Source organism: Kitasatospora sp. NRRL B-11411 (assembly GCF_000721345.1).
Lineage (GTDB): Bacteria > Actinomycetota > Actinomycetes > Streptomycetales > Streptomycetaceae > Kitasatospora > Kitasatospora cineracea.
Genome location: NZ_JOGH01000048.1, coordinates 1 through 45,494, shown reverse-complemented (window position 1 = coordinate 45,494; position 45,494 = coordinate 1). Strand labels below are relative to the sequence as shown.

41 protein-coding genes and 1 riboswitch are annotated in these 45,494 nt (G+C 75.8%); of the genes, 25 read left to right on the top strand and 16 right to left on the bottom strand.

What is annotated here, in order from left to right:
- The first annotated feature begins 73 nt into the window (after nt 1-73).
- On the top strand, nt 74-871 hold the full coding sequence (gene yaaA / locus IH44_RS0121815) for a peroxide stress protein YaaA (protein ID WP_030461354.1): 798 nt from the start codon (nt 74-76) through the stop codon (nt 869-871).
- 122 nt (nt 872-993) lie between these two features.
- On the opposite strand, the gene IH44_RS0121810 is transcribed toward yaaA, so the two are convergent.
- From IH44_RS0121810 to IH44_RS0121800, 3 genes are read right to left on the bottom strand one after another with little or no spacing between them, the layout of a single operon-like run.
- Nucleotides 994-2,148 (bottom strand): bifunctional RNase H/acid phosphatase, encoded by a 1,155-nt coding sequence (locus IH44_RS0121810; RefSeq protein WP_030461353.1) that lies wholly within the window; start codon nt 2,146-2,148, stop codon nt 994-996.
- Between the two features lie 4 nt (nt 2,149-2,152).
- Entirely contained in the window at nt 2,153-2,896 is a 744-nt protein-coding gene (locus IH44_RS0121805) for a zinc ribbon domain-containing protein (RefSeq protein ID WP_030461352.1), read from the bottom strand.
- Nucleotides 2,897-2,941: 45 nt separating this feature from the next.
- The gene (locus IH44_RS0121800) at nt 2,942-3,778 is read right to left on the bottom strand and encodes a Nif3-like dinuclear metal center hexameric protein (RefSeq protein WP_030461351.1); all 837 of its coding nucleotides are present in this window, start codon (nt 3,776-3,778) and stop codon (nt 2,942-2,944) included.
- 517 nt (nt 3,779-4,295) lie between these two features.
- Between IH44_RS0121800 and IH44_RS42960 the strand changes: the two genes are divergently transcribed.
- The 4 genes from IH44_RS42960 (at nt 4,296) to IH44_RS46615 (ending at nt 10,592) form a co-directional block, all read left to right on the top strand.
- Nucleotides 4,296-7,568 (top strand): lanthionine synthetase LanC family protein, encoded by a 3,273-nt coding sequence (locus IH44_RS42960; protein ID WP_030461350.1) that lies wholly within the window; start codon nt 4,296-4,298, stop codon nt 7,566-7,568.
- 78 nt (nt 7,569-7,646) lie between these two features.
- Nucleotides 7,647-9,611, top strand: a complete 1,965-nt coding sequence (locus IH44_RS49430; RefSeq protein WP_051817160.1) for a S9 family peptidase — start codon at nt 7,647-7,649, stop codon at nt 9,609-9,611.
- A gap of 57 nt (nt 9,612-9,668) precedes the next feature.
- On the top strand, nt 9,669-10,256 hold the full coding sequence (locus IH44_RS0121780) for a hypothetical protein (RefSeq protein ID WP_157852417.1): 588 nt from the start codon (nt 9,669-9,671) through the stop codon (nt 10,254-10,256).
- Nucleotides 10,257-10,439: 183 nt separating this feature from the next.
- Entirely contained in the window at nt 10,440-10,592 is a 153-nt protein-coding gene (locus IH44_RS46615) for a hypothetical protein (protein ID WP_157852415.1), read from the top strand.
- Between the two features lie 116 nt (nt 10,593-10,708).
- Here IH44_RS46615 and IH44_RS0121770 read toward each other — a convergent pair whose 3' ends face one another.
- Nucleotides 10,709-11,788: a Zn-dependent alcohol dehydrogenase gene (locus IH44_RS0121770; RefSeq protein ID WP_030461348.1), complete on the bottom strand. Its 1,080-nt coding sequence runs from the start codon at nt 11,786-11,788 to the stop codon at nt 10,709-10,711.
- Nucleotides 11,789-12,081: 293 nt separating this feature from the next.
- Between IH44_RS0121770 and IH44_RS0121765 the strand changes: the two genes are divergently transcribed.
- The 5 genes from IH44_RS0121765 (at nt 12,082) to IH44_RS0121745 (ending at nt 18,118) form a co-directional block, all read left to right on the top strand.
- On the top strand, nt 12,082-13,461 hold the full coding sequence (locus IH44_RS0121765; RefSeq protein ID WP_081967036.1) for a M48 family metalloprotease: 1,380 nt from the start codon (nt 12,082-12,084) through the stop codon (nt 13,459-13,461).
- Nucleotides 13,462-13,591: 130 nt separating this feature from the next.
- Nucleotides 13,592-14,245, top strand: coding sequence for a class I SAM-dependent methyltransferase (locus IH44_RS0121760; RefSeq protein WP_030461346.1), 654 nt, complete (start codon nt 13,592-13,594; stop codon nt 14,243-14,245).
- Between the two features lie 289 nt (nt 14,246-14,534).
- Nucleotides 14,535-15,878, top strand: coding sequence for a hypothetical protein (locus IH44_RS45530; protein WP_030461345.1), 1,344 nt, complete (start codon nt 14,535-14,537; stop codon nt 15,876-15,878).
- Between the two features lie 7 nt (nt 15,879-15,885).
- Nucleotides 15,886-16,920, top strand: coding sequence for an N-acetylmuramoyl-L-alanine amidase (locus IH44_RS0121750; RefSeq protein ID WP_030461344.1), 1,035 nt, complete (start codon nt 15,886-15,888; stop codon nt 16,918-16,920).
- Nucleotides 16,921-17,179: 259 nt separating this feature from the next.
- Nucleotides 17,180-18,118 (top strand): hypothetical protein, encoded by a 939-nt coding sequence (locus IH44_RS0121745; RefSeq protein ID WP_030461343.1) that lies wholly within the window; start codon nt 17,180-17,182, stop codon nt 18,116-18,118.
- 183 nt (nt 18,119-18,301) lie between these two features.
- Here the strand turns inward: IH44_RS0121745 and IH44_RS0121740 are convergent, their stop codons facing one another.
- From IH44_RS0121740 to IH44_RS0121730, 3 genes are read right to left on the bottom strand one after another with little or no spacing between them, the layout of a single operon-like run.
- Nucleotides 18,302-19,381 carry a prenyltransferase gene (locus tag IH44_RS0121740; RefSeq protein WP_030461342.1) on the bottom strand — a complete coding sequence of 360 codons (1,080 nt, stop codon included), beginning with the start codon at nt 19,379-19,381 and terminating at the stop codon, nt 18,302-18,304.
- Entirely contained in the window at nt 19,378-20,118 is a 741-nt protein-coding gene (locus IH44_RS0121735) for a class I SAM-dependent methyltransferase (RefSeq protein ID WP_030461341.1), read from the bottom strand. The genes IH44_RS0121740 and IH44_RS0121735 overlap by 4 nt, the downstream gene beginning before the upstream one ends.
- Before the next feature lie 50 nt (nt 20,119-20,168).
- Nucleotides 20,169-21,488 (bottom strand): glycosyltransferase family 4 protein, encoded by a 1,320-nt coding sequence (locus IH44_RS0121730; RefSeq protein WP_035955913.1) that lies wholly within the window; start codon nt 21,486-21,488, stop codon nt 20,169-20,171.
- Nucleotides 21,489-21,709: 221 nt separating this feature from the next.
- On the opposite strand from IH44_RS0121730, the gene IH44_RS0121725 reads away from it, so the two are divergent.
- From IH44_RS0121725 to IH44_RS0121695, 6 genes are all read left to right on the top strand, one after another.
- Nucleotides 21,710-22,384, top strand: coding sequence for a TetR family transcriptional regulator (locus IH44_RS0121725; RefSeq protein ID WP_232795039.1), 675 nt, complete (start codon nt 21,710-21,712; stop codon nt 22,382-22,384).
- 65 nt (nt 22,385-22,449) lie between these two features.
- Nucleotides 22,450-22,530: riboswitch (cobalamin riboswitch) on the top strand.
- A gap of 97 nt (nt 22,531-22,627) precedes the next feature.
- The gene (locus IH44_RS0121720) at nt 22,628-24,064 is read left to right on the top strand and encodes a prenyltransferase/squalene oxidase repeat-containing protein (RefSeq protein WP_051817159.1); all 1,437 of its coding nucleotides are present in this window, start codon (nt 22,628-22,630) and stop codon (nt 24,062-24,064) included.
- Nucleotides 24,061-24,795: an SCO2322 family protein gene (locus IH44_RS0121715; RefSeq protein WP_035955912.1), complete on the top strand. Its 735-nt coding sequence runs from the start codon at nt 24,061-24,063 to the stop codon at nt 24,793-24,795. The genes IH44_RS0121720 and IH44_RS0121715 overlap by 4 nt, the downstream gene beginning before the upstream one ends.
- A 2-nt stretch (nt 24,796-24,797) precedes the next feature.
- Nucleotides 24,798-25,949 carry an energy-coupling factor transporter transmembrane component T gene (locus tag IH44_RS0121710; protein ID WP_063759660.1) on the top strand — a complete coding sequence of 384 codons (1,152 nt, stop codon included), beginning with the start codon at nt 24,798-24,800 and terminating at the stop codon, nt 25,947-25,949.
- 106 nt (nt 25,950-26,055) lie between these two features.
- Nucleotides 26,056-27,717 carry an ABC transporter ATP-binding protein gene (locus tag IH44_RS0121700; protein WP_051817158.1) on the top strand — a complete coding sequence of 554 codons (1,662 nt, stop codon included), beginning with the start codon at nt 26,056-26,058 and terminating at the stop codon, nt 27,715-27,717.
- Nucleotides 27,714-28,538 carry an ECF transporter S component gene (locus tag IH44_RS0121695; protein WP_030461334.1) on the top strand — a complete coding sequence of 275 codons (825 nt, stop codon included), beginning with the start codon at nt 27,714-27,716 and terminating at the stop codon, nt 28,536-28,538. Before IH44_RS0121700 ends, IH44_RS0121695 begins: the two co-directional genes overlap by 4 nt.
- A gap of 50 nt (nt 28,539-28,588) precedes the next feature.
- Here the strand turns inward: IH44_RS0121695 and IH44_RS0121690 are convergent, their stop codons facing one another.
- On the bottom strand, nt 28,589-28,903 hold the full coding sequence (locus IH44_RS0121690; protein ID WP_030461333.1) for an antibiotic biosynthesis monooxygenase: 315 nt from the start codon (nt 28,901-28,903) through the stop codon (nt 28,589-28,591).
- Between the two features lie 128 nt (nt 28,904-29,031).
- Here IH44_RS0121690 and IH44_RS0121685 point away from each other — a divergent pair, with 128 nt between their 5' ends.
- The 3 genes from IH44_RS0121685 to IH44_RS0121675 all read left to right on the top strand — a co-directional run bounded on the left by IH44_RS0121685 (nt 29,032) and on the right by IH44_RS0121675 (nt 31,059).
- Nucleotides 29,032-29,646 (top strand): DUF6879 family protein, encoded by a 615-nt coding sequence (locus IH44_RS0121685; protein ID WP_030461332.1) that lies wholly within the window; start codon nt 29,032-29,034, stop codon nt 29,644-29,646.
- Complete coding sequence (locus tag IH44_RS0121680; RefSeq protein ID WP_030461331.1) at nt 29,643-30,242, top strand: Scr1 family TA system antitoxin-like transcriptional regulator; 600 nt, start codon at nt 29,643-29,645, stop codon at nt 30,240-30,242. The genes IH44_RS0121685 and IH44_RS0121680 overlap by 4 nt, the downstream gene beginning before the upstream one ends.
- 313 nt (nt 30,243-30,555) lie before the next feature.
- The gene (locus IH44_RS0121675; protein ID WP_051817157.1) at nt 30,556-31,059 is read left to right on the top strand and encodes a hypothetical protein; all 504 of its coding nucleotides are present in this window, start codon (nt 30,556-30,558) and stop codon (nt 31,057-31,059) included.
- Nucleotides 31,060-31,084: 25 nt separating this feature from the next.
- On the opposite strand, the gene IH44_RS0121670 is transcribed toward IH44_RS0121675, so the two are convergent.
- The gene (locus IH44_RS0121670) at nt 31,085-31,582 is read right to left on the bottom strand and encodes a DUF1772 domain-containing protein (RefSeq protein ID WP_030461329.1); all 498 of its coding nucleotides are present in this window, start codon (nt 31,580-31,582) and stop codon (nt 31,085-31,087) included.
- 122 nt (nt 31,583-31,704) lie between these two features.
- Between IH44_RS0121670 and IH44_RS0121665 the strand changes: the two genes are divergently transcribed.
- Together IH44_RS0121665 and IH44_RS0121660 are read left to right on the top strand one after the other, a co-directional pair.
- Nucleotides 31,705-32,703: an AraC family transcriptional regulator gene (locus tag IH44_RS0121665; protein WP_051817156.1), complete on the top strand. Its 999-nt coding sequence runs from the start codon at nt 31,705-31,707 to the stop codon at nt 32,701-32,703.
- A gap of 202 nt (nt 32,704-32,905) precedes the next feature.
- A complete protein-coding gene (locus IH44_RS0121660) occupies nt 32,906-34,471 on the top strand; it encodes a peptidoglycan-binding domain-containing protein (protein WP_030461327.1) in 1,566 nt (521 codons plus the stop codon).
- 114 nt (nt 34,472-34,585) lie between these two features.
- Here IH44_RS0121660 and IH44_RS0121655 read toward each other — a convergent pair whose 3' ends face one another.
- From IH44_RS0121655 to IH44_RS0121645, 3 genes are all read right to left on the bottom strand, one after another.
- Nucleotides 34,586-35,173 (bottom strand): TMEM165/GDT1 family protein, encoded by a 588-nt coding sequence (locus IH44_RS0121655; RefSeq protein WP_030461326.1) that lies wholly within the window; start codon nt 35,171-35,173, stop codon nt 34,586-34,588.
- A gap of 220 nt (nt 35,174-35,393) precedes the next feature.
- Complete coding sequence (locus IH44_RS0121650) at nt 35,394-36,275, bottom strand: ABC transporter permease (protein WP_051817155.1); 882 nt, start codon at nt 36,273-36,275, stop codon at nt 35,394-35,396.
- A 7-nt stretch (nt 36,276-36,282) separates the two neighbouring features.
- Entirely contained in the window at nt 36,283-37,818 is a 1,536-nt protein-coding gene (locus IH44_RS0121645) for a dolichyl-phosphate-mannose--protein mannosyltransferase (RefSeq protein WP_030461324.1), read from the bottom strand.
- Nucleotides 37,819-37,999: 181 nt separating this feature from the next.
- Here IH44_RS0121645 and IH44_RS0121640 point away from each other — a divergent pair, with 181 nt between their 5' ends.
- Both IH44_RS0121640 and IH44_RS0121635 read left to right on the top strand, forming a co-directional pair.
- Nucleotides 38,000-38,989 (top strand): MerR family transcriptional regulator, encoded by a 990-nt coding sequence (locus IH44_RS0121640; protein WP_030461323.1) that lies wholly within the window; start codon nt 38,000-38,002, stop codon nt 38,987-38,989.
- A 39-nt stretch (nt 38,990-39,028) separates the two neighbouring features.
- Entirely contained in the window at nt 39,029-39,673 is a 645-nt protein-coding gene (locus IH44_RS0121635; protein WP_030461322.1) for an SMI1/KNR4 family protein, read from the top strand.
- A 4-nt stretch (nt 39,674-39,677) separates the two neighbouring features.
- Here the strand turns inward: IH44_RS0121635 and IH44_RS0121630 are convergent, their stop codons facing one another.
- Nucleotides 39,678-40,955, bottom strand: coding sequence for an MFS transporter (locus tag IH44_RS0121630; RefSeq protein ID WP_030461321.1), 1,278 nt, complete (start codon nt 40,953-40,955; stop codon nt 39,678-39,680).
- A 141-nt stretch (nt 40,956-41,096) separates the two neighbouring features.
- Between IH44_RS0121630 and IH44_RS0121625 the strand changes: the two genes are divergently transcribed.
- Complete coding sequence (locus IH44_RS0121625) at nt 41,097-41,660, top strand: MarR family winged helix-turn-helix transcriptional regulator (RefSeq protein ID WP_030461320.1); 564 nt, start codon at nt 41,097-41,099, stop codon at nt 41,658-41,660.
- A gap of 103 nt (nt 41,661-41,763) precedes the next feature.
- On the opposite strand, the gene IH44_RS0121620 is transcribed toward IH44_RS0121625, so the two are convergent.
- The 3 genes from IH44_RS0121620 to IH44_RS0121610 all read right to left on the bottom strand — a co-directional run bounded on the left by IH44_RS0121620 (nt 41,764) and on the right by IH44_RS0121610 (nt 44,967).
- On the bottom strand, nt 41,764-43,581 hold the full coding sequence (locus tag IH44_RS0121620) for a glycosyl hydrolase family 18 protein (RefSeq protein WP_030461319.1): 1,818 nt from the start codon (nt 43,579-43,581) through the stop codon (nt 41,764-41,766).
- A gap of 266 nt (nt 43,582-43,847) precedes the next feature.
- Entirely contained in the window at nt 43,848-44,366 is a 519-nt protein-coding gene (locus tag IH44_RS0121615) for a hypothetical protein (protein WP_030461318.1), read from the bottom strand.
- Between the two features lie 37 nt (nt 44,367-44,403).
- On the bottom strand, nt 44,404-44,967 hold the full coding sequence (locus tag IH44_RS0121610) for a DoxX family protein (RefSeq protein ID WP_030461317.1): 564 nt from the start codon (nt 44,965-44,967) through the stop codon (nt 44,404-44,406).
- Between the two features lie 114 nt (nt 44,968-45,081).
- Here IH44_RS0121610 and IH44_RS46610 point away from each other — a divergent pair, with 114 nt between their 5' ends.
- Entirely contained in the window at nt 45,082-45,399 is a 318-nt protein-coding gene (locus IH44_RS46610) for a barstar family protein (RefSeq protein ID WP_030461316.1), read from the top strand.
- Nucleotides 45,400-45,494 lie beyond the last annotated feature (95 nt).

Genomic DNA, 45,494 nt, shown 5'->3' with positions numbered 1-45,494 from the left:
ATGCGGGGCGGGGGCGGGCGGGTCGTTAGGGTGGACGGGTCCGGGTGCTACAGGTTGTTGAAGGGGTGTCGCCGTGCTGGTTCTGCTGCCGCCGTCGGAGGGGAAGGCCGCGCCGCAGGCGGGTGCGCCGGTGGAGCTGGAGCGGCTGTCGCTGCCGGGGCTGACCGGGGCCCGGCACAAGGCGCTCACCGCGCTGGTCGAGCTGTGCGCCGGGGACGCCGAGCGGGCCGCCGAGGTGCTGGGGCTGAGCAAGGGCCTGCGCGGCGAGATCGGCAAGAACGCGGCCCTGCTCACCGCGGGGGCCCGCCCGGCGGGCGAGGTCTACACCGGGGTGCTGTTCGACAACCTGGGCCTGACCAAGCTGGACGACGCCGCGTACGCCCGGGCCGAACGCTCGCTGCTGGTCTTCTCCGGCCTGTGGGGCGCGGTCCGGATCGGCGACCGGATCCCGCCCTACCGCTGCTCGATGGGCGTCAAGCTCCCCCCGCTGGGCGCGCTCGGCCCGTACTGGCGGGGCGTGCTGGACGGGGCGCTGCCCGAGGTCGCGGACGGCCCGGTGCTGGACCTGCGCAGCTCGGCGTACGCGGCGGCGTGGAAGCCTTCGGGGGCGCTCGCGGGCCGGACGGTGACGGTGCGGGTGCTGCAGGAGCGCGAGGTGGACGGGGTGCTGAAGCGCTCGGTGGTCTCGCACTTCAACAAGGCCACCAAGGGCCGGCTGGTGCGCGACCTGCTGGTGGCGGGCCTGGAGCCGGGCACGCCGGGCGAACTGGTGGACGCGCTGGAGCAGTTGGGCCACCGGGTGGAGGTCTCCGCGCGCGGCACCGAGCGCAAGCCGTGGCAGCTGGACGTGGTGGTGACGGACGTCCACTGACCGACGTTCGTCGCTTGCCGGACGTTCGTCAACGTCTTGATCTCGGTCCGCGCACCGAATGTCCGTCAGTCGATGAACGTTCGTCAACTGACGGACGTCCGCCCCGCCCCCCTCGGGGCCGCTCAGCGCAGGTGCGAGGTGTCGTTGAGCAGTCGGAGCGAGGCGTTGCCGTCGCGGTAGTACTGGACGGCGCAGAGGGAGGCGGCGGAGAGTTCCATCCGGTGCACGGAGTCCGGCGGGGCGCCCAGGGCCAGGCGGACCAGGGTCTTGATCGGGCTGACGTGCGAGACGACCAGCACGGTCTGTCCGGTGTACTGCTGGAGGATCCGGTCGCGGGCCCGGGCGACCCGGCGGGCCAGGGTGCTGAGCGATTCGGTGCTGCCGGTGGGCTTGGCGTCGGCGGAGCCCAGCCAGGTGGTGAGGTCGGCGGGGTGGCGTTCCATCACCTCGGCGAAGCCGAGGCCCTCCCAGGCGCCGAAGTCGAGTTCGCGCAGGTCCTCCTCGATCCGCACCTCCAGGCCGAGCCGGCGGGCGGTGGCCTCGGCGGTCTGCCGGGTGCGCAGCATCGGGGAGGCCACCACGGCCTGCACGGTGCCGCGGGCGGCCAGCGACTCGGCGGCCCGTTCGGCCTGCCAGCGGCCCTTCTCGGACAGGCCGGGGTCGCTGCCGGTGCTGCCGGAGAAGCGCTTGAGCGGGGTGAGCGGGGTCTCGCCGTGCCGCAGCAGCACCAGCGTGGTGGGGGTGCCGAGGTCGGCGGGCGCGGCCCAGCCCGCCGGGGCCGGGGGCACGGCGGGCTCCGGGGCCGGGGCGGACACCGCGGGTTCCGGGGCCGGGGCGGCCTGGGCGGGTTCCCACTGGCGGCCCTGCCGACCGGCGTCCATCGCCTCGTTGGCGAGCCGGTCGGCGGTCTTGTTCCGCTCGCGCGGGATCCACTCGTAGGTGACGTTCCCGGCCGGGAGGATGCCGCGGGCCTCGGCGGCCAGCGGCCGCATCGCGGGGTGCTTGACCTGCCAGCGGCCGGACATCTGCTCGACGACCAGCTTGGAGTCCATCCGGACCTCGACCCGGGCGTCCGGGTCGAGGTCGCGGGCGGCCCGCAGGCCGGCGATCAGGCCGCGGTACTCGGCGACGTTGTTGGTGGTGTGGCCGAGGTACTCGGCGGCCTCGGCCAGGACCTGCCCGGTGTCGGCGTCGCGGACCACCGCGCCGTAGCCGGCCGGCCCCGGGTTGCCCCGGGAGCCGCCGTCGGCCTCGACGACGTACCTGGCGCCCGTCATCCGGTCAGACGCCCGACTCGCCGGTGCGGACCAGGATCCGGCCGCAGTTCTCGCAGCGCAGCACCTTGTCGGCGGGCTCGGCCTTGATCGCGTTGAACTCGGTGATCGAGAACTCGGTGCGGCAGCCCTCGCAGCGGCGCTGGTAGAGGCGGGCCGCGCCGACGCCGCCCTGCTGCTCGCGCAGGCGCAGGTAGACCTTCATCAGGTCGGCGGGGATGACGTTGGCGACGGCCTCGCGGTCGCGGCGGACCTTGTCGGCCTCGGCGTCGATCTCGGCGAACTTGGCGTCCCGGCGGCCCTCGGCCTCGGCGACGACCACGGCGGAGTGCTCCAGGCGGGCGGTCAGTTCGGTGACCCGGGTCTGGGCGGACTCCAGGCGCTCCATGACCTCCAGGACGATGTCCTCCAGGTCGCCCTGGCGCTTGGCCAGCGAGGCGTTCTCGTGCTGGAGGTTCTCCAGGTCCTTGGGGGAGGTGACCGCGCCGGAGTCCATCCGCTGCTGGTTGCGGGCGGCCCGGGAGCGGACCTGCTCGACGTCGGCCTCGGCCTTGGTCTGCTCGCGGGTGGTGTCGCCGAGCTGGGCCTGGGCGGCGACGACCAGGTCCTTGAGGGCGGTGTGGTCGGCGGCGGCCTTGTCGATCTCGGCGTGCTCGGGCAGGGTGCGGCGCCGGTGGGCCAGCTGGTCGAGGCGGGAGTCGATGGCCTGCAGGTCGAGCAGGCGGATCTGGTCGGCGGGCGCGGCGTTCACGCGGCAGGGCTCCTGTTGAGTTGGTTCGGCGGGGTGTCGGGGGCGTCAGGGGGCGTACGGCATCGGCGCGTGCGCCGTCCACGGGTCGGTGACCCGGGTGGAGACGCGGGTCTCCAGCGGCCAGCCGCGCCGGTCGGCGCGGTCGGTGAGCTCGCGGGCGGCGAGGCGCAGCCAGGGCCACTCGGTGGCCCAGTGCGCGGCGTCGACCAGGGCGACCGGGGCGGCCTCGACGGCTTCGGAGGCCGGGTGGTGCCGCAGGTCGGCGGTGACGTAGGCGTCCACGCCGGCCTTGCGGGCCTCGGCCAGGAAGGAGTCGCCGGAGCCGCCGCAGACCGCGACCTTGCGGACGGTCCGCTCGGGGTCGCCGGCGGCGCGGACGCCCGCGGCGGTGGCGGGCAGTCCGGCGGCGACCTGGGCGGCGAAGGCGGCCAGCGTCATGGGCTGCGGGAGTTCGCCGATCCGGCCGCTGCCCCGGCGGCCGGCCGGGTCGGTCGGGTCGGCGACCAGTGGGCCGGTGACCTTGAGTCCGACGGCTTCGGCGAGGGCGTCGGAGACGCCCGGGTCGGCGTGGTCGGCGTTGGTGTGGGCGACGTGCAGGGCGATGTCGTGCTTGATCAGGGTGTGCACGACCCGGCCCTTGAAGCCGGTCGCGGCGACCGTGGTGGTGCCGCGCAGGTAGAGGGGGTGGTGGGTGACCAGCAGGTCGGCGCCCCATTCGACGGCCTCGTCCACGACCGCCTGCACGGGGTCGACGGCGAACAGCACCCGGCGGACCTCCGCCCCGGGGTCGCCGCAGACCAGGCCCACCGCGTCCCAGGACTCCGCCCACTGCGGGGGGTAGACCTCTTCGAGCACGGCGATGACGTCGGACAGTTTCGGCACCTGTCGAGACTACCGCGTGCCACGGCCCGGCCCGGTCCCGCTCCCGGGTGCGGACCGGCCGCCGCCGTCGTACACCTGCGCGTCAACCCGGCGTCGGCGGCCCCGGCCGGGCCGTCGCGGGCCGCCGGGGCGGGGCGGGCGACGGCGGACCGGGCGCCGGGCGGCCGGACGTTCCGGGCCGCGCGCATTCGAAAAGCCCACCCGATCACCCTTAAGAGTGAAGTGACCCGGCCGGTGTTGAGTCACACCCGCCCCGAAAGTAACTTCTAGTCCTGCAAACGGGAGTTACTCGGCCGAGTTACTCGACCAGGGGGGTCGACAGGGGTCGGGGAAAAGCGACCGGCCGGAATTCCCACCGGGAATTCGGTGGGCGCCGCCGGGGCTCCCGTGACTTCCGCAGACCGTTCGGTCGAGTCCACCGCGAAGGGGTGTGGAGCACATGGGGGCGGACACACCGCTGCGCAGGACAGGGGGGCCGGGTCCGGTCGACGGCGCGCCGGGTGCGGACGGTGCGCTGGTGGAGGTGGCACGGGCGGCCGTGGCCGGCAGCAGGGCCCGGGGAGGCGGCGGCGACTGGACGGTCGCGGTCGAGGGCTCCTGGTGCACGGTCCGGCCGCCCGGCCGCGAACCCCCCGCCCAGGGCTGGGAGCTGCACGTCGGGGCGGCCTCCTCGGTGGCCTTCGAGGTGCTGTCCGCGGTCGCCGCGGCCGTCGCCGACGACCCGTGCCCGTTCGACTTCGCCGCCGACCGGGGAATTCTGCACGGCATCAACGCGCACGACTGCGCAATGGAATCGTCCGGGAAATTCATCACCGTCCGCCCCGGCGGCGAAGAACAATTCCGGCGGCTCGCCGCGGAACTCCACCTGGCCACCACCGGAATGCCCGGACCGGTGATTCCCACCGCCCGGCCGTACCGGCCCGGCAGCCTGGTGCACTACCGCTACGGCGCGTCCGCGGCCCGACCGGTGCTCGGCAACGACGGCGTCTACCGTCCGGTGCTGCGCACCCCCGGCGGCGACCTGGTCGAGGACCGGCCCGGCCGCCGACCGCCCTGGGTGGCCGACCCCGTCGAGGGGGCGGGATCGGCCACCGGCGGCAGACCGGTGCCGGCCGGCGTCCGGGTGCCCTCCCAGCCCGGGCCCGGCACCCGGCGCGGGGGCGGCGGGGGCCTGCTCGGCGGCCGCTGGGCCCGGGCCGGCGCGCTGCGGCACGACGCCGGGGGCGGGGTGTTCCTCGGCACCGACCGAACCACCGGCGCGGAAGTGGTGGTCACCCAGGCCCGGGCCCACATCGAGGTCGACCGGACCGGCACCGACGCCCGCACCGAACTGCGCCGCCGGGCCGCCCTGCTCGACCGGCTCACCGGCAGCGGCCTCACGCCCCGGGTGCACGCCCTGGTCGAACGGCCGGACGCGCTGTTCCTGGTCCAGGAACGGCTCCCGGGCCGCCCCCTGCACGACTGGGTGGCCGACCGGCTGCGCCCCGACGGCACCCCGGGCGTCCCGTGGACCGAGGCCGGCCCGCTCGCCCTCGCCCTGCTCGACCTAGTCGAACGGGCCCACCACCACGGAGTCGCCCTGCCCGGCCTCGCCCCCGGCCACGTCCTGGTCACCCCGGACGGCCGCCCCTGCCTGACCAGCCTGCGCGGCGCCACCCCCGCCACCACCGGCGCCGACGCCGACGCACCCGACCTGTCCGCCCTCGGCGGGCTGTACTTCCTGCTCGCCACCGGCCACCTGCCGCCACGACCGCCCGCCGGGCCGGCAGCCGAGGGGCAAGAGGACGGGCTGACAGCCGAAGCGCGGACGACCGGTCGGACCGCCGAGAGGCAAGGAACCCGGCCGGCGGCCGGGGAACGAGAGATCGGGCCGAGGGCCGAGAGGCAAGCAGTCGGCCGGGCAGCAGAGCCGCAGGAGACCTGGCCGACGGGTGGGCGGCGGGGGGCCGGTCGGGCAGTGGAGAGGCGAGGAAGCCGACTGACGGCCGAGGACCGGGAGACCGGACCGGAGGCCGAAGGACAGACGACCTGGCCGAGGGCCGAAGCACGAGCGGCCCGGCCGACGGCAGAGGAGCAAGAGCCCGGCCGGGCGGCCGAACGGCAAACGGCCGAACCGGTGGCCGAGAAGCGAAGGACCGGCCCGACCACCGAGGCGCAAGAGCCCGGCCGGACAGCCGAGGCGCCGGAGACCTGGCCAGCGGGTGGGCGGCGGGGGGCCGGTCGGGCAGTGGAGAGGCGAGGAAGCCGACTGACGGCCGAGGGCCGGGAGACCGGACCGGAGGCCGAAGGACACACGACCTGGCCGAGGGCCGAAGCCGAAGCGCGAGCGGCCCGGCCGACGGCAGAGGAGCAGGCAGCCGGCTGGGCCGCCGGAGGGCGGGGGCCCGCCCCGGCGGGCTTCCCGTCGCAGCCGGCCGACCGTCTGCTGGAGTTGGCCGTCCGTGCCGGTGGTACTGCCCGGCGGCTCGCTCCGGTGGTTCGCGGGCTGTGGGCCCCGGGCGGCGGCCGGTGGTGGGGCCCGGTGCGGGTTCGGGCCGCTCTGGCTGCCGAGCCTGCGCCCGGGCCGGCCGCACCGGTCGTCCCGCCTTCGCTGGACCGGCTGCTGCACGACGGGCTGCGCCACCTCGCCCACTGCGCCGCCCCGCACCGTTCCGACCGGCTCTGGCCGACCGGCCCCGAGGGGTTGCGTACCGATCCGTGCAACGTCCAGCACGGTGCGGCCGGTGTGCTAGCCCTGCTCGCCTGGGCGGCGGGCACCGCGGCGTTGCCCGGGCCCGCCCGTGACCGGGCCCGGGCCACTGCCGCGGTGGCTGCCGCCTGGGTCGAGCGCCGGTGCGCCGCCGAGCCGGTCGTCCTGCCCGGTCTGTACTACGGCCGTTCCGGTACCGCCTGGGCCCTGTTCGACGCGGCTGCCGCCCTCGGCGACCCCGGTCTGGCCGAGCGGGCGGCCGGGCTCGCGGCCCGGGTCCCGCTCGGCTGTCCCGCTCCCGGTCTCGCCCACGGGGCGGCCGGCGCGGGGCTCGTCCAGTTGCGTGCGTACCGCGCCACCGGGGCCCGGCTGTTCCTCGACCGGGCGGCCCGCTGCGTGCGCGAGCTGCTGGCCGCCGCCCAGGACGGGCCGGGCGGGACGCTCTGGCCGGTGCCGGCGGACTTCGACTCCGCGACGGCCGGTACGGCCCGGCTCGGCCATGCCGACGGGGTCGCCGGGATCGGCGCCTTCCTGCTCGCCGCCGCCACCGTCCTGGCCGCCGACGGGCGGCCCGGGCACGCCGCCACCGCCCGGGACGCCCGGGCCGGGGCGGACCGCGCCGCCCGCACCCTGGCCGCCACCGTCCGCCGGGACGGGCCGGCCGCCCGCTGGCCCCGCCACCCGGACGACCCCGGCCACGTCCGGCTGGCCCACGGCTGCGAGGGGGCGGCGGGCGTCGGCGCCTTCCTGCTCCGGTACTGGCGGGCCACCGGCGACGAGGCCGCCCGCGACCTCGCGCTGGCCGCCGGCCAGGCCGTCCTGGACGACCGCTGGCACTGTGGCACCGGCGCCTGCCACGGCCTGGCCGGGGACGGCGAGTACCTGCTCGACCTGGCCGGGGCCACCGGCCGCGGCCGCTTCCGGCAGGGCGCCCACCGGCTCGCCGCCCTGATCGCCGCCCGCGCCGCCCTCCGGCACGGCCTGCTGCTCCTCCCGGACGCCGGCGGCACCGGCTGGGCCACCGGCACGGCCGGCCCGCTCGCCTTCCTGCTGCGGCTGCGCCACGGCGCCCCCCGCCTGTGGTCGCTCCCGGAGGAGTGAGCCCCCGAAAAGCGCCCGGAAAGCACCCGAAGAGCACCCTCCCCCTCCCCCTCCCCCTCCCTCGCCGAAAGGTTCCCGATGAGCACGCAGACCGTGCACCTCGCGTTGCGGCGGTTCGGCTTCACTTTCGCCGGTGACGGCTCGCACGCCGCGTGCCTCGCCGCCGGGGCCGACGGCGGGTGGTACCCGGAGAGTTGGCGGCTACCCGGGGACGGTCCGGCCGTGCCGACCGGGCTGGCGTCGGCGGAGGACCTGCGGTCGCAGGTGCTGGCGCTGCCGGACGGACGGGTGCTGGTGTGCCGGCCGGACGGGGAGGGGCACGCGGTGCTGCTGCTGGCGGCCGGGGAGCCGGAGGTGCTGCTGGCGCCGGTGCGGCTGCCGGCGCTGCGGCTGCTCGCACTGCCGGAAGCAGCGTCGGCAACGTCGGCAACGTCGGTGGCGGCGTCGGCGGCGGAGCCGGTCGCGGTGCTGCTGGGCACGGACGCCCGGCCGGTGACCTCGGTGTGGCTGCTGGCCGCGGACGGGTCCGCGCCGCGGGCGGTCGCGGAGCTGCCGGGGCTGTGCGGCGGCGGGGTGTGGCTGGATGCGGCGGGGCGGCTGCTGGCGCTGGACCGGTTGGCCGGGGGGCGGTTGAAGACGGTCGTGCTGGATCTCGAACTGGGCGTCACCACACCGCTGTTGGAGCTGGGCGAGGAGAGCAACGACCGGCTGGTGCTGTTCGACCCGGCGTCGGGTTTCGGGATGCTGCGCAGCGACGCCCCGGGTGTGGACCGGCTGGGCTGGGCGCTGATCGGCGGCGCGGAGCCGGTGCGGTTCCCGGACTGCCTGCACCAGCCGGGGCGGCTGCTGCGGCCGGTCGCGGCGGCGCCGGGCCGGGGGCCGGGCGAGGAGCCGCAGGTGGTGCTGCAGGTGGACCAGGGTGCGGCGTCCGCGCTGGTGCTGTGGCGGGCGGGCGAGCGGCGGCTGCGGCCGCTGCCGGTGCCGCCGGGGCGGTGGGGCGGGGTCGGGCACTGGTCGGCGGCGGGCCTGCGGATGCCGTACTCGGCGCCGGACCGCCCGGCCGCGCTGGCCACCCTGGACGTCGCGGCGCTGCTGGCCGCCGAGCCGCTCGCGGGGAGTGCCCCGATGGCGCTGCCGCTGGCCCTGGCTCCGCTCAACGGCGGTGCGCCGCAGGCGGGTTCGGGTACCGCGGCGGCGGGGGCGGAGCCGGTGGGCTGGCGGCTGGACGGGTCGGCCGGGCCCGGGGACGGCGGCCGGTGGCGGTCGGCCCAGTGCCTGGAGCTGGCGGGTCCGGCCGGTCCGGTCGAGGCGGTGGTGTACGGCGGCGAGTCGTGGCTGTCGGCGCCGCACCTGGTGCTGGCCCTGCACGGCGGTCCGGCGGACGCCTGGCGGCTGGAGTTCGATCCGGCGCTGCAGCGGATCGCCGCGGACGGCACGGCGGTGCTGGCCCCGAACCAGCGCGGCTCGACGGGGTACGGCCCGCAGTACGCGGCGGCGGTCAACGGCGCGTGGGGCGGCCCGGACCTGGAGGACGTGCTGGCGCTGCTGGAGGGCGTGGCGGGGCAGCGGGCGGCGCTGGGGTTGGAGCCGCCGACGCTGTTCGGGGTGAGCTACGGGGCGTTCCTGGCGCTGCTGGCGGCGGCGCACGCCCCGGCCGGGTCGGTGGCCCGGTGCGCGGTGGTGGCGCCGTTCCTGTCCGGCCGCCGGCTGCTGGCGGAGGCCGGTCCGTCGGTCCGGGCGCTGACCGCCCGGCTGGGCGGTGACCTGGAGGTCGCCGACGCCCGGGGTCCGCGCGACGTCCTGCGGGTGGCTCCGCTGTTGACGGCGCCGCTGCTGGTGGTGCACGGCGACCGGGACGAGGTGGTGCCGGTGGGCCAGTCCCGGGCGCTGCGGCACGAGTTGCTGCGGCTGGGGCGGCTGGAGGGTGTCGACTTCCGGTACGTGGAGGCGGCCGGGGCGGGGCACGAGCTGCTCGCCGAGGAGGGTTCGGCGGTGCTGCACGAGTTGCTGGCGGCTTTCCTGCGCACCGGCCGTCCGGCCTGAGCGTTCCTCTTCCTCTCCTCTTCTCTTCCTCCGGGGGTTCTCGTGCACGGTTCGACGGTGGCAACGGCGGCTGCGGCACCGGTGCTGACGGGCGGTCCGGCCCGGTTCGGCGGGTCCGGTCCGGCGGTGGCGGCGGTGGCGCCGGGGCTGGGGGCGGCGGTGAAGCTGGCGCTGCCGGGCGTGGCGGGCGGGGTGCTGACGGACCGTCCGGAGTGGTGGGCGGTCGGCGGGGCGGCGGTGCTGGTCGCGCTGGGTGCGGGGGCCGCGGCGCTGGGGCGGCGGCACGGCAGGCGGCCGGGGGTGGTGACGGCGCTGGCCGCTTCGGGGGGTGCGGTGCTGGGGCTGGGGGTGCTGTCGCCGTGGCTGGCGGGGGCGTTCTTCGTCGGGCTGTTGCCGGGGCTGGTGCTGGTGCGGCTGTTCGTGCGGGCGGCGGCGCAGCCGGGGCCGTTCGACCTGCGGGTTCCGGTGCGGACGGCGGGGCAGGCGGTGCTGCTGCTGGCGGCCGTCGAGCTGACCGTGCTGGGGACGGCGGGGCAGTTGGCGGCGGCGGGGCGGCTCCCGGTCGGCGGGTTCGCGGCGGCCGCGGGGTGGGCGGCGCTGGCGGTGGACGCCCTGCGGGCCCCGGGCGGTTCCCGGGTTTCCTGATTTCCCGGCCGATCGGAGGTTCTCCGCGCGGTGACGGGGGGTTTCGGTAGGCTCCGTATCCGATTCGGCCGTTGTCGTGGCCCCGTACGGGTCGCCGCGAGGGCGGCCGGTTGTCTGCTGCCCGGGTTCCGCCGGCAGCGTTGACCGCAGTCCGCAATCTTTCGCACGGAGAAGACTGACCTGATGTCCGAGTCCATCGACGACACCACCGAGCACGACCACCGCGCGCCGGGCGCCGACGAGACCGCCGACGGCGGGGCGCACGGTCGGCACCGGGGCGGCACCGCCAACGACGACGCGCCGGAGGCGGACCCGCACGGCCGCCACCGCCGCTGACGGCCTGCCGTCCGGAGGAGAGACCAGCACCGCACCGCCGACGCCCCCGGTTCCCGTCACCGTCCTGACCGGAACCGGGGGCGTCGTCCGTCCGGCCCGGGGCGGCCCGGGGGGTTTCAGTCCGTCAGCAGGACGGTGCGCAGCGCCTCGCCGGCCCGCATCTGGGCGACCGCCTCGTTGACGCGCTCCAGCGGCAGGCGGTGGGTGATCATGCCGGCCAGGTCGAGCCGTCCGGCGCGCCAGAGGGTGACGGCCAGGTCGGCGGTGCGGCGGACGTCGCCGCCGCCGTACATCGAGGGCAGCAGGCGCTTCTCGTTGAAGAAGAGTTCGCCCATGCTGAAGGAGACCTGGTCGTCCTTGGCGCCGGCGCCGATCACCACGACCGCGCCGCCGCGGCGGGCCGCGTCGTAGCCGGCCCGGACGGTGGCGGCGCGGCCGACGGCCTCGAAGACGTGGTCGTAGCCGCCGGCGGGCAGGGCGCGGGCGGCGGCCTTGAGCTCCTCGGGGGCGATGGCCTCGGTGGCGCCGAAGCCGAGGGCCCGCTCGCGCCGGGAGGCGACCGGGTCGACCACGGTGATCCGGGCGGCGCCGCTGATCCGGGCGCCCTGGACGGCGGCGATGCCGACGCCGCCCGCGCCGATCACCGCGACCGTCGAACCGGCTTCCACCTTCGCGGTGTTGACGACGGCGCCGAGCCCGGTGGTGACGCCGCAGCCGATCAGCGCGGCGAGTTCGTAGGGCAGGTCGGCGGGGACGGGGAGCAGGCTGTCGGCGGCGACGACGAGTTCCTCGGCGAAGGCGCCGGTGCTGTAGAAGCCGTACGCGTCGGTGCCGTCGGCGAGCCGGAAGGTCGGGGTGGCGAGCCGGCGGAGCGAGGCGACGCACAGGTGGCTGCGGCCGGCCCGGCAGGCGGGGCAGTGGCCGCACGGGGGCATCCAGCAGAGCACCACCCGGTCGCCGGGGGCCAGGCCGGACACGCCCTCGCCGACCTCGACGACCTCGCCGGCGCCCTCGTGGCCGGGCACGAACGGGGCGGGCTGCGGCAGCACCCCGGCCATCGCGGACAGGTCGGAGTGGCAGAGGCTGGCGGCCCGGATCCGGACCCGGACCCGGCCCGGTCCGAAGCCGACCGCTTCGACGTCGTCGCGGACGTCCAGGGTGTCCTGTCCGGTCTCTCGCAGGATCGCTGCGCGCACGGGCTGCTCCCGGGGGTCGGTCGCCGCCGGACGGCGGCGGTGCTTCGGGGGACGCGTCGGGGTGCGTCCGCCCGCTGGCCGCCCTCTGTATAGCGCACGGGCGCGCCGCGGCGCACGGGCCCGTCGGCGGCAGGGGCGGCGGGTCGGTGGCTCGGCGGCGGTGGGCGCGACCGCGGCCCGGCGGCGGGTCGGAGGAGATCAGGAGCAGGTCAGGAGCAGGTCGGGGACGGGCCCCGGGACACCGGGCCGAAACCGCTTCCCCCGCTGTCCCGGGTGTGACATGATCCGCCGCCGTGTCGCTCACCGAACCCCCCACCCCGGCCGCCGGGGCGCAAGCCGCTGTCCCCGCGCAGGAAGCCGTCCCCGCGCAGGAAGCCGTCTCCCCCGGCGCCGGGAGGTGCCCCGACTGCGGGGCGCCGCTGCCGCCGCCGGGGCGGTTCCCGCTCTGGTGCGCGTCCTGCGAGTGGAACCTGCTGCCGCCGGAGCCGTCGACGGCGGGCCTGCCGGGCCGGGCCCGGCGGCGGGCCGAGCGGGCGGCGCGGCGCACCGAGCGGGAGCGGCAGGCGGTCCGGGAGCGCACCGAGCAGGTGTTCCGGCTGGTCGCGGCGGACGGTTCGAAGCTGCGGCACGGCTCGGCGGTGGCGGCGTTCCTGCTCGCGGGGGCGGTGCACCTGGTGTCGCTGGCGGTGCTGCTGGCGGGTGCGGCGCTGCTCGCCGGGTGGCCGGCGCCGAGCTGGCCGGCCCGGGCACTGGGTGCGTTCGCGCTGGTGCTGGCGTTCCTGCTGCGCCCCCGGCTGGGGCGGCCGCAGCGCGAGGGGGTGCTGTCGCGCAAGGCCGCGCCGGAGCTGTACGGGCTGGTCGACGCGGTGACGGCGGAGCTGGGCGCGCAGCCGGTGCACTCGATCGTGGTGACGCGGCAGTTCAACGCCTCGTTCGGGTCCTACGGGCTGCGCCGCCACCGGCAGTTGGAGATCGGGCTGCCGCTGTGGACGGTGCTCGGCCGGCAGCAGCGGGTCGCGTTGCTCGGGCACGAGCTCGGGCACGGTGTGAACCGGGACAGCCGGCGCGGCCTGTGGACGGGGGCCGCGGTGAACGCGCTGGCCGAGTGGGAGCGGCTGACCCGGCCCTCGCGCGACAACGAGGACTACAACAACCCGCTGACGGCCGTGGCCTCGTCGGCCGCCAACCTGGTGCTGGGCGTGGTCAACCTGGGGGTGCGGGCGGTCACCGGGCTGATGTACCGCCTGCACCTGCGGGACGGGCAGGCCGCCGAGTACCGGGCCGACCGGATGGCGGCCCGGCTGACCTCCGCCCGGGACGCCCAGGGCATGCTGCGGGCGGTGTTCCACGCGCCGACCCTGGAGACGGTGCTGGTCCGGCAGCGGGCGCTGCCCCGGCCCCGGCCGGGGGTGTCGGCGCCCGGTCTGTGGGAGGCGCTGGCGGAGGCCGCCGGGTCGGTGCCGGCGAGCGAGGAGGAGCGCCGGGTCCGGGTGTCCGAGCGGGAGGTGTCGGCGAGCGACTCCTCGCACCCGCCGACCTACCTGCGGCTGCGGATGCTGGACGCCGCTCCCCCGGCGGACCGGCCGCCGGTGGTGCTGGACGCCGGTCGGGCCGGGGTGATCGAGGCGGAGCTCGCGGGGAGCCGGGTGCGGATCGCCGCCGAGCTGCTCTGAGACCGGTTCCTACCATCCAGTAGGGTCCTGAGTCAGTCACCCCCCGGCCCGGCAGGAGCGCCCGATGACCGACCCCACCCCCGCCGCCCCGTCCGCCCAGGCGCCGGACGCCCGGGCTTCGGACGTACAGATGCCGGACGTGCAGGCTCCGGACGCGCAGGTGCTGGCCGCGTTCCGGGCCGCCACCGGTTTCATGCCGGAGGACGAGGGCCTGGCGCTGTACGCGGCGGCGCTCGACGCGGCCGGACGCACCGGGCTGCCGCTGCTGGAGATCGGCACCTACTGCGGGCGTTCGGCGATCCTGCTGGCGGACGCCGCCCGCCGGGCCGGGACGGTCGCGCTGACCGTCGACCACCACCGCGGGTCGGAGGAGCAGCAGCCGGGCTGGGAGTACCACGACCCGTCGCTGGTCGACCCGGAGGTCGGCCTGATGGACACCCTGCCGCGCTTCCGCCGCACCCTGCACGCGGCCGGCCTGGAGCAGCACGTGATCGCGCTGGTCGGCCGGTCGCCGCAGGTCGCGGCGGTGTGGCGGGGCCCGCTGTCCCTGGTGTTCGTGGACGGCGGGCACACCGACGAGCACGCCACCGGCGACTACGAGGGCTGGGTGCCGCACCTGGCCGCGGACGGCCTGCTGGTGGTGCACGACGTGTTCCCCGACCCGGCGGACGGCGGCCAGGCCCCCTACCGGGTGTACCTGCGGGCGCTCGCGGAGGGCTTCGAGGAGCTGTCGGTGACGGGTTCGCTGCGGGTGCTGCGCCGCCCGGCCGCGACGACCGGCTGACCGTCCGCCGGGGGCCGTCCCCCGCCGTGCCCCGGCTCCGTCCCGACCTCGTCCCGGCCTTGTCCCCACCTCGTCCCGGCGGCGGATTTCCGGCCCGGGACGGGAACGATCACCGCTGCTGGGGCGTCGTCCCCACCACGACGCGTTGCCGATCCGCCGTGACCGGCCCCACCGGCGGCCGGTACGGTGTCGGCGGCAGACGACGAACGATCCGTTCGGGGAGCGGCCCGTTCGGAGCACGGCACCGGCCACCGGTGCGGGACCGGTTCAGTGGGGGCGAGGACAGGGCATGACGGAACAGGGCGGCACCGCGAGGGCGGTCTGGGACCCGACCGCGAACAACGGTGCGGGCGGCTGGGTCCGCCGCCCGGTGGCGGACGACCCGGCCGCAGCGGGCCCGCCCACCACCGCGATCCCGCTGCCGCCGATCCCGGCCGCGCCCGTCCCCCCGCCCGCCGCCCAGCAGCCGCCACAGGCCGAACCCCCGCCGCAGCAGCAGCAAGCCCCCCAGGCCCAGCAGGCCCAGCCGCAGGCTCCCGCGCCCGCGCCGCAGCAGCAGTTCGCCCCGCCGCCGCAGACCTTCGGCGGACAGCCCCAACCCCCGTACCAGCAGCAGCAGTTCCCGCCCGGTCCGCCGCCGCAGCAACAGCAGCAGCAGTTCCCGCCGCAGCAGGGTTTCGCCCCGCCCCCGGCCGGCGGTCCCTCCTTCGGTGGGAACCAGAGCTTCGGCGGGCAGCCCTTCGGCGGTCCCCCGCAGCAGTTCACCCCGCCGCCGCCCGCCGGCGGCCCGTCCTACGGCGGGCCCTCGTACGGCGGGAACCAGACGTTCGGCGGGCAGCCACAACCGCAGCCGCAGCCGCAGTTCGGCGGCTACCAGGAGCCGCAGTTCGACTACCAGGACGATCCGCGCCGCCGCCGCACCCCGCTGCTGATCGGTGCCGCCGCGGTGCTGGTGCTGGTGATCGGCGGGGCCGTGGTGTGGGCGGTGCAGAACAGCGGTTCGACCGACGCCCCGGCGGCGAAGGACGCCAACCCGACCGCCGTGCAGCCGGGTTCGAACAGCGTGGGGTCGGGCGGCGGCAGCCAGGACGGTTCGCCCGCGGCCTCCGCGGCCCCGTCCAGGTCCGCCTCCCCGTCGGCGTCGGCCTCCGGTTCGCCGTCGGCGGGCCCGCAGGCGCAGGCCCAGGCGCAGGCGCTGGACGCGCTGCTGAGCGAGGGCGAGAACGCGAAGGCCCCGATCGGCAACGCGGTGGCGAAGGTGCGCAGCTGCCCGGCGAAGGCGGAGGTGGACAGCGCCGCGAAGGTGTTCGACGCGGGCGCCGCGCAGCGCGACTCGCTGCTGGCCGAGCTGGCCGCGCTGAAGACCGACAGCCTGCCGGGCGGCGACGCCGCGGTGGCCGCGCTGAAGACCGCCTGGCAGACCTCGGCGGACATCGACCGGGCCTACGCGGCCTGGGCGCGCACCGTCTCCGACAAGGGCTGCACCAACAACCAGGTCCCGAGCACCGCGGACCTGGGCCGCGCCAACGACCTCAACCCGAAGGCCACCCAGGCCAAGCAGGACTTCGCCGCGAAGTGGAAACCGATCGCCCAGGCGTACGGGCTGACGCCCCGTACGGGGGACAGGATCTGAGGAACACGTGACTGGCCGTACCGCCCCGCACCACGACGAACCCGACCACCGGGAGCCGTACGCCCCGGACAGCGGCCCGGCCGGCCCGGCCGCGCGCTGGCGGCCGGCCGCGAAGGCGGCGGCGGTGGTGCTGCCGGTCTGCCTGATCGGCTGGCTGGGGTGGCAGGCGGTGGCCAACAGTTCCCGGGACGTCTCCGGGCACGCCTCCGCCACGCACGCGCCGCGCTACGCGGAGGGCGACCGGGTGGACGCCGACCAGGCGGCCGGGTCCCCGGCCGCGCCGGACACCGGGGCGCCCGCGCAGTCCCCGGCGGCGGCCCCGCCCGCGTCCGCCGCCGGGGCCCCGGCCGCCCCGGCGGAGGGCGCGCCGCGGCCGCTGGACGGCCGGACGGTGCTGCTCGACCCGGGGCACAACCCGGGCAACGCGAAGCACGCCACCGAGATCAACCGCAGGGTGGACATCGGCAACAGCCGCAAGGAGTGCGACACCACCGGCACCGAGACCGACGCCGGGTACCCGGAGGCCGAGTTCACCCTGGACGTGGTGCACCGGGCCCGGCAGATCCTCCAGGACCGGGGCGCGAAGGTGGTGCTCACCCAGGACGGCGACCGCCCGTGGGGCCCGTGCATCGACGAGCGCGCCGGGATCGGCAACGACGCGAAGGCCGACGCCGCGGTGTCGGTGCACGGGGACGGCGCGCCGTCCTCCGGTTCCGGCTTCCACGTGATCGTGCCGGGCCGGGTGGTCGACGGCGCGGCCGACACCGCCCCGATCGTCGACCCGTCGCACCGGCTGGGCGTGCTGCTGCGCGACGCCTTCAAGGCGGGCACCGGCGAGCCGTACGCGAGCTACATCGGCAAGGAGGGCCTGGACACCCGCACCGACCTCGGCGGACTCAACCTCTCGAAGGTACCGAAGGTCTTCATCGAGTGCGGCAACATGCGCAACTCGGGCGACGCCGGGCGGATGTCCGACCCGCAGTGGCGCCAGCTCGCCGCGCAGTCCCTCGCCGACGCCCTGACCAGCTATCTCACCGGGTGAGCCACCGCGCCCGCCCACTGTCCCACCCCTGCAGCACCCTGCTCTCCGGCGCTCTCCTTCGGTACCGATTCGGTGCGGATCCCGAGGGCGCCGTGCACGCGGCGTCACGTTGGCTCTAGGCTTTTGCCCCGTCGTACCGACCCGGTACCACGGGGGCCCGGTCAACCGCCCGCCGACCACGACTACACCAATGAGGGGAACGTCAGTGAATCTGCGCGCTCTCACCAGGGGAGACGCCGCCGTCGCCGGTGCGGCCGTATTGCTCCTGATTTCGTCCTTCCTGCCCTACCGGAGCCTGGACTGCGGTTCGTTCTGCCGCGGCAGCAGCGCCTCGGCCAACGCCTGGGAGTCGGGCTTCTTCCCGGTGCTCCCGTCGGTCTTCCTGCTGGGCATCATCGGGGCCGTGCTGATCCTGCTGTTCCGCTTCCAGAAGGCGACGCTGGGCAACAAGGAGATCATCGGCCTGCGGCTGGACCAGTGGGGCACCGCCGCCGTCGTGATCGCCCTCTGGGGCTCGCTGTGGGCCCTGGGCGGCAACACCGACACGGGCGTGAGCACCATCAGCCTCGGCATCGGGGTCGGCGCCTGGCTGGCCCTGGTCTCGCTGCTGGTGATGGCCGCCGCCGTGATCGCCGGTCCGCTGGTGCCCGCGCTGCAGGCCCCGCTGGCCGGTCCGGCCGGCCCGGGCGCCGGTGCTCCGCAGCAGTTCCCGCCGTACGGCGCCCAGCAGCAGCCGGGCGCGCCCGGCGCGTACGGGTACCCGGGCGGCCAGCAGCAGCAGCCGTTCCCCGGCCAGCAGCAGCAGCCCGAGCAGCAGGGCGCGGCCGCCCCGTTCGGCCAGCAGGCCCCGCAGCAGCAGGCGCAGGGCGGCTACGGCTACCCGCAGCCCGTCCAGCAGCAGCAGGCCGCCCCGGCTCCGGCCGCCGCGCAGGCGGCCCCGGCGCCGACCGCGGTGCAGCCCGCGATCCAGGACCAGGTCCCGGCGCAGGCCGCCGCCCCGTTCGCCCCGTTCTGGTTCGCCGTCCCGGCGGTCCGCCAGCTCGGCCACAAGGACAACCCGGCCGCCCCGCCGGTCGGCGAGCTCGTCCCCGGCACCTGGTACCTGGCCGTCGACCAGCGCGGCACCGCCCTGGTCGCCCAGCTCCCGGACGGCACCCACGGCGTCCTGAGCGACACCAACGGCATCCAGCGCGGCTGACACCCGCCCGCCTCGGGGGCACGCGCAGCGTGCTTCCGGGGGCGCGGGGAACTGCGCGCAGCGGAAGGCATCCGCACGAAAGGTCCGCCCGGCGAGGGAACTCCCCTCCCCGAGCGGACCTTCGCGTTGCGCGCCCCGTGTCGTGTGCCCCGTCTCGTACGCCCCGGCCCGCTGCCGGAACGCTCAGCAGCAGTCGTTGACCGTCAGCCCCGGCGGCAGGTGCTCGCCGCCGAAGACGCTGACGGTGGCGTGGTCGCCGCCGAGGGCGGCGACGGCGAGCAGCAGGGCGCCGGCGGTCCAGGTGGTGCGTTCCTCGGGCCAGACGGCGCGGTCCTCGTAGACGTAGCCGGTCCAGTAGGAGCCGTCCTCGTGCCGCAGGTGCTGGATCCAGCGGAGGATCTCGACGGCCCGGTCGGACTGTCCGGCGGCCCACAGGGCGAGGGCGAGTTCGGCGCTCTCGCCGCCGGTGACCCAGGGGCGGTCGCTGACGCAGCGCACGCCGAGGCCGGGGACGACGAAGCGGTCCCAGTCGGCGGCGAGCCGGCGGGCGGCGTCCTCGCCGCGCAGGGCGGTGCCGAGGACGGGGTAGTACCAGTCCATGGAGTAGCGGTCCTTGTCGAGGAACCGCTCGGGGTGGCGGGCGATGGCGTGCTGGAGGAGGCCGGCGGCGAGTTCCCAGTCGGGTTGCGGCCGGTCGAGGTGGTCGGCGACGGCGAGTCCGCAGCGCAGGGCGTGCAGGATCGAGCAGGAGCCGGTGAGCAGCGCCTCGGTGGCCGCGGTGCCGTCCTCGTCCTGGCGCCAGGCGATGGCGCCGCCGGGGAGGCTGAGCCGGACGGTGTGGTCGAGGGCGCGGCTGACGGTGGGCCAGATCCGTTCCAGGAAGCGGTCGTCGCCGGTGGACAGGTGGTGGTGCCAGGCGCCGACGGCGACGTACGCGCAGAAGTTGGTCTCGCGGGCGAGGTCGGTGGCGGTGCCGTCGGCGGTGCCGGGCTGTCCGTAGGCGTAGGCGGCGTACCAGGAACCGTCGGGGTTCTGCCGGTCGGTGAGCCACTGGTAGGCGGCTTCGGCGGCGGCGTGCTCGCCGGCGGTGTCGAGGGCCATGGCGGCCTCGGTGTGGTCCCAGGGGTCGAGGTGGCCGCCGTGGAACCAGGGGATCGCGCCGTCGGGCTGCTGGTGCGCGAGGATCGAGCGCACGGTGTCGGCGGCCTGGGCGGCGTCCAGCACGCCGTCCAGCAGCAGGGCGGCGGGGACGGCGGCGGTCACGCGCTGCTCCCGGGCCGGTGGGGCTTGCTGGCGTAGACCACGAAGGACTTGCCGAGCAGCGGGTTGAGGGCCTTCTCGGCGGCCTTGGTGAGGGTGGAGACGACGGGGGTGCCGACGATGTCCCAGACCAGCAGCTGGTGGTAGGCGCGCACCGGCAGCGCCTTGTCGTTGTTCACGCCGACCGCGCACTTGATCCACCAGTACGGGGAGTGCAGGGCGTGCGCGTGGTGGCTGCCGTACGGGGTGAGGCCGGCCTCGCGGACCTTGCCGACGAGTTCGTCGCCCTTGTAGATCCGGATGTGGCCGCCCTCGACCTCGTGGTACTCGTCGGACAGCGCCCAGCAGATCTTCTCGGGCAGGTAGCGGGGCACGGTGACGGCGAGCAGGCCGCCGGGCTTGAGGACCCGGACCATCTCGGCGAGGACGCCCTTGTCGTCGGGGATGTGCTCCATCACCTCGGAGATGATGATCTTGTCGAAGGTGTCGTCGTCGAACGGCAGGTTCAGCGCGTCGCCCTCCATGGCGGTGGCGCTGGCCCCGGCGGGGGCCTCGCCGGCCTCCTCCATGGCGGCGAACCACTTGCGGACCTCGGCGATCTCCTCGGCGTTCCGGTCCAGGGCGACCACGTTGGCGCCGCGCCGGTAGCACTCGAACGCGTGCCGGCCGCCGCCGCAGCCCAGGTCGAGCACCCGGTCGCCGGGGGCGAGCGGGAAGCGGGAGAAGTCGACGGTCAGCACTGCGGGGCTCCCATTCACGAAGGGGGTGGTACCAGGGGGTTGACGGACCGTCAGCCGACGTAGCGCCAGCCGGGGCCGGAACGGGCGGGGGCGCCGGCGCCGGTGGCGATCGCGGCCCGGTAGCGCTCGACGGTGAGTTCGGCGGCCCGGGCCCAGGTGAACCGGGCCAGCACCCGCTCGCGCCCGGCCGCGCCGAGCCGTTCGCGCAGCGCGGGGTCGTCCAGCAGCCGGCCGAGCGCGGCGGCCAGCGCGCCCGCGTCGCCGGGCGGCACCGCGAGGCAGGTCTCGCCGTCCGGTCCGGCCACCTCGGGGATGGCGCCGCCGGTGGTGGCGACCAGCGGGGTGGCGGTGGCCATGGCCTCGGCGGCGGGCAGCGAGAAGCCCTCGTACAGCGAGGGGACGCAGGCGGCCTCGGCGGAGCGGTACAGGTCGACGAGCGCGGCGTCGCTCAGGCCGGTGCGGAACTCGATGTGCTCCTCCAGCCCGAAGCGGCGGACCGCCTCGGTGACCGGCCCGTCCTCCTTCTGCGGCTTGCCGACCACCACCAGGTGCGCGTCGCGTTCGGTGCGGACCTTGGCGAGCGCCTCGACCAGGTGCACCAGGCCCTTGAGCGGGACGTCGGCGCTGGAGGTGGTGACGATCCGGCCGGGGACGCGGGCGACCGCGTCGGACGGCGACCACAGCCGGGTGTCGGCGCCGATCGGGACGACCGAGACGGCGCCGGGCGCGGCGCCGAGCTGCTCGGCGATCTCGGCCTTCGAGCTCTCCGAGACGGTGATGACGTGCGGCAGCCGGGCGGCGACCCGGCGCTGCATCCGGGTGAAGGCGTACCAGCGGCGCTTGCCGAGCCGCTCCAGCCGGGTGCGGGCCGCGGCGAGCTCCAACTGCCGGTCCACGGTGACCGGGTGGTGCACGGTGGTGACCAGCGGGAAGCCGTGCCGGGCCAGGCCGAGCAGGCCGTAGCCGAGGGTCTGGTTGTCGTGCACGACGTCGTAGCGGCCCTTGTGCCGGGCCAGGAAGGCGCGGGCGCGCAGCGAGAAGGTCAGCGGCTCGGGGAAGCCGCCGGTGCGCATCACCGCGTACTCCAGCAGGTCCACCGGGCCGCGGAACTCGCCGGCCGCGGGGGTGCGGAACGGGTCGTCGGCGCGGTACAGGTCGAGGCTGGGCAGTTCGACCAGCCGGACGCTGCCGGGGCCCTCGACCTCGTCGAGCACCGGGTACGGCTGGGCGCCGATCACGTCGACGTGGTGGCCGAGCCGGGCCAGTTCGCGCGACAGGTGGCGCACGTACACGCCCTGGCCGCCGCAGAACGGGTCGCCGCGGTAGGACAGCAGGGCGATCCGCAGCGGCGGGTGCGACACAGCGGTCATCCCCAGTCCCCATTCCTCGCTACTCACCGGGACCGGCGACGGAGAAGGCCGCCGACCGGTAAAGTAGATCACGTTTCACAGCGGTGCGGGCTCGTCGTTGGAGAAAGTGAACAACGAGGGACCTCGAAGATTACCGGCCCGTAGCTTGTCGTCAGGAGCCCCGGCGGGTGATTCGCACCACGCCGCGATCCCGCCCCCGCGACCCCGCCCCTGGAGTGCCCGTGACCGCCACCGCCGCCGACGGGCCGCTGACGCCGCGCCAGGCCGAGCGCCGCCGGGGCATCCTGCGCGTCGCCACCGCGCTGGCCGCCCGGGGCGGCTACGAGGCGGTGCAGATGCGCGAGGTCGCCGAGGGCGCGCAGGTCGCGCTCGGCACCCTGTACCGCTACTTCCCGTCCAAGGTGCACCTGTTGGTCGCGGTGATGCGCGAACAGCTGGAACGCCTGCGCGAGCAGGTCCGCCGCCATCCGCCGACCGGGCCGGACCCGGCCTCCCGGGTCGCCGAGGCGCTGACCGCCGCCTTCCACGCGCTGCAGCGCGAACCCCGGCTGGCCGAGGCCATGGTGCGGGCGCTGTCCTTCGCGGACCGCTCGGTCGGCAGCGAGGTGGACGAGGTCGCCCAGGCCACCGGCGCGATCGTGCTGGCCGCCGCCCGGCTGCCCGGCCCGCCCACCGCCGACCAGCAGGCGGCGCTGCGGGTGGTCGGCCACACCTGGCACGCCACCCTGCTGGTGTGGCTGTCCGGCCGGGCCTCGCTGGCCGAGGTCCGGGCCGACCTGCACACCGCCGCCCGGCTGCTGACCCTGGCCGGGCCCGCCCCCGCGGCCCCTCCCGCCCCGGCAGAACTGCAACCCGTTCCACCACCTGCCGCCGGTGCGGCCCCGGCCGAGGGCTAGAGTCTTGGGGGCGCGGCCCGGCCCCACCGGCCGGCCGCCGACAACTTCATCCGCCTCCGAGGCCGGGGGAAGCCGGTGCGATTCCGGCACTGACCCGCAACCGTGAGCCGCCCCCGCCACCGGGGCGCGGCGCAGTCGGACTGCCCGGCCGGAGGCGAGCGGCCCTCCTCCGTCGTGGGTCTACGGGCGGAACCGGGGCAGGTCCCGGCCCGCTGCGACCGCTCACCGAAAGGCTTCCCCCACATGCTGACCGCTGCCCGCCTGGGCGCCGCCGCGCTGACCGGCGCCCTGCTCGCCGGTACCGCCGCCGCACCCGCGCTCGCCGACACCGCCACGCCCGCGGCCTCCTCCGCCGCCCCTTCCGGTACTGCGGCGTCCGGCTCCGGCACCCCCTCCGGCTCGCCGTCCACCTCCTCGGGCGTGCCCGCCGGGCTGTACGGCAAGGGCGACCCGCAGTACGACGGGGTGTGGCGGCAGTCGCTGGCGCTGATAGCCCTCCAGCAGGAGAAGGTCGAACCCGCCGACGCCGCCGTGCAGTGGCTGCTCGACCAGCAGTGCGAGGACGGCGGCTGGCCGTCCTACCGGGCCGCCGGCACCCCGTGCACCCCCGCCACCGAGGACACCAACGCCACCTCGCTGGCCGTCCAGGCCCTCACCGCGCTCGGCGGCCACCAGCAGCCCGTCACCCGCGCCACCGACTGGCTGCGCGCGCACCAGAACCCGGACGGCAGCTGGGCGTACAACCCGGGCTCGCCCGGCGACGCCAACTCCACCGCCGTGGTGCTGAACGGCCTGCTCGCGGTCGGCCTCGACCCGGCCGGCGTCGCCGTCGGCGGCCACACCGGCTGGGACGGCCTGGCCACCTTCCAGCTCGACTGCTCGGCCCCCGCCGACCAGCGCGGCGCCTTCCGCTACCAGCCTGCCGCGGGCGTCCCGGCCGCCGCCGACACCATCGCCTCCGCGCAGTCCCTGCTCGCCGCCGCCGGCGGCCACCTCCCGGTCACCGCCACCGACCGCAAGGACGGCCCGCCCAAGGCCCCGGCCTGCGACGGCGCCCAGACCCCCGGGCCGCTCGCGCACGCCGACTCCGCCGAGGCCGACGCCGCCTGGCTGACCGGCCGCCTCGCCGCCGACGGCCAGCGCCTGCTCGCCAAGACCCCCGGCTCGGACACCGCCACCCCCGACTACAACTCCACCGCCTGGACGGTCCTCGGCCTGGTCGCCGCCGGCCACCCCGCCGAGGCCGCCGAAGCCGCCGACTGGCTGGCCGGCAACGCCTACCCGTGGGCCGCCCAGGGCAAGAACGGCACCGACCCGGCCGCCACCGCCACCCTGGTGCTGACCGCCCGCGCCGCCAAGCTCGACCCGTACAACTTCGGCGGCGCCAACCTGGTCCAGCTGCTCGCCGACTCCGGCCCCAAGCCGAAGACCGGCCCCGCCGGCGGCGACCCGCAGGCCACCCGCGCCCCCGGCTCCGCGATCACCGAACCCGACGAGAACAGCGGCTTCTCGGCCGGCTGGCTGATCGGCGTCGGCCTCCTGGTCGGCGTCGGCGCCGGCCTGCTGCTCAGCCTCAACCGCCGCCACAAGAACGCCGCGCCCGCCCCCGAGACCGGCGCCGAGGCCGGCACCGGCACCCCCGACACCGACGCGGACGACCGCCCGGAGCAGGACCGATGACCGGCGGCCGGGCCACCCGCACCGGAGCGGCTGCCGCCCTCCACACCCCGTACGCCCGCCCCACCGCCCTCCTCCTCACCCGCCTCGCCGTTCTCCTCCTCGCCCTCCTCGCCGCGTGCGCAACGCTCCTGGGCCCCGCCGCCGGAGCCTCCTCCGCCGCCGACTACCGCTACTGGTCGTTCTGGAAGGGCGGCGCCGACGGCTGGGCGTACCAGCAGGTCGGGCCGGCCGGGAACGTGCCGGCGGACGGGGCGGTGGACGGCTGGCGGTTCGTGCTGAGCCCGGACGGCGGGCAGGACGCGCCCCGGCCCGGCCCGGCCGCCGACTTCGCAGCGATCTGCCAGGGCACCGCCCCCAGCGGCGGCCACAAGCGGGTCGCCGTGGTGCTGGACTTCGGTACCGCGCAGGACGCCCCCGGCGGCGAGCAGCCGCCCGCAGCCCGCACCTCGTGCGCCTCGGTGCCGACGGCCGCGAACTCCGCCGAGGTGCTGGCCGCGGTCGCCGCGCCGCTGCGCTACGACTCCGGCGCGCTGCTGTGCGCGATCGCTGGCTACCCGCACGCGGGCTGCGGCGACCAGGTCGCGGCGGGCTCGAACTCCGGTGCCAAGGAGGGTGGTTCGGACGGCGGTTCGGACGGCGGCCCGTCCCTCGGCCTGCTCGCCGGGGCCGGTGCGGTGGTTCTGCTGGGCGCGGGCGCGGTCTGGCAGGCCCGTCGCCGCCGCACCCGCTGAGCATGTCCGTCCACCGTCTGCACCGGGCGGCCGCCGACCCCGTCGCGGGCGGCGGCCGCCCGGTCGCCGCGCACAGCCGGGCGCTGCCGCGGCAGTTGCACCCGGGCGCGTGGTGGCTGTGGTCGCTGGGCCTGGCCGCGGCGGCCAGCCGGACCACCAACCCGCTGCTCCTGCTGCTGATCCTGGCGGTGGCGGGCTACGTGGTCGCGGCCCGCCGCAGCGACGCGCCCTGGTCGCGCTCGTACGCGGCGTTCCTGCGGCTGGGCCTGCTGGTGCTGGCCGCCCGGATGGTGTTCGCGGTGCTGCTGGGCTCCCCGGTCGGCGGCACCCACGTCCTGTTCACGCTGCCCCAACTCCCGCTGCCCGCCTGGGCGCAGGGCGTCCGGCTGGGTGGTGCGGTGACGCTGGAGGGGGTGCTGTTCGCGCTGTACGAGGGGCTGCGGCTGGCGGTCCTGCTGGCCTGCGTGGGTGCGGCGAACGCGCTGGCCTCGCCGTCCCGGCTGCTGCGTTCGCTGCCGGGTGCGCTGTACGAGGCGGGCGTGGCGGCGGTGGTGGCGATGACCTTCGCGCCGAACCTGGTCGCGGACGTCCGGCGGCTGCGCGCGGCGCGCCGGCTGCGCGGGCGCTCCGACCGGGGCGTGCGGGCGGTGCTGTCGGTCGGACTGCCGGTGCTGGAGGGCGCGTTGGAGCGTTCGGTGGCGCTGGCGGCGGCGATGGACACCCGTGGTTTCGGCCGGACCGCCGAGGTGCCGCGCCAGGTGGTGCGCGCCGCCGGGGCGGCGACCCTGGCGGGGCTGCTGGCGGTGTGCGCGGCGACGTACGGGCTGCTCGCCGCGGGCCGTCACCCGTGGGCGCTGCCGGTGCTGCTGGCGGGCGCGGCCGCGGCGGGCACCGGCCTCGCGCTGGGCGGCCGGCGCTCCGTCCGGACCCGCTACCGGCCCGACCCGTGGGCGCTCCCGGAGTGGCTGACGGCCGCCTCGGGGGCGCTGGTCGCGGCCGCCCTGGTCTGGTACGCGGGCCGCTGGCCGCTGGCCCTGGCGCCGAGCGTCGTCCCGCCGACCGCGCCCGCCCTGCCGCTGCTGCCCGCGCTGGCCGCGCTGGTCGGCCTGCTGCCCGCCTTCGTCACCCCCGAGCCGCCCCGGAGCACCCGGTGACCGCCCGCGCCCGCACCCGCACCGGCACCGGCACCGGCACCCCCGTCCGTCCCGCCCGCGCCCGCTTCCGTCCCGTCGTCGTCCCCGAGCCGTCCCGGAGCACCCGGTGATCACTTTCGAGCAGGTCGGCGTGCAGTACGCCGACGCGTCCGCACCGGCCCTGAGCGGGGTCGAACTGACCGTCCCGGAGGGCGAGTTGTGCCTGCTGGTCGGGCCGTCCGGGTCCGGCAAGTCGACCCTGCTGGGCACCGTCTCCGGGCTGGTGCCGCACTTCACCGGCGGCACCCTGACCGGCCGGGTCACGGTCGCCGGGCGGGACACCCGCACGCACCGCCCGCGCGACCTCGCCGACGTGGTCGGCACCGTCGGGCAGGACCCGGCGGCGCACTTCGTCACCGACACCGTCGAGGAGGAACTCGCCTACGGCATGGAGTCGATGGGCCTGGCCCCGGCCGTGATGCGCCGCCGGGTCGAGGAGACGCTCGACCTGCTGGGCCTGGCCGAACTGCGCGGCCGCGCACTGTCCTCGCTCTCCGGCGGGCAGCGCCAGCGGGTGGCGATCGGCTCGGTGCTGACCGTCCACCCGCAGGTGCTGGTGCTGGACGAGCCGACCTCCGCGCTCGACCCGGGCGCCGCCGAGGAGGTGCTGGCCGTCCTGCAGCGCCTGGTGCACGACCTGGGCACCACCGTGCTGCTCTCCGAGCACCGGCTGGAGCGGGTCGTCCAGTACGCCGACCAGGTGCTGCTGCTGCCCGGCCCCGGCGAGCCGCCGGTGCTCGGCGACCCGGCCGCGCTGATGGCCCGCTCCCCCGTCCGGCCCCCGGTGGTCGAACTCGGACTGCTGGCGGGCTGGACGCCGCTGCCGCTCACCGTCCGCGACGCCCGCCGCCGCGCGGCCCCGCTGCGCGCGCAACTCCCGCCGCCCGAGCGGCAGTTGACGCAGCCTCCGGTCGAGCCCGTCGCCACCGCGACCCGTCTGGTGGTCTCCCGCGGGCCCGTCCCGGCCCTGCGCGGCGTCGAACTCGCCCTCGCCCCCGGGCAGATCACCGCCCTGATGGGACGCAACGGCGCCGGCAAGTCCACCCTGCTCGGCACCCTGGTCGGCCTGCACACCCCCGACTCCGGCACCGTCCGGGTCGACGGCCGCACCCCGCACCGGACCCGCCCCAAGGACCTGATCCGCTCCGTCGGACTCGTCCCGCAGGACCCGCGCGACCTGCTGTACGCCGAGACCGTCGCCGCCGAGTGCACCGCCGCCGACCAGGACGCCGGCGCCGCCCCCGGCACCTGCCGCGCCCTGCTCGCCACCCTGCTCCCCGGCATCGCCGACGACCACCACCCCCGCGACCTCTCCGAGGGCCAGCGCCTCACCCTCGCCCTCGCCGTCGTCCTCACCGCCCGCCCCCCGCTCGTCCTGCTCGACGAACCCACCCGCGGCCTCGACTACGCCGCCAAGGCCCGCCTGGTCACCGTCCTGCGCGACCTCGCCGACCGGGGCCACGCCATCCTGCTCGCCACCCACGACGTCGAACTCGCCGCCGAACTCGCCCACCGCACCGCCGTCCTCGCCGAGGGCGAGATCGTCGCCGACGGCCCCACCCCCGACGTCGTCCTCGCCTCCCCCACCTTCGCCCCGCAGACCGCCAAGATCCTCCCCCCGTACCTCACCGTCCCCGACGTCGCCGCCGCCCTCCCCCGGCGCTCCCCGCCCCCGGCCCCGGCCGCCGGCCCCGCCACCAGCACCGCCTCCGCGGAGCCGCCGCGATGAAGCCCCCTCCTCCCGTCGCCCTCTCCCGGCCCGTCCCGCTCGGGCCGCGCTCGGTGCTCTTCCTCTCCCTCGTCTCCGCGGTCGGCGTCGCCGCCTTCGGCTGGCCGCTGCTCGCCTCCCGCAAGTCCGACCTGGTCGGCCACTCCGCCGACGCGCCCTGGCTGTTCGCGCTGCTGCTGCCGCTGCTGCTGGCCGTCCTGGTCGCCCAGCTCTCCGAGAACCGCGACGCCACCGGCGCCCCCGGCCTGGACGCCAAGGCCGTCGCCATGCTGGGCGTCCTCGCCGCGGCCGGCGCCGCGCTGCGCCCGCTCGGCGCGGGGACCGCCGGGCTGGAACCGATGTTCTTCCTGATGGTGCTGGCCGGCCGGGCGCTCGGCCCGGGCTTCGGCTTCGTCCTGGGCGCGCTCACCATGTTCGCCTCCGCGCTGCTCACCGGCGGCGTCGGCCCCTGGCTGCCGTTCCAGATGCTCACCATGGGCTGGGTCTGCCTCGGCGCCGGACTCCTCCCGGGCGCCGACCGCCTGCGCGGCCGCCCCGAACTCCTGCTGCTCGCCGCCTACGGCACCGTCTCCGCCGTCGGCTACGGCACCGTCATGAACCTCCAGGGCTGGCCCTACCTCGGCGGCCTGAGCACCTCGATCTCCTTCGTCCCCGGCGACCCCCTCCCCGCCAACCTCACCCGCTTCGCCCTCTACTGCCTCACCACCTCGCTCGGCTGGGACCTCCCCCGCGCCGCCCTCACCGCCACCCTCTGCCTCACCGTCGGCGGCCCCCTGCTGCGCACCCTGCGCCGGGCCACCCGCCGCGCCGCCTTCCACTGAGAGGACCCGGGGCCGGCCTCCCCCAGAGACCGGCCCCGTCCCTCTCCTCGCTACGCCTTCGGCCCCGCCTGCTGCACGACCTCGAACGACCACACCTCCGACCCGCTCGCCGCCGGCCGCGGCCGCTCACCCCCGCCCTGGTGCGCCGCCTTCATCGGCCCCTCCATCCACGCCCGGAACGACTCCTCGTCCCGCCACCGCGTGTACACCAGGTACTGGTCCGTCCCCTCCACCGGCCGCAACAGCTCGAACCACTCGAACCCGTCCGACCCCTCCACCGCCCCGGCCCGCGAGGCGAACCGCTGCTCCAGCACCTCCCGCTGCTCCGCGGGAACCGTCAGCACATTGATCTTCACGACGCTCATGCCACCCATCCTCCCCCACCTCACACCCGACGCCCCCGGCAGCCGAATATCGGCGAATCCGCCTCCCCGGCATGACGGTCCGCAGGCATCCTGTGACGGACCGGTCACCCACGACGAGGGGAGCAGGCGTGAGCCGTCGACTGCGGTACATCGGAAGCAACTCGGGACACAGCGGCTGCCCGACGCTGTACGAGGACGTGGAGCGCGAGCCCGTGATGATCGGCTACGACGAGTTCGAGTCGATGTTCACCACCTTCCAGCACACGGCTTTCCGGCTGGAGACCCGCCGCCAGTACGGTTCCGACGCGCAGACCGAGACCTACCGCCGGTTCGTCGCCGGAGAGGACCTCGGCTGGGACTCGGACGACGACTGGTCCCGCAACCGCCGCGAACAGTCCGCCCGGGGCAAGCGGTTCGAGCGGGTCCGGGTCATGGACAGTCCGCCCACCACGGGCCAGCGCTACCTGTTGGCGAACGCCGCGGAGATCGGCAAGGTCGGCGAGGACGTCCGCTACCTGTGGCGGGAGGACGCCGACCGGCTGGGCCTGCCCGCGGAGGACGCCTGGCTGTTCGACTCCCGGGTGATCACCCTGCTGCACTTCGACACCGACGACACCCTGACCGGCATCGAGCTGATCACCGACCCGGTCCGGGTGGCCCGCGCCTGCCAGGAACGCGATGCCGCCTGGCACTTCGCCGTGCCGCACCGGGAGTTCGGCGCCGGGGTACCGTCCGACGGGTGAGCACCGATTTCCAACAGGCCCGAATCGCCCTCGGCCTGCGGCTGCGCGAGCTGCGGACCGAGGGCGGTCTCACGGGCCGCCAACTGGCCGGGGCGCTCGGCTGGACGCAGTCGAAGGTCAGCAAGCTGGAGACCGGCCGGCAGACCGCCACCCACGACGACCTCCGGGCCTGGGCAGAAGCCGTCGAGCGGCCTGAGGTCGCATCCGAACTGTCGGCCAGGCTGCGCGCGTTCGAGACCCAGTCGCGTTCCTGGCGGCGGCAGTTGGCCGCCGGGCACCGGCCGGTCCAGGACCGGCTCACCGTCGAGTGCGAGCGGACGTCCGTCACCCGGGTCTGGGAGGGCGCGCTGGTCCCCGGCCTGCTCCAGACCGCCGACTACGCCCGGCACATCTTCGAGGCCTACGTCGGCCTGCACCGCTCGCCGCGCGACGTCGAGGACGCCGTGCGCGCCCGGATCCGCCGTCAGGAACTCCTGTACCGGCCCGGAAAGCGCTTCCACGTCCTCGTGTGGGAGTCGCTGCACCGCGCCGCCGTCCACGGCCCGGCCGCGCAGCAGGTGATCGCGCGTTGCCGCCGCGCGCTCGACCGTCCCTGAGCGATCCCGCGAAAACCCGTTTCCGGCCCGGGAAACTCCAAGAATCACGCGCCCGCCGCACCACCCCGCGGCCCACCATGGCAGCACGAGACGACGGGAGACGCCATGCCCACGTTCGACGGCAAGCACGGCGGCGGCGGCGGCGGTGGTGACGGCAGCGGCGGTGGCCAGCAGGACGACAGCGGCGCCCTGGCGTCGGACTGGCTGGCGGCGTACCACGCCGTCCCCCGGCACCTGTTCGTGCCGGACACGGTGTGGCCGGGCGGGCGGTCTCGTCGTCGCCCCGTGGGGCCCGGAGTACGGTGGCGAGGCGGTGGTGAAACTGACGGTCCGCCAGGACGGTGCGGCGAGCGGCACGTTCGTCCGCTCCTCGGCGTTCATGCGCCTGCGCGGCCAGCGCTCCGTCCGTCCGGGCAGTCGCGGTTACCTCTCCGCGCCCTGGCCCGCCGACGGCGCGGCCTCCACCACCTCGCTCTCCCCGGAGGAACTCGGCGGCTGGGTAGCCATGTTCGCGTTGGGGGTCCAACTGCCGGGCGTGTTCCCGCTGGTGGAGCGCTACCCGGACGGCTCCTACACGCTCTGGCTGCACGACACGGCCGTCACCTCGTGGGCGACGGCCGACTGGGAGCCGGGGCGGACGGAGTTCGCGGTGGTGCAGTCCGGCCCGCGCCGGCTCTGGGACGAGGCGGAGCGGGCCTGGCGCTGGTGGGACGCCAACGGCCGGCCGGGTGTCGAGCGGTTCGGGCTGACCGTCGGCCCGGAGCGCTGCACCGTCTGGCTGGACGCGCCCGACCGGCCCGTCCCGCAGGCGGGTTGAGGCCGGCGGGACGGGCCGGTCGGGCTCAGGAGTGGCGTCCGGAGAGGGCCAGCGCCCAGGTGAGGCAGCCGAAGGCGGCGGTGGCGGCGAGGGCGCGGACCAGGTTCCAGCGGACCCAGGTGTCCTCGAAGGCAGCGCGGACGGCGGCCGGGTCGGTGAGGCTGTCGGGGGATCCGGCGGCGGCGAGCTTGTCGTTGAGCGGGACGTTGACGGCGCCGGTGACGGCCAGCATCGCCACGTACAGGACCGCGGCCGCCACGATCCAGAGCAGGACGGTGCGGTTGCCGCCGCGCCACTGGAGCAGGCCCGCGGCCACGATCAGGACCAGGGCGCCGAGGAAGCCGAGCATGAACCAGCCGTTCAGGATGGCCGTGTTGATGCGCTGCATGGTGTCGACGAAGGCCCGGTCGCCGACCTGGGCCAGGCCCGGCATCACCGAGCAGGCGTAGGAGTAGAACAGCCCTGCGCTGAGCCCGGCCAGCAGGACCGCGCCGACCAGCGTCGCCGTGCGGAGAACTGCCATGCCGGGAACCCCCGTTCGTGTCGTCATGCCTGCCAGTCAACCGGCACGGCGGACCGGGATCCATGGCCCGGAAGCTCGTCGGCATGCGCGAGCGTCCAGGCCGCCGGTCTACCCTGTCGGGCATGGATCCGCTGACGGCGCTGCTGGCCGGGCCCCGGGCGAGCGGGGCGTTCCTGTTGCGGTCGGTGTTCGACCCGCCGTGGTCGCTGCGGATCGAGGACCGGGCGCCGCTGACGGTGCTGACCACGGTGCGCGGCGAGGGCTGGGTCGTCCCGGACGGCGCGGAGCCGGTGCCGCTGCGCCCCGGCGACCTGGTGATCGTCCGCGGCCCGGACCCGTACACCGTCGCGGACCGGCCGCAGACCCCGCCGCAGGTGGTGATCCACCCGGGGCAGGTGTCGGCGACCGTCGACGGCGAGCGGATGTGCGAGGAGCTCGACCAGGGCGTCCGGACCTGGGGCAGCGGCCGGGACGCCGCGACGGTGCTGATCAGCGGTACGTACCAGCTGCACGGCGAGGTCAGCGGACGGCTGCTGCGGGCACTGCCGCCGATGCTGCGGCTGGACGCCGCGGAGTGGGAATCGCCGCTGATCGCCCTGCTGGAGGCCGAGATCGGACGGGACGAGCCGGGCCAGGAGGCCGTGCTGGACCGGCTGTTGGACCTGCTGCTGATCTCCGCGCTGCGCTGCTGGTTCGCCCGCGACGGCCGGGCCCCGGCCTGGTACCGGGCCCACTCCGACCCGCTGGTGGGGCCCGCGCTCGGCCTGCTGCACGCCGACCCGGCCCGGGCCTGGACGGTGCACGACCTGGCGGCGGAGTGCGGGGCGTCCCGGGCGGCGCTGGCCAAGCGCTTCACCGACCTGGTCGGCGAGCCCCCGATGGCGTACCTGACGGGCTGGCGGCTGGCCCGGGCCGCCGACCTGCTGGCCGAGCCGGACGCCACCCTGGCCGCGGTGGCCCGCCGGGTCGGCTACGGCAGCGGGTTCGCGCTCAGCGCCGCGTTCAAGCGGGTGCGGGGGATCAGCCCGCAGCAGTTCCGCGCCCGGGCCGGGGCCGGAGCCGGAGCCGGAGCGCAAGGGGCCGACCGTGCCCACCGGGCCGGGGCCGGGGTCGGAACGTAAGGAGCCGACCGTACCCACCGAGCCGGGGCCACGGCCCGAGGGGCCGGCCCGGGCGCGCAGCCGGTGCCGAGGGCTCCCGGCGATCGGTCGAAAACGGAGCAAAGCGGTCGGTGAACACCTCGGGGCCCGGGCGTCCCTGTTGCCCCGGGGATTGCTCCTGCATAATCACCCCGTTCGATTCCGACCCGAGGAGGACCGGCCCATGCCGGCAGAGCGCTGCCCCCGCTGCGGCACCGCGCGCGCGGCCGGCGGCTGCGCGTGCCAGGCGGTCTCGCCGGTCGAGGAGACCGCTGTCCTCCCGCACCTGGAGGGCCCGCCGCTGGTCCGGCCGTACGTGGCCGGAGCGTCCGTGGTGGAACCCGGCGACCCGGCCCGGGACCCGTTCGCCGCCCGGGGCGCCCAGCCCCCGGTGCAGCCGGCCGCCGTGCAGCCGATCGCCGCCGTCCCCCCGGTGGCGGCCCCGCCGAGGTCCGGCCCGCCGGTCGCGGTGCCGACCAGCGCCGCGCAGCCGCCCGCGGTGCAGCCGATCACCGGCCCGCCGCCGTCCGCCGGCCCGCCGCCGCCCCCGGGCCGGCCCCCGCACGTCCCGCAGGCCGCCAGCCCGTTCGGCCCGCCGCAGCCCACCGCCGCACCCGCCCCGCCGCAGCCGCAACCTCAACCGGACGCCGCCGCAACCCAGTTGCTGCCGCCCGTCCCCCCGCAGCAGTCGCAGCCCCAACCGGACGCCACCGCAACCCAGTTGCTGCCGCCCGTCCCGCCCCAGCGGCAACCGCAGCAGCCGCAACAGGCACCGCACAGCGGCGCGCCCGGGCGCTTCATCCCGATCCCGCCGCCGGGGCAGGGCGCGGCCCAGGTGCCGGTGGCCGAGCAGACCATGCCGCTGACCCTGGGCCCGGTCGCGGGGTCGCGGCAGCACCCCTCCCCGCTCGCGGCCGCCTACCCGCCGGTGGGCGCCGAGCAGGACGGGGCGACCCAGCTGATCCCGCTCGACCTCCAGGGCGACGGCGAGGCCGACGACGCCCGGGGCGGCCCCGACGGGCCCGGGGACGGGCCGTGGGCGGCCGGGGCCCGCGCCGACCTGGGCATGTTCACCTTCCGCGAGGACGGCGCGGAGGGCCCGGTCAGCCGGGCCGACCGCCGCGAGCAGCGCCGGCAGACCGCCGACCGCCGCCGACTGGTGATCGCGGGCGGCGCGGTCGGGGTGACCGCGCTGGGCGCCACCCTGGCGATGCTGCTGTCCTCGTCCTCGACGACCGTCGACAAGGCGCTGCCCGCGCCGACCGGCCCGGCGGTGTCCTCCCCGGCCGAGGTGTCGCCGAGCCCCACCGACACCGCCCCGGCCGCCGAGTCCTCCGCGCCCGCCGCCGAGAGCCCGTCGCCGACCCGCACCACGGCCCGGCCGACCCAGTCGGTGACCACCAAGGCGGTGGCGCCCCCCACCACCGAGGCCCCGAGCCCGCCCGGCAGCCCGTCCGCGAGCCGCACCACGACGCCGCCGACCACGCCCGGGGCGACCCTGCGGCTGAACGACACCGGCCCGGACGTGGCGCAGATGCAGCAGTTGCTGATGGCGGTCAACTGCGACCGGATCGGCCCGCTGGACTCCGACCGGACCAGCAGCAACCAGCCCGGCTTCGGCTACTGGACGCAGAGCGTGCTGGCGAGCTTCCAGCGCAGGAACCGCGCGCTCAAGGGCGTCGACCTGGGCGTCTACGACCCACAGACCCGCTCGGCCCTGCAGGACGCGGCCCAGCACCCCGACTGCTGAGCCGCCCCGCCACGGCAAGCCCCACCACAGCAGGCCCCACCGTCCGGCACCCCACCACAGCAGGCCCCACCAGCCGACACCCCACCAGCCGACGCCCCGTCAGCCGACGCCCCGTCAGCCGACGATCGCCTTGAACAGGCTCCACCCGGCCAGCACGATCATCGCCAGCGCGGCGACCCGCACGATGACCTTCATCGGCACGTGCTGGAGCAGCTTCTGCCCGCCGACGATGGCCACGCCGCCGACCGCGCACAGCGCCAGCCACGCGCCGAGGCCGACGGCCAGCGGATCGTTGTACTTGGCGGCGAGGTTGGCGGTCATGATCTGGGTGAGGTCGCCGAACTCGGCGACCGCGACGATGACGAAGCTGGTGCCGGCGACCTTCCAGAAGGAGTCGTTCGCGGGTTCCTTGCCCTCGGCGCCGTCGTCCTCGTCCTCCTTGTGCCAGAGCAGCATGGCGGCGCCGCCCAGGAAGAGCAGGCCGGTGATGGCTTCGACCCAGCGGTGCGGCAGCAGGGCGAGCAGGCTGCCGGCGACTAGGGCGAGGGCGACCTGGAGGGCGAACGCGGCGGCGATGCCCGCGAAGACGTAGCCCGCCCGGTACTTGGTGCCCAGGACCAGGCTGGCCAGGGCGGTCTTGTCGGGGAGTTCGGCCAGGAAGATGATGCCGAACGTCAGTGCGGCGATGGTCAGACTGTTCATCGGTTGCGGGGGTTTCTCCGTCTCGGGGCCGCCGGCCCCGGGGCAGCACCCTCGGCAGGGGACGCCTCGGCCCGGCAGCACTGGTTCATGGTCACAGCACTGCGGCCGAAGGTCTCGCCGACACCCCGCGGGTGCCCCGGGCGCCGGGCCGTCCGCGGGGGACTGGCCAGTATGTCGACGGTCCGGTGGAGGGCTACTCCCCTTCAACAACGGGCCGAGCCTACCGGATGCCGGAGGCCGTCCCGACCAGTCCCCGGCCGACCAGTTCCAGCACGGCCGTCACCGCGACCGCCTCCACGGCGAGCAGCGCGACCAGCACGAACAGCTGCACCGCCCCGGCCTGGACGGGCGTGGCCCCGCCGAGCAGCATGCCGACGAACGCACCGGGCAGGGTGACCAGGCCGACGGTGCGGGTCTGGTCGAGGGCGGGGACGAGGGAGGTCGCGGCGGCGGTGCGGCAGATCTCCAGCCGGGCGTCGCGCTCCTCGAAGCCCAGCGCGAGGGCGGCCTCCACCTCGCCGTGCCGCAGCCGCAGTTCGTCCAGGGCCCGCCGTCCGGCCAGCGAGGTCGCGGTGAGGGCTCCGCCGATCAGGATCCCGGCGACCGGGATGACGGTGATGCCCTTGGCGGGCAGCAGCCCGGTCGCGGCGAGCAGCAGCAGGACGGGCAGCACCCCGGCGGCGATCGGCACCGCCGCCCACACCCACTCCCACCGCCCGGCCGCCCCCTCCTCCGCGCCGCCCCGCCGACGCCCAGCCCCAGCCCCAGCCCCTCCCCCGGCCCCGCCCCCGGCCCGCCGTCGCCCCTCGCCGATCCGCTTCCCCGCGGTGCGCACCGCGACGGTGAACATCAGCAGCACGAACAGCGCGGACGTCCACAGCGAGCGCACCACCCAGGCGATCACCAGCGCGACCAGCGCGAGTTGGACGGCCGCCCGCAGCCCGGCCCGGAGCACCGCCCGGCCGTGCCCGAGGCCGCCCCGTCCGGCGACCAGCGCGGCCACCGCGAGCAGCACCGCACAGGCCGCGCCGAGCGCGGGCGTGACCGGCAGGAGCTGGCCGCCGCCCGCGGCGGCGAGCGGGTGGTGCGCGGGAGGGGTCACGTCGGCGTCAGATCCAGCTCTCGAACCACATCCGGGTGTGCCACTCGGACATCGGGATGATCTGCCCCGTGTACAGCGGGTAGAAGAAGGCGAAGCAGCCGACGATGGCGGCCACGATCAGTCCGGCCCCGGCCGCGCCCCAGCGGCGGCGGTTCGGCGGGCTGCCGGCCGGGCCGAGCATCGCGCCGAGCATCTGCGCGACGGCCAGGCAGAGGAAGGGCACCAGCACCACCATGTAGAAGGAGAAGACGGTGCGCTGCTGGTACTGGAACCAGGGCAGGTAGACGGCGGCGACGGCGGCGAGGAGCGCGCCGGAGCGCCAGTCCCGCCGGAAGAACCAGCGGTAGAGCGCGTACGCCAGCGCGAAGCAGGCCGTCCACCACAGGAACGGGGTGCCGAGCGCGAGGATCTGGCTCGCGCAGCCGTCGGGGGCGGTGCAGCCGCCCTGGCCGGTCGGCAGCTGCACCCAGTACATGGAGACGGGGCGGCCCTGGACCAGCCAGCTCCACGGGTTGGACTGGTAGGTGTGCGGGGAGGTCAGGTGGGTGTTGAACTCCCAGATCTGCGTGTGGTAGTGCCACAGGCTGCGCAGCGGGCCGGGCACCCAGCTGCCGGGCTGTCCGTCCGCCCAGTGCCGGTCGTAGCCGCCGTCGGTGGCGAACCAGCCGGTCCAGGAGAGCAGGTAGACCGCGAGGCCGGCGACCGGCAGGGAGAGCGCGGCGGGCCACAGGTCGCGGCGGAGCATGGAGCGCCAGGCGCGGTGGGCGCCGGCGGCGCGGCGGCCGGCCTGGTCCCAGAGCAGGACGAGGAGGGTGAGGACGGCGAGGACGGGCGCGCCGGTCCACTTGACCGAGCAGGCGGCGCCGAGCAGCAGTCCGGCGGCGAGCCGCCAGGGGCGCAGGCCGAGGCGGACCTCGTCGGCGGCCCGGCCGCCCTCGGCGCGGGCGGCGCGCAGCAGGTCGCGGGTGCGGTCGCGGTCGATCAGCAGGGCGCCGAACGCGGCGAGCACGAAGAACGCGGAGACGCCGTCGAGCAGGCCGACCCGGCTGAGCACGAACTGCAGGCCGTCGACGGCCATCAGCAGTCCGGCGACGCAGCCGAGCAGGGTGGAGCGGAACAGCCGGCGGCCGATCCGGGCGACCATCAGGACGCTGAGGGTGCCGAGCAGGGCGACGGCGATCCGCCAGCCGAACGGGTTCAGGCCCCAGATCCACTCGCCCAGGCCGATGACCCACTTGCCGAGCGGCGGGTGGGCGATGAAGGTGCCGGTCCCGCTGAGCGGGACGATCTGCGGGTTGCCGAGGATCAGCTGGTTGGCGTTGTCCGGCCACACCGACTCGTAGCCGTTGTGCCACAGCGCCCAGGCGTCCTTGGGGTAGTACGTCTCGTCGAAGACGAAGGCGTGCGGGGACTTCAGGTTCCACAGCCGCAGCACCCCGGCGAACACGGCCACCGCCAGCGGGCCCCACCACCGGTACCTGTCCTTCGCCGGTGCGGCGGGCACCGTCTCCTCCTGCCGCCGCTCCATCACCGCCAGCGCCATACCCTCCCCGTTCGACCGCAGTTGACGACTTGTCCGCAATGTCCGCATCCTAGCCTGCGGCCGCGTACGTCCGCGGGTGCCGGCCGGGGTGCTCGGAGCATTCTCCCCCCTGCCCCGCGCGCGGTTACGGTTGACCCTCGACCAGGTCGAGGGGCCAGGGTCAACCCCTGTGGAGAGCACCATGCGCAGCATCGGCGAGATGGCCCGGGCCAGCGGCCTGAACCCCGGCACCCTGCGGTTCTACGACAGCGCGGGCGTCTTCGTCCCGGCCGCCGTGGACCCGCACACCGGGTACCGCTGGTACGCGGAGGAGCAGCTGCCGGACGCCCGGCTGCTGGCCCGGCTGCGCCGGGTCGGGCTGCCGCTGGCCGGGATCACCCGGGTGCTGACCGGTTCGCCGGCCGATGCCCGGGCCGAGCTGGACGCGCACCTGCGCCGCCTGGAGGACGGGTTGACCGATGCCCGCCGGGAGCTCTCCGCCGTCCGTTGCCTGCTCGACTCCCGGGAGTTCCCCGTGCCGCAGACCCGCCTGACCGTTCCCGCCCCCGCGCTCGCCGCCGCCCTGGACGCGGTGCGCTTCGCCGCCCCGGCCGACGCCGCGCTGCCCGCCGTCGCCGGGATCTTCCTGGACGCCGAGGACGGCGTGCTGCACCTGGTGGCCACCGACCGCTACCGCCTGGCGGTCGCCGACTGCCCGGCCGCGCTGTCCGGCCCGCCCGCCTCGGCCCTGCTGCCCACCGCCCTCGCGGACGCCGCCCGGGCCCTGCTCGCCGACGCCGAGGAGGCCGAACTGACCCTCGACGGCGGCCTGTTCACCATCCGCGCGGCCGGCCGCTCGCTCTCCGGCGAGCGCGCCGAGGCCGACTTCCCGGACTACCGCCGCCTGCTGCGCCTGGAGCCCACCCACCGGGTCACCCTGACCGCCGCCGACCTGCGCGCGCTGCCCGAGGACGACGGCTCCACCACCCTGACCGCCACCGCCGCCGACGCCCTCCCCGACGCCTCCTCCCCCACCGACCTGCTGGTCCACGTCAACCGCGACTTCCTGCTGCAGGCCGCGGGCACCGCCGAACAGCTCGTCCTGGAACTCGGCGGCCCGATCGCCCCGCTGGCCATCCGCTTCCCGTCCCGGGCCGACACCTTCTCCCTGCTGATGCCGATCGCCCGCTGACCTCCCCGCGGGTGCGGGCGGGCGGGTACGGTCGGCGCCATGACCGCCGTCGACTGGCCCGCCGTCCGCACCCGCCTGCTCGCCCTGCTCGAACGCGACCCCGAACAGGGCGCCACCGCACCGCCGTTGAGCGAACAGCAGGTCGCCGAGGCGGAGGCCGAACTCGGCGCGTCCTTCCCGTCCGACTACCGCTGCTACCTGCGGCAGGTCAGCGCGGGCGGCTGGTTCCTCGACGAGCTGCGCCGCACCGGGCACGGCTGGGGCTGGGGGGACAACCAGCGGGGAGACCTGACCCAGCCGTTCCCCGGCGCCTCGAACGAACCCGACCCCGGCGCCGCGCCCCCGCCGGGCGGGTGGACGGCCCGGGAGCGGGACCGGGTCGCGGGCCTGGCGTTCATCGCCGACCGCGGCTGCGGGACGGCCGTGGGCCTGGCCCTCACCGGCCCGTGGCGCGGGACGGTGTGGATGGACAACCGCCCCGCCTGCGACGAGATCCACCCGCTGCTCACCGAGGACGGCCGGGAGGCGACCTTCGCCGAGTGGCTGCTCGACTGGCTGGCGCACATGGAGGAGCTGGTCGGCGCCACCCGCGAGCAGCGCGGGCAGGTCGCCTACTGCTGGCACATGGGGGTGGAGACCCCGATCGACTGGTGCCCGTCCCCGGGCCTGCTCCGCCGCGGCTGACCGCTCAGGCCGCGGTCTGCAGCTCCCGCAGTCCGTGCTGCTGCACGGCCAGCACCCGGACGTTGTCCTGCGCGGGCGTGAGGTGCCCGCGCAGCCGGACGGCGAGGGCGACGATCAGCAGCGTGCACAGCGCCATCGCGGCGAGGTACAGCGGCCAGGTGCCGGAGCCGACCAGCAGCACGCCGACGGCGGGGCCGACCGCGACGGCGATCTGCTTCACCAGCGCGTACCCGGCGTTGTAGGTGCCGAGCAGCCGGGCGGGCGCCAGGTCCGCGACGATCGGGCCCATGGTGGGGGCGAGCAGCGACTCGCCGACGCCGAACAGCGCGTAGACGGCGACGATCGCCACCGTCGCGGCCATCGCCTCGGTGCGGATCAGCCCGGCGACCACGGCCATGCCCCAGGCGGCCAGCCAGACCGCGCCGGCGGCGGCCATCGCGGTGGTGCGGCGGCGGCGCTCGGTGATCCGGACGACGAACATCTGCAGCAGCACGATGGTCAGCGCGTTGGCGCCGATGGCCAGGCCGAGGGTGGAGGGCGGGGTGCCGACGGTGTCGGTGGCGAACGCCGCGACGCCGGACTCGAACTGCCCGTAGCAGGTGAAGAAGATCAGCCCGGCGAGCGCGCACAGCCGCAGCATCGCCTTGTCGGCGACCATCGCCCGCAACCCGCCGCCGCGCTTCGCAGCCGCCCCGGCGGGGGCGGCCTCGACCGCTTCCGCCGGCATCCTGGCGGTGCCGGTGACGGCGGCCAGGCCGAGGAAGGTCAGCGCCTCGATGGTGAACAGCCGGGTCAGGCTGGCCGGGTCCGAGGTGTCGACGATCTGCCCGCCGACCAGGGCGCCGATGCCCATGCCCAGGTTGACCAGGGTGAACTGGAGCGCGAAGGCCCGGGAGCGCTCGGCGCGGCCGGTGCAGCGGACGATCATCGTGGCCAGCGCGGGCTGGCAGGTGGTGACGCCGGCGCCGAACAGGAAGGAGGAGAGCAGCAGCCCGGCGGTGCTCGCGGCCTGCCCGAAGGCGAACGCGCCGACGGCGGCCATCGCGGTGCCGGCCAGCAGCACCGGGCGCGGCCCGTACCGGTCGATGCCGCGGCCGGTGAACGGCAGCACGGCCAGCGCGGCGAGCGCGAACACGGTGAACACCGCGCCCGCCGCCGCGGCCCCGAGGCCCCGCACCTGGTCCACGTACACGAACATGTACGGCAAGGTGAAGCCGCTGCCGAACGCACTGAGCGCGTTGCCGACCTGGACGCGGCGCAGCCGGCCGCCCCACTCCTTCACTGCACACCCCTCTTCACGCACGTCGGGCCGGGCTCCCGCCTCGGCCTTTACTCCGTAAGATTTCAGACCTAAAGTCTTACCATCCAAACCTTAAGGCGTCAAAGGCTTAACAGCTGCACCCTGCGTGGGACAATGACCACCATGAGCGCACGCAGAGCGGAGCCCCAGACCGCCACCGAGCTCGGCATCGCCGAGCAGGTGGCCCTCTACCAGCGGGAATTCCCCACCGTGGACCCGCAGGTGGAGACCATCGTCTCCACCCTCTCCCGGCTCGCCCGCCGGATGAACGTGGCCTACGGACGCCAGCTGGCCACCCTCGGCATCACCTCCGCCGAGTGGGAGGTGCTCAAGGCCCTGGTGTTCACCGGCGCGCCCTACCGGCTCGGCCCGGGCGAGCTGGCCAAGCGCCTCGGCCTGACCCCGGCCGCGATGACCCACCGGATCGACCGGATGGTCGCCGAGGGCCTGGTCACCCGGGAGCGCGACGAGGCCAACCGGGTCCGGGTGATCATCGAACTGACCGACGGGGGCCGCGACAAGTGGCTCGAACTGATGCGGATGGCCGCCGTCTTCGAGGCCGACCTGCTCCAGGACGTCCCCGGCTCGGCCCGCCCCGAGCTGGCCGCCACCCTGACCCGGATGCTGCGCCGGATCGAGGAGACCCAGCCGGACGCGCTCGGCCGCACCGACGACCTGACCTGCTGACCCCGCGACGGCGGCGGGCGGGGAAAACGGACGAGGGGCGCGGGGAGATCTCTCTCCTCGCGCCCCTCGCGGGGTGCCGGCTCAGCCGGTCAACGGCTCAGGTTCAGCAGGCGCCGTTGTCGGTCCAGGCGCCCCACTGGCCGCTCAGGCTCGGGTCCTCGTTCGTGGTCCACCACTTGTTGGTGTAGTAGTGGCCCTTCCAGGAGACCTTGGTCGGGGAGGCGTACACCGCGGAGGCGCTCCAGCTCGGCGCACCGGCGCAGGCACCGGTCGAGGCGGAGGACGACGCGGAGGCCGACGCGGACGGGCTGGCCGACTGCGAGGGCGAGGTGGAGGCGGAGGCCGACGCGGACGGGCTGGCCGACTGCGAGGCGGAGGCCGAGGCCGACGGGGTGGCCGACTGGGTCGGGGCGGCCGGGCAGTTCGCGGCGGAGCCGTTGGTGGCGGTCACCGTCTTGTCGAACAGCGCGGTCTGGGTGCCCAGGTCGTACATCGAGAACATGAACGAGCCGCCGAGGCCGTTGCAGTGCGCGTAGTCGAGCTTGGCCTGGATGGACTGCGCGTTCTCGCCGGACCAGAAGGTGGTGCCGTCGTAGAAGTAGGCGGCCTTCGCGGTGTCGTCCCAGTAGGTGTAGCTGGGGTTGTCGACGAAGCCGTTCAGCTCCTTGTACATCTTGATGCCGGCCACGCCGCCGGAGTAGGTGCCGCCGGGCGCCGGGGCGGACGCCTTCTGGAACAGGCCGTGGCTGTCGCCGGCCGAGACGCCGGTCCAGCCGCGGTAGTAGAACGGGACGCCGACGTTGATCTTCTTCGCCGGGAAGCCGCCGGGGATGCCGTACTGCGGGTCACCCACGGTGTAGGCCTTGACCGCCGCGTCCACCGAGTACTTGCCGTTGCCGCCCGGCACCGGGTTCATCGGGTCGTTCGGGTTGGTGTAGATCGGGGCCTGGTGGTTGGTCGGGCCCTGGGCCTCCCAACCGCCGTGCATGTCGTACGTCATGATGTCCAGGAAGGTCAGGTACTGGCCGATCTTGTCGGTCTCGACGTACTTGATCTTGTCCTGGCCGGCGCCGACCGCGGCCGCCAGGCCGTAGGTCTTGCCGTCGGTCTTGCCCTGGGCGTCCAGCTGGCTGCGGAACTCGGCGAGCAGCGCGGTGAAGTTCTGCTTGTCGTTGGGCGAGGAGTGGTTGCCGGTGTGGCCGTTGCCGCCCGGGTACTCCCAGTCCAGGTCGAAGCCGTCGAAGATGCCGGCGCCGGTGCCCGGGCCACCGTAGCCGCCCTCGGAGGGCAGGTTGCCCTTGATGAACATGTCGATGCAGGAGGACACCAGCTTCTTGCGGGAAGCGTCGGTGGCCGCGGCGTCGGAGAAGTACTTCGAGTAGGTCCAGCCGCCGATCGACATCAGGACCTTGAGGTTCGGGTTCTTCGCCTTCAGCTTCTTGATCTGGTTGAAGTTGCCGACGATCGGCTGGTTCCAGGTGTCGCCCACGCCGTCGACCGAGATGTCGGCGCCGAAGCTCTTCTGGTAGTCGGCGAAGGAGTCGCCCGCACCGTCACCCGCGTTGGGGTCGTCCTCGTTCTGCGACGCGGCCTTGTTGGCCTCGAAACAGGACAGGGTGGTGGGGTTGATGTTGGCGAAGTCGTAGATGATGTAGTCGAGCTTCCCGGCGGCGCCGGTGTCCTGCATCGTCTTGAGGTAGTACGCGTTCGAGTAGATCGACCACTGGTCGAAGTACGCGACCTTGATGCCGCCGCTGGTGGCCGGGGCGCCGGTCGAGTTGGTCGGCGCGGCCTGGGCGGTGCCGCCGGTCAGGGCCAGGGTGCCGCCGAGCAGCAGGGAGGCCGCGGTGCCGGCCGCGAGCGCGGCCCAGCTCTTCGGCCGCCGCCGCGCAGGCGACTGGGGGGAAACGGAACGAAGCATGGCTGCGTGACTCCTGGTTGTGGGGGTCCCGCCAGAACCGGGCACGAACCGTGTGAGGTGGGGTCACACGACCTGGTCATGACAGGGGAATCGAGCGTTGGCCTGCACAAACACCAGGTGCGGGTAAGCCGAACCGGCGCCGGTGGTCTAAACCACCGGCGCCGGCCCAGGGGCTCCCTGCACCTGACAAGTAAAATGGACTAGACCAACTCGACCGTCAAGAGCGGGATCTGACGCTTACGCCACGCTTAAGGTTCGGTGTCCGGTCAGTACCGCAGCGCGTTCGCCACCACAGGCGTCACACTGCCCTCCAGCGAACGGTTGCTCTCCGCCGTGGCCTGCGCGGACGCCCCCGCCGCCACCTCCGGCACGTTCACCACCACCGCGTCGAGCAGGTTCCCCGACCCGTCGTCGAAGTTGACTTGAATCGTGTACTTGCCGGGCTGCGAACCGTGGTTGGTGACCGTCAGCGGCACCGACAGCTTCCCGCCCGAGCCGGTGGTGGCCGTTCCCAGCGCCACGTCGCCCTTCGCGTCCAGTCCGCCCTTCACGCTCGCCAGCGCCGAGGACGCGGCGGCCTGCGCGGAGGCGCCCAGCGAGGCGGCGGCCGAGCCGATCGCCGCCGTCGCCGAGGAGGCCGCCGAGGCCACCGCCGACCTGGCGCCCTCCAGCGCCGAGGAGGCCGCCGGGGACGGCGAGCCGTCCGAGGAGCAGCCGGACAGCGCCGCGGCGCCCAGCAGGGCGGCGGCCGTCCAGCCGGCGGCGGCCCGCATCGATCGCTTCATCAGTGGATCCCTTCGGTAGTGGACGTCCGTCGGCCGCTCAGGAGAGCCCGCTGCCGTCCTCCCGGGCCGCCTCGTCCGCGGCCCGCGCCTCCCGTCGGCGCACCTCCTCCTGCCGGCGGGTCACCACCGCCGCCGCGCCCAGCGCGCTCGCCGCGAACGCCAGCGCGCCCATCCACGGGCGGGCCAGCCGGTGGCCCAGCGCGGCGTCCATCGAGTAGCGGCCCGCGCCCGCGACGCCCAGCGCCAGCCCGCAGGCGCCCAGCAGCGCCGGGTACTCGAAGCCGCCGCCGTGCGCGAAGAAGCCCGCCGGGGCGTGCACCGAGATCGCACCCGCCATCGTCCCGGCGACGATCGACCCGGCCGCGGGCGTGGCCAGGCCGACCGCGAGCAGCGCGCCGCCGCCCGCCTCGCCCAGCCCGGCCGCGTACGCGCTGCGCTCGCCCGGCAGGAAGCCCATGTGCTCCATCGCCTGCGCGGTGCCCTCCGGCCCGGCGCCGCCGAACCAGCCGAACAGCTTCTGCGTCCCGTGCGCGAACAGGACACCGCCGACGGCCGCGCGCAGCGCCAGCAGACCGAGATCCTTGCGGTGCAGACAAGCCATGATGTCGTCCCTGGTGTGGAAGAGAAGAGTTGGGGCCATCCCAACGCGCGCACCGGCCCCGCTCGACCCGGCGGAGCCATCCGGGCGACGCGCACCGACCGACAGGAGCCCCCCGTGCCCACCTCCCCCCAGCCGCCCGAGTACGTCCTGCACGGCGAGCGGATCACCGACGAGCCCGCGCTCTGGGCCGAACTGGGCCGCGCCGTGGCGGCCCCCGACGGCTACTACGGCCGCAACCTGGACGCCCTGGCCGACTGCCTGCGCGGCGGCTTCGCCCCCGAGCCGCCGTTCGTGCTGCTCTGGCGGCACGCGATGGTCTCCGCCCAGGCCCTGACCCGCCGGGTGACCGGCCCCGACGAGGAGGACCGCTCCTACTTCGACGCCGTCCTCGACGTCCTCCGCCAGGGCGGCGTCACCGTCCGCCTCCGCTGACCGCCCCACCCCGGACCGGAGCCCGCCAACTCAGCGCCTGAGCAGCCACCAACCATCTCCCCTGCCCCTCCCACCCGCCCCAGGCGACCCGACCC

Coding starts and splice junctions, on each gene's coding strand:
- IH44_RS0121640 (WP_030461323.1), top strand. CDS start 38,000: ATGCGCAGCATCGGCGAGATGGCCCGGGCCAGCGGCCTGAACCCCGGC.
- IH44_RS0121620 (WP_030461319.1), bottom strand. CDS start 43,581: ATGCTTCGTTCCGTTTCCCCCCAGTCGCCTGCGCGGCGGCGGCCGAAG.
- IH44_RS46615 (WP_157852415.1), top strand. CDS start 10,440: ATGTCCGAGTCCATCGACGACACCACCGAGCACGACCACCGCGCGCCG.
- IH44_RS0121635 (WP_030461322.1), top strand. CDS start 39,029: ATGACCGCCGTCGACTGGCCCGCCGTCCGCACCCGCCTGCTCGCCCTG.
- IH44_RS0121660 (WP_030461327.1), top strand. CDS start 32,906: ATGCCGGCAGAGCGCTGCCCCCGCTGCGGCACCGCGCGCGCGGCCGGC.
- IH44_RS0121645 (WP_030461324.1), bottom strand. CDS start 37,818: ATGGCGCTGGCGGTGATGGAGCGGCGGCAGGAGGAGACGGTGCCCGCC.
- IH44_RS0121760 (WP_030461346.1), top strand. CDS start 13,592: ATGCCGGACGTGCAGGCTCCGGACGCGCAGGTGCTGGCCGCGTTCCGG.
- IH44_RS0121615 (WP_030461318.1), bottom strand. CDS start 44,366: ATGAAGCGATCGATGCGGGCCGCCGCCGGCTGGACGGCCGCCGCCCTG.
- IH44_RS0121655 (WP_030461326.1), bottom strand. CDS start 35,173: ATGAACAGTCTGACCATCGCCGCACTGACGTTCGGCATCATCTTCCTG.
- IH44_RS0121720 (WP_051817159.1), top strand. CDS start 22,628: ATGCTGACCGCTGCCCGCCTGGGCGCCGCCGCGCTGACCGGCGCCCTG.
- IH44_RS0121690 (WP_030461333.1), bottom strand. CDS start 28,903: ATGAGCGTCGTGAAGATCAATGTGCTGACGGTTCCCGCGGAGCAGCGG.
- IH44_RS0121610 (WP_030461317.1), bottom strand. CDS start 44,967: ATGGCTTGTCTGCACCGCAAGGATCTCGGTCTGCTGGCGCTGCGCGCG.
- IH44_RS0121715 (WP_035955912.1), top strand. CDS start 24,061: ATGACCGGCGGCCGGGCCACCCGCACCGGAGCGGCTGCCGCCCTCCAC.
- IH44_RS0121625 (WP_030461320.1), top strand. CDS start 41,097: ATGAGCGCACGCAGAGCGGAGCCCCAGACCGCCACCGAGCTCGGCATC.
- IH44_RS0121810 (WP_030461353.1), bottom strand. CDS start 2,148: ATGACGGGCGCCAGGTACGTCGTCGAGGCCGACGGCGGCTCCCGGGGC.
- IH44_RS0121695 (WP_030461334.1), top strand. CDS start 27,714: ATGAAGCCCCCTCCTCCCGTCGCCCTCTCCCGGCCCGTCCCGCTCGGG.
- IH44_RS0121710 (WP_063759660.1), top strand. CDS start 24,798: ATGTCCGTCCACCGTCTGCACCGGGCGGCCGCCGACCCCGTCGCGGGC.
- IH44_RS0121670 (WP_030461329.1), bottom strand. CDS start 31,582: ATGGCAGTTCTCCGCACGGCGACGCTGGTCGGCGCGGTCCTGCTGGCC.
- IH44_RS0121730 (WP_035955913.1), bottom strand. CDS start 21,488: ATGACCGCTGTGTCGCACCCGCCGCTGCGGATCGCCCTGCTGTCCTAC.
- IH44_RS45530 (WP_030461345.1), top strand. CDS start 14,535: ATGACGGAACAGGGCGGCACCGCGAGGGCGGTCTGGGACCCGACCGCG.
- IH44_RS49430 (WP_051817160.1), top strand. CDS start 7,647: ATGAGCACGCAGACCGTGCACCTCGCGTTGCGGCGGTTCGGCTTCACT.
- IH44_RS0121665 (WP_051817156.1), top strand. CDS start 31,705: ATGGATCCGCTGACGGCGCTGCTGGCCGGGCCCCGGGCGAGCGGGGCG.